The sequence below is a fragment of the Mycobacterium sp. NGS68 genome, assembly GCF_059812195.1.
Genome location: NZ_JCALCE010000004.1, coordinates 171,049 through 228,719, shown reverse-complemented (window position 1 = coordinate 228,719; position 57,671 = coordinate 171,049). Strand labels below are relative to the sequence as shown.

The 57,671-nt window shown below is 65.5% G+C and carries 48 protein-coding genes, 1 tRNA gene and 1 pseudogene (2 of these 50 only partly in view); 15 read left to right on the top strand and 35 right to left on the bottom strand.

Features of this window, described 5'->3' with window-relative positions:
• The 5 genes from AC5Y5V_RS07430 to AC5Y5V_RS07410 form a co-directional block, all read left to right on the top strand.
• Nucleotides 1–565, top strand: partial view of an Hsp70 family protein gene (locus AC5Y5V_RS07430; protein WP_499932325.1) — the end only. It extends 1,127 nt beyond the left edge of the window; only the last 565 of its 1,692 coding nucleotides appear in the window; its start codon lies off the left edge, out of view; the stop codon is at nucleotides 563–565.
• A 17-nt stretch (nucleotides 566–582) separates the two neighbouring features.
• The gene (locus AC5Y5V_RS07425) at nucleotides 583–1,236 is read left to right on the top strand and encodes an Abi-alpha family protein (RefSeq protein ID WP_499932323.1); all 654 of its coding nucleotides are present in this window, start codon (nucleotides 583–585) and stop codon (nucleotides 1,234–1,236) included.
• 2 nt (nucleotides 1,237–1,238) lie between these two features.
• Nucleotides 1,239–2,501 carry a DUF445 domain-containing protein gene (locus AC5Y5V_RS07420; RefSeq protein WP_499932321.1) on the top strand — a complete coding sequence of 421 codons (1,263 nt, stop codon included), beginning with the start codon at nucleotides 1,239–1,241 and terminating at the stop codon, nucleotides 2,499–2,501.
• A gap of 153 nt (nucleotides 2,502–2,654) precedes the next feature.
• On the top strand, nucleotides 2,655–5,690 hold the full coding sequence (locus tag AC5Y5V_RS07415) for a (Fe-S)-binding protein (protein ID WP_499932319.1): 3,036 nt from the start codon (nucleotides 2,655–2,657) through the stop codon (nucleotides 5,688–5,690).
• Nucleotides 5,691–5,720: 30 nt separating this feature from the next.
• Entirely contained in the window at nucleotides 5,721–7,010 is a 1,290-nt protein-coding gene (locus AC5Y5V_RS07410) for a pyridoxal phosphate-dependent aminotransferase (protein WP_499932317.1), read from the top strand.
• Nucleotides 7,011–7,256: 246 nt separating this feature from the next.
• Here the strand turns inward: AC5Y5V_RS07410 and rfbA are convergent, their stop codons facing one another.
• Genes rfbA through AC5Y5V_RS07395 form a run of 3 tightly spaced genes read right to left on the bottom strand, consistent with a single transcriptional unit; the run spans nucleotide 7,257 to nucleotide 9,261 of the window.
• The gene (rfbA, locus tag AC5Y5V_RS07405; RefSeq protein ID WP_499932316.1) at nucleotides 7,257–8,123 is read right to left on the bottom strand and encodes a glucose-1-phosphate thymidylyltransferase RfbA; all 867 of its coding nucleotides are present in this window, start codon (nucleotides 8,121–8,123) and stop codon (nucleotides 7,257–7,259) included.
• Between the two features lie 2 nt (nucleotides 8,124–8,125).
• Entirely contained in the window at nucleotides 8,126–8,494 is a 369-nt protein-coding gene (locus tag AC5Y5V_RS07400; protein WP_499932314.1) for a nuclear transport factor 2 family protein, read from the bottom strand.
• Between the two features lie 11 nt (nucleotides 8,495–8,505).
• Nucleotides 8,506–9,261, bottom strand: coding sequence for a maleylpyruvate isomerase family mycothiol-dependent enzyme (locus AC5Y5V_RS07395; RefSeq protein WP_499932312.1), 756 nt, complete (start codon nucleotides 9,259–9,261; stop codon nucleotides 8,506–8,508).
• Nucleotides 9,262–9,436: 175 nt separating this feature from the next.
• Here AC5Y5V_RS07395 and AC5Y5V_RS07390 point away from each other — a divergent pair, with 175 nt between their 5' ends.
• The 3 genes from AC5Y5V_RS07390 to AC5Y5V_RS07380 are packed head-to-tail and all read left to right on the top strand — an operon-like array spanning nucleotide 9,437 to nucleotide 12,794.
• Nucleotides 9,437–10,315 (top strand): hypothetical protein, encoded by an 879-nt coding sequence (locus AC5Y5V_RS07390; RefSeq protein WP_499932310.1) that lies wholly within the window; start codon nucleotides 9,437–9,439, stop codon nucleotides 10,313–10,315.
• A 37-nt stretch (nucleotides 10,316–10,352) separates the two neighbouring features.
• Nucleotides 10,353–10,964 carry a TetR/AcrR family transcriptional regulator gene (locus tag AC5Y5V_RS07385; protein WP_499932308.1) on the top strand — a complete coding sequence of 204 codons (612 nt, stop codon included), beginning with the start codon at nucleotides 10,353–10,355 and terminating at the stop codon, nucleotides 10,962–10,964.
• Between the two features lie 54 nt (nucleotides 10,965–11,018).
• Nucleotides 11,019–12,794 (top strand): N-acyl-D-amino-acid deacylase family protein, encoded by a 1,776-nt coding sequence (locus tag AC5Y5V_RS07380; protein ID WP_499932306.1) that lies wholly within the window; start codon nucleotides 11,019–11,021, stop codon nucleotides 12,792–12,794.
• Nucleotides 12,795–12,797: 3 nt separating this feature from the next.
• Here the strand turns inward: AC5Y5V_RS07380 and AC5Y5V_RS07375 are convergent, their stop codons facing one another.
• The 12 genes and pseudogenes from AC5Y5V_RS07375 to AC5Y5V_RS07320 form a co-directional block, all read right to left on the bottom strand.
• A complete protein-coding gene (locus AC5Y5V_RS07375; RefSeq protein WP_499932305.1) occupies nucleotides 12,798–13,292 on the bottom strand; it encodes an Rv1363c family protein in 495 nt (164 codons plus the stop codon).
• The gene (locus AC5Y5V_RS07370; protein ID WP_499932303.1) at nucleotides 13,292–14,605 is read right to left on the bottom strand and encodes a serine/threonine-protein kinase; all 1,314 of its coding nucleotides are present in this window, start codon (nucleotides 14,603–14,605) and stop codon (nucleotides 13,292–13,294) included. The genes AC5Y5V_RS07375 and AC5Y5V_RS07370 overlap by 1 nt, the downstream gene beginning before the upstream one ends.
• Nucleotides 14,606–14,639: 34 nt before the next feature.
• Entirely contained in the window at nucleotides 14,640–15,539 is a 900-nt protein-coding gene (murQ, locus tag AC5Y5V_RS07365) for an N-acetylmuramic acid 6-phosphate etherase (RefSeq protein ID WP_499932493.1), read from the bottom strand.
• Nucleotides 15,540–15,644: 105 nt separating this feature from the next.
• Nucleotides 15,645–16,343, bottom strand: a pseudogene (locus AC5Y5V_RS07360) (BadF/BadG/BcrA/BcrD ATPase family protein); the annotation flags it as partial.
• 42 nt (nucleotides 16,344–16,385) lie between these two features.
• Nucleotides 16,386–16,718: a zinc ribbon domain-containing protein gene (locus AC5Y5V_RS07355; RefSeq protein ID WP_499932302.1), complete on the bottom strand. Its 333-nt coding sequence runs from the start codon at nucleotides 16,716–16,718 to the stop codon at nucleotides 16,386–16,388.
• Nucleotides 16,719–16,887: 169 nt separating this feature from the next.
• Nucleotides 16,888–18,213, bottom strand: a complete 1,326-nt coding sequence (locus AC5Y5V_RS07350; RefSeq protein WP_499932301.1) for a UDP-glucose dehydrogenase family protein — start codon at nucleotides 18,211–18,213, stop codon at nucleotides 16,888–16,890.
• 177 nt (nucleotides 18,214–18,390) lie between these two features.
• Nucleotides 18,391–19,884 carry a DUF7159 family protein gene (locus AC5Y5V_RS07345; RefSeq protein ID WP_499932299.1) on the bottom strand — a complete coding sequence of 498 codons (1,494 nt, stop codon included), beginning with the start codon at nucleotides 19,882–19,884 and terminating at the stop codon, nucleotides 18,391–18,393.
• Between the two features lie 93 nt (nucleotides 19,885–19,977).
• On the bottom strand, nucleotides 19,978–21,153 hold the full coding sequence (locus tag AC5Y5V_RS07340; RefSeq protein WP_499932297.1) for a DUF7159 family protein: 1,176 nt from the start codon (nucleotides 21,151–21,153) through the stop codon (nucleotides 19,978–19,980).
• Nucleotides 21,154–21,212: 59 nt separating this feature from the next.
• Nucleotides 21,213–22,625 carry a DUF7159 family protein gene (locus tag AC5Y5V_RS07335; protein WP_499932491.1) on the bottom strand — a complete coding sequence of 471 codons (1,413 nt, stop codon included), beginning with the start codon at nucleotides 22,623–22,625 and terminating at the stop codon, nucleotides 21,213–21,215.
• Between the two features lie 27 nt (nucleotides 22,626–22,652).
• Entirely contained in the window at nucleotides 22,653–24,497 is a 1,845-nt protein-coding gene (locus AC5Y5V_RS07330; protein WP_499932295.1) for a DUF7159 family protein, read from the bottom strand.
• 121 nt (nucleotides 24,498–24,618) lie between these two features.
• Entirely contained in the window at nucleotides 24,619–25,191 is a 573-nt protein-coding gene (gene dcd / locus AC5Y5V_RS07325; RefSeq protein WP_499932293.1) for a dCTP deaminase, read from the bottom strand.
• 33 nt (nucleotides 25,192–25,224) lie between these two features.
• On the bottom strand, nucleotides 25,225–25,899 hold the full coding sequence (locus AC5Y5V_RS07320; protein ID WP_499932489.1) for a VldE C-terminal domain-containing protein: 675 nt from the start codon (nucleotides 25,897–25,899) through the stop codon (nucleotides 25,225–25,227).
• 179 nt (nucleotides 25,900–26,078) lie between these two features.
• On the opposite strand from AC5Y5V_RS07320, the gene AC5Y5V_RS07315 reads away from it, so the two are divergent.
• Together AC5Y5V_RS07315 and AC5Y5V_RS07310 are read left to right on the top strand one after the other, a co-directional pair.
• Nucleotides 26,079–26,152, top strand: a tRNA-Gly gene (locus tag AC5Y5V_RS07315).
• A gap of 214 nt (nucleotides 26,153–26,366) precedes the next feature.
• Nucleotides 26,367–26,759 (top strand): hypothetical protein, encoded by a 393-nt coding sequence (locus AC5Y5V_RS07310; RefSeq protein WP_499932291.1) that lies wholly within the window; start codon nucleotides 26,367–26,369, stop codon nucleotides 26,757–26,759.
• Between the two features lie 19 nt (nucleotides 26,760–26,778).
• Here the strand turns inward: AC5Y5V_RS07310 and AC5Y5V_RS07305 are convergent, their stop codons facing one another.
• The 7 genes from AC5Y5V_RS07305 to AC5Y5V_RS07275 all read right to left on the bottom strand — a co-directional run bounded on the left by AC5Y5V_RS07305 (nucleotide 26,779) and on the right by AC5Y5V_RS07275 (nucleotide 33,813).
• Entirely contained in the window at nucleotides 26,779–28,191 is a 1,413-nt protein-coding gene (locus AC5Y5V_RS07305; RefSeq protein ID WP_499932289.1) for a tyrosine-type recombinase/integrase, read from the bottom strand.
• Nucleotides 28,191–28,658 (bottom strand): hypothetical protein, encoded by a 468-nt coding sequence (locus AC5Y5V_RS07300; protein WP_499932288.1) that lies wholly within the window; start codon nucleotides 28,656–28,658, stop codon nucleotides 28,191–28,193. Before AC5Y5V_RS07300 ends, AC5Y5V_RS07305 begins: the two co-directional genes overlap by 1 nt.
• Nucleotides 28,655–29,257, bottom strand: coding sequence for a recombinase family protein (locus AC5Y5V_RS07295; protein ID WP_499932286.1), 603 nt, complete (start codon nucleotides 29,255–29,257; stop codon nucleotides 28,655–28,657). Before AC5Y5V_RS07295 ends, AC5Y5V_RS07300 begins: the two co-directional genes overlap by 4 nt.
• A gap of 126 nt (nucleotides 29,258–29,383) precedes the next feature.
• Nucleotides 29,384–30,121, bottom strand: coding sequence for a hypothetical protein (locus tag AC5Y5V_RS07290; RefSeq protein WP_499932284.1), 738 nt, complete (start codon nucleotides 30,119–30,121; stop codon nucleotides 29,384–29,386).
• A gap of 250 nt (nucleotides 30,122–30,371) precedes the next feature.
• Nucleotides 30,372–32,582, bottom strand: coding sequence for an AAA family ATPase (locus AC5Y5V_RS07285; RefSeq protein WP_499932282.1), 2,211 nt, complete (start codon nucleotides 32,580–32,582; stop codon nucleotides 30,372–30,374).
• Nucleotides 32,583–32,648: 66 nt separating this feature from the next.
• Nucleotides 32,649–33,407 (bottom strand): hypothetical protein, encoded by a 759-nt coding sequence (locus AC5Y5V_RS07280; RefSeq protein ID WP_499932280.1) that lies wholly within the window; start codon nucleotides 33,405–33,407, stop codon nucleotides 32,649–32,651.
• Between the two features lie 31 nt (nucleotides 33,408–33,438).
• Nucleotides 33,439–33,813, bottom strand: a complete 375-nt coding sequence (locus tag AC5Y5V_RS07275) for a hypothetical protein (RefSeq protein WP_499932278.1) — start codon at nucleotides 33,811–33,813, stop codon at nucleotides 33,439–33,441.
• 318 nt (nucleotides 33,814–34,131) lie between these two features.
• Between AC5Y5V_RS07275 and AC5Y5V_RS07270 the strand changes: the two genes are divergently transcribed.
• Nucleotides 34,132–34,449, top strand: a complete 318-nt coding sequence (locus AC5Y5V_RS07270; protein ID WP_499932276.1) for a hypothetical protein — start codon at nucleotides 34,132–34,134, stop codon at nucleotides 34,447–34,449.
• On the opposite strand, the gene AC5Y5V_RS07265 is transcribed toward AC5Y5V_RS07270, so the two are convergent.
• The 3 genes from AC5Y5V_RS07265 to AC5Y5V_RS07255 all read right to left on the bottom strand — a co-directional run bounded on the left by AC5Y5V_RS07265 (nucleotide 34,439) and on the right by AC5Y5V_RS07255 (nucleotide 38,126).
• Nucleotides 34,439–35,476, bottom strand: a complete 1,038-nt coding sequence (locus AC5Y5V_RS07265; RefSeq protein ID WP_499932275.1) for a hypothetical protein — start codon at nucleotides 35,474–35,476, stop codon at nucleotides 34,439–34,441. The two genes, AC5Y5V_RS07270 and AC5Y5V_RS07265, sit on opposite strands and share 11 nt — an antisense overlap.
• Nucleotides 35,477–36,283: 807 nt before the next feature.
• On the bottom strand, nucleotides 36,284–37,483 hold the full coding sequence (locus AC5Y5V_RS07260; protein ID WP_499932272.1) for a hypothetical protein: 1,200 nt from the start codon (nucleotides 37,481–37,483) through the stop codon (nucleotides 36,284–36,286).
• Nucleotides 37,484–37,655: 172 nt separating this feature from the next.
• Nucleotides 37,656–38,126, bottom strand: a complete 471-nt coding sequence (locus AC5Y5V_RS07255; protein WP_499932271.1) for a hypothetical protein — start codon at nucleotides 38,124–38,126, stop codon at nucleotides 37,656–37,658.
• Nucleotides 38,127–38,607: 481 nt separating this feature from the next.
• Here AC5Y5V_RS07255 and AC5Y5V_RS07250 point away from each other — a divergent pair, with 481 nt between their 5' ends.
• A complete protein-coding gene (locus AC5Y5V_RS07250) occupies nucleotides 38,608–39,561 on the top strand; it encodes a MamI family restriction endonuclease (RefSeq protein ID WP_499932269.1) in 954 nt (317 codons plus the stop codon).
• On the opposite strand, the gene AC5Y5V_RS07245 is transcribed toward AC5Y5V_RS07250, so the two are convergent.
• The 10 genes from AC5Y5V_RS07245 to AC5Y5V_RS07200 form a co-directional block, all read right to left on the bottom strand.
• Entirely contained in the window at nucleotides 39,553–41,547 is a 1,995-nt protein-coding gene (locus AC5Y5V_RS07245) for an HsdM family class I SAM-dependent methyltransferase (RefSeq protein WP_499932267.1), read from the bottom strand. The genes AC5Y5V_RS07250 and AC5Y5V_RS07245 overlap by 9 nt on opposite strands.
• Nucleotides 41,548–41,621: 74 nt before the next feature.
• Nucleotides 41,622–43,055 (bottom strand): site-specific integrase, encoded by a 1,434-nt coding sequence (locus AC5Y5V_RS07240; RefSeq protein ID WP_499932265.1) that lies wholly within the window; start codon nucleotides 43,053–43,055, stop codon nucleotides 41,622–41,624.
• Nucleotides 43,056–43,058: 3 nt separating this feature from the next.
• On the bottom strand, nucleotides 43,059–43,277 hold the full coding sequence (locus AC5Y5V_RS07235; protein ID WP_499932263.1) for a hypothetical protein: 219 nt from the start codon (nucleotides 43,275–43,277) through the stop codon (nucleotides 43,059–43,061).
• Nucleotides 43,274–43,984 carry a recombinase family protein gene (locus AC5Y5V_RS07230; protein WP_499932262.1) on the bottom strand — a complete coding sequence of 237 codons (711 nt, stop codon included), beginning with the start codon at nucleotides 43,982–43,984 and terminating at the stop codon, nucleotides 43,274–43,276. Before AC5Y5V_RS07230 ends, AC5Y5V_RS07235 begins: the two co-directional genes overlap by 4 nt.
• Nucleotides 43,985–44,886: 902 nt before the next feature.
• A complete protein-coding gene (locus AC5Y5V_RS07225; protein WP_499932260.1) occupies nucleotides 44,887–45,777 on the bottom strand; it encodes a restriction endonuclease in 891 nt (296 codons plus the stop codon).
• A 299-nt stretch (nucleotides 45,778–46,076) separates the two neighbouring features.
• Complete coding sequence (locus AC5Y5V_RS07220) at nucleotides 46,077–46,472, bottom strand: hypothetical protein (protein ID WP_499932256.1); 396 nt, start codon at nucleotides 46,470–46,472, stop codon at nucleotides 46,077–46,079.
• Between the two features lie 470 nt (nucleotides 46,473–46,942).
• A complete protein-coding gene (locus AC5Y5V_RS07215; RefSeq protein WP_499932254.1) occupies nucleotides 46,943–47,701 on the bottom strand; it encodes an alpha/beta fold hydrolase in 759 nt (252 codons plus the stop codon).
• 235 nt (nucleotides 47,702–47,936) lie between these two features.
• Entirely contained in the window at nucleotides 47,937–48,179 is a 243-nt protein-coding gene (locus AC5Y5V_RS07210; protein ID WP_499932252.1) for an acyl carrier protein, read from the bottom strand.
• A complete protein-coding gene (locus tag AC5Y5V_RS07205) occupies nucleotides 48,176–49,825 on the bottom strand; it encodes a fatty acyl-AMP ligase (RefSeq protein WP_499932250.1) in 1,650 nt (549 codons plus the stop codon). The genes AC5Y5V_RS07210 and AC5Y5V_RS07205 overlap by 4 nt, the downstream gene beginning before the upstream one ends.
• A gap of 94 nt (nucleotides 49,826–49,919) precedes the next feature.
• Nucleotides 49,920–51,176: an aminotransferase class I/II-fold pyridoxal phosphate-dependent enzyme gene (locus tag AC5Y5V_RS07200; protein ID WP_499932487.1), complete on the bottom strand. Its 1,257-nt coding sequence runs from the start codon at nucleotides 51,174–51,176 to the stop codon at nucleotides 49,920–49,922.
• 272 nt (nucleotides 51,177–51,448) lie between these two features.
• On the opposite strand from AC5Y5V_RS07200, the gene AC5Y5V_RS07195 reads away from it, so the two are divergent.
• The 3 genes from AC5Y5V_RS07195 to AC5Y5V_RS07185 form a co-directional block, all read left to right on the top strand.
• Nucleotides 51,449–51,877 carry an MmpS family transport accessory protein gene (locus AC5Y5V_RS07195; protein WP_499932248.1) on the top strand — a complete coding sequence of 143 codons (429 nt, stop codon included), beginning with the start codon at nucleotides 51,449–51,451 and terminating at the stop codon, nucleotides 51,875–51,877.
• A gap of 29 nt (nucleotides 51,878–51,906) precedes the next feature.
• Nucleotides 51,907–54,741 (top strand): MMPL/RND family transporter, encoded by a 2,835-nt coding sequence (locus AC5Y5V_RS07190; RefSeq protein ID WP_499932485.1) that lies wholly within the window; start codon nucleotides 51,907–51,909, stop codon nucleotides 54,739–54,741.
• A 199-nt stretch (nucleotides 54,742–54,940) separates the two neighbouring features.
• On the top strand, nucleotides 54,941–57,671 hold the 5' portion of the coding sequence (locus AC5Y5V_RS07185; protein WP_499932246.1) for a PE family protein. It continues 761 nt past the right edge of the window; the window shows 2,731 of its 3,492 coding nt (coding positions 1–2,731); the start codon lies at nucleotides 54,941–54,943; its stop codon lies beyond the right edge, outside the window.

Below are 57,671 nucleotides of genomic sequence, written 5' to 3'. Positions count from 1 at the left end.
CGCCGACGCAGACGAACCGGTGCCCTATACCGGCGGCGAGCACAGCGGCGGATACGGCCTCGAAGTCCCCGAAACCCCCGAAACCTCCGCGAGTCCGCAACCGGCGCGGTACGAGCGCCCCGCCGAGCCCGGACCGCTGCCGTGGTACAAGCGCACGGCCCTGGTCGTGAGCGTGGCGGCCGCCCTTGCCGCCGTAGCGCTGACGGCGGTGCTGGCCCTCACCGTGGGCAGCGGCAAATCCGGCAACACGTCCAACACCCCGACGCCTTCGCCGGTGCCGCAAACCGTCAGTTCAACAGACTCGAACGGCAACACGGTGACATCGGTGATCCCGGTGGTTCCGCCGAATTCGTCGTCGGAGCCGCCCGCGTCGTCGAGCCAGGCGCCGCCGAGCACGACCACGACCTCCCCGCCGGCGACGACGACCACGTCGGCCAGCCCGTCGACGACCGCGACGACGACCAGCCAGACGACGCGACCCACCCGACCGTCCAGCAGCACGCCACCGTCGACGACGGCATCGCCCACGCGGCCCACCCGTCCCACCCTGTTTCCGCGGCCGTAGCGACGGGCCGTTGCAGCGTGGGCATCTCCTTCGATCCGCGAGGACTGGTCGGCTACGCGTCGGGCCTGGCGCAGTTCTGGCTGCGCACCACGATCCACACCCAGCAACAGCTGCTGGACCTGCTGCAGAATCAGCCCGACGAGGCGCCGCCCGCGCTGCCGGCCCCGCCGGAACCCCCGAAGCCGGACTCACTGGGCACCAAGATGCGCTCACTGCTCGATCGTGCGCTGGACCAGAGCACCCGGGGCAGCCAGGTTGAGCTCTTCCACCACATCCTCGATCAACTGGTCGCCGACGAGGCGCGGATCATCGGCGCCTTGTCCGACGGCTCGGCGTCGCCGGCGCTGAATGTCTACGACTGGACGCGCCGGCGCACCCCGGGCCGCGCGGTGCTGGAGAACGCGGCGCTGGTGGGCCGCACCGCCAACGTGGCGCTGCCGGAGATGGTCCCGACGTACGTCAGCCACCTGTTGTCGCTCGGTCTGGTGGAGGTCGGCCCGGAGGACCCCGACCTCAAGGACGACTACGAGATCCTGATGGCGGAGCCGTCGATCCTGCGGTGCATCGAAAGCGCCTCCCGCGGACCGCTACCTGCCAAGATCGACAAGCTGACGCTGACGCTTTCTCCGCTCGGCCAGGCGCTGTGGGCCGCCACGATGCAAGGGGATTGACCGTGACCAGTGCTGTGATCGCGTTGCAGACCTTCGACGAGATCAAGCACGACGTCAGCCTCAACTGGTACATCTACCTGTCAATGCCCCTGGTGGCCGCGTTCGTCGGCTGGAGCACCAAGATCGTGGCATTGGAAATGGTCTACCGGCCACTGGAATTCAAGGGCATCGGACCGATCGGCTGGCAGGGCATCGTGCCCAGGCGCGCCGGCAAGGTCGGCTCCAAGACCATCGACCTGCTGACGTCGAACCTGCTCAAACCCGAGGAGTTGCTGGACCGCATCGACGCCGACGAGGCCGTCGAGGCCCTGCGGGCGCCGCTCGTCGAGTCCGTCGAGGAGATCTCCCGCGATCTCGCCGAGCAGATCCGGCCCGGGCTGTGGGACTCGCTGCCCGAGGCGGGCCGCAAGGCCATCCAGGCCCGCATCCAGGCCCAGGCGCCCACGCTGATCGAGAACCTGCTCGAAGAGATGAAGTCGGACCTGGGCCGCTACGTCGACCTGCAGTTCCTCGCGGTGACGACGCTGGTCCGCAACAAAGAGAAGCTTGTCAAGCTGATGCGCGGTGTGACCAACGACGCAATGGCGTTCGTCCGGCGCAGCGGAATCTATTTCGGCCTGGGCATCGGGCTGGTGCAGATGGTCGCGTGGGCGCTGTTCAAGAACCCGTGGATCATGCCGGCGTTCGGCTTCACGGTCGGCTTCATCAGCGACTACATCGCCCTGAACATGCTGTTCCGCCCGACGCACCAGAAGAAGATCCTGGGCCTGTTCCCGTTCCAGGGGCTGCTGCACGCGCAGCGCGACAAGATCACCCGCGACTACGCCAAGATCCTGGCCGACGACCTGTTCGCCCCCGAGATCCTGTTCGACGGCGTCATCAAGGGTCCCGGCGCGGACAAGCTGTTCGCGCTCGTCGCTAAGGAGGTCGACGAGGCGATCGACGCGCAGACCGGCCTCGCGCGTCCGCTGATCGCGCTCACCGTCGGCACCCAGCGTTACCGCGCGCTCAAGGACCGGGTGGTGGACCTGGTGCTCGAGCGGCTGCCGTCGACCCTGCTGGAGGCCCAGCAGTACGCCACCACCGTGATCGATCTCGAGGAGACGATCGTGGAGAAGATGAGCCAGCTCTCCAACGAAGAGTACGAGTCGATCCTGCGACCGGTGTTCAAGGACGACGAGCCGTTGATGATCGCGGTCGGGGCCGTCCTGGGCGGTGTCGTCGGCGAGATTCAGGTCCAGATGGTCGAGCTGTTGGGGCGCTGAGTCGCCGCAAGATCGGCTGTGAACTGCGACAACTTAGGGCAGCCTTTCTCGCGGTGAAAAGCCCACAGATGTCACTATGGGCAGGTTAAGCAGCCAGCAAAGGCGCGTCGGGCGCCCACCAATCTGATCGACGACGAATTGAGGTGACCTTCGGTGGCCACGCAGACCCTCATCCGGCTGATCGTCGGGCTCGGCATGACCGCGGTGGTAGGCGTGCTGGCGCTCAAGCGCGTCTGGTGGTTGTACAGGCTGGTCATGTCCGGCCAACCTGTATCGGGACGCACCAACGACGTAGGCACCCGAATCTGGACGCAGATCGCCGAGGTGTTCGGGCAGCGCAAGCTGCTGAAGTGGTCGATCCCCGGTCTGGCGCACTTCTTCACCATGTGGGGCTTTTTCATCCTGCTCACGGTCTACATCGAGGCCTTCGGCGTGCTGTTCCAGCCCAATTTCCACATCCCGCTGATCGGCCGCTGGGACGCGCTGGGCTTCCTGCAGGACTTCATCGCGCTCGCCGTGCTCGCCGGCATCATCACCTTTGCGATCATTCGGCTGCGTTCCGAGCCAAAGGAATACGGACGTCAGTCCCGTTTCTACGGATCGCACACCGGCGGCGCCTGGCTGATCCTGTTCATGATCTCCCTGGTCATCGTCAGCTACGCGATCTTCCGCGGGGCGGCGGTCAACACCGGTAACTTCCCCTACGGCTGGGGCGCGTTCTTCTCGCACGGCATGGGCGAGCTGATGGCGCCTCTGGGCCCGACCGTCAACGAATGGATCGAGACGATCGCGCTGCTGGCTCACATCGGCGTCGCGCTGGCCTTCCTGGTGATCGTGCTGCACTCCAAGCACCTGCACATCTTCCTGGCGCCCATCAACGTCACCTTCAAACGGCTGCCCGACGGCCTGGGCCCACTGCTGCCGGTCGAGGCCGTGGTCGACGGCGAGGTCAAGCCCATCGACTTCGAAAACCCGCCCGACGACGCCGAATTCGGCCGCGGCAAGATCGAGGATTTCACCTGGAAGGGCATGCTTGACTTCGCCACCTGTACCGAGTGCGGGCGCTGCCAGTCGCAATGCCCGGCCTGGAACACCGGCAAGCCGCTGTCGCCCAAGCTCGTGATCATGGACCTGCGCGACCACTGGATGGCCAAGGCGCCCTACATCCTCGGCGACAAGAAGGCCGAGCCGCTGGAGGGTCTGGACCTCGAGACCGTCAAGGAAGAGGGCCATCACGTGCCGGAATCGGGCTTCGGCCGGGTGCCGGGACACGGACCGGAGCAGGTGGCCCGCCCGCTGGTCGGCACCGCCGAGCAGGGCGGCGTCATCGATCCCGACGTGCTGTGGTCCTGCGTCACCTGTGGCGCGTGCGTCGAACAGTGCCCGGTGGACATCGAGCACATCGACCACATCGTGGACATGCGCCGCTACCAGGTGATGATGGAATCCGAGTTCCCGTCGGAGCTGGGCGTGCTGTTCAAGAACCTGGAGAACAAGGGCAACCCGTGGGGGCAGAACGCCTCCGACCGCACCAACTGGATCGACGAGGTCGACTTCGACGTCCCGGTGTACGGCCAGGACGTCGAGAGCTTCGACGGCTACGAGTACCTGTTCTGGGTGGGTTGCGCCGGCGCCTACGACGACAAGGCGAAGAAGACCACCAAGGCCGTCGCCGAGCTGCTCTCCATCGCCGGGGTGAAGTACCTGGTGCTGGGCGCCGGGGAGACCTGCAACGGCGACTCGGCCCGCCGGTCCGGCAACGAGTTCCTGTTCCAGCAGCTCGCCCAGCAGGCCATCGAGACCGTGGACGAGCTGTTCGAGGGCGTGGAGACCGTCGACCGCAAGGTCGTCGTGACCTGCCCGCACTGCTTCAACACCCTCGGTAAGGAATACCGGCAGCTTGGTGCCAACTACACCGTGCTGCACCACACCCAGCTGCTCAACCGGCTGATCCGCGACAACAAGTTGGTCCCGGTGACGCCCGTGTCCCAAGACATCACCTATCACGACCCGTGCTACCTGGGCCGGCACAACAAGGTCTACGAGGCGCCGCGCGAGCTCATCGGCGCCGCCGGGGCGAAACTCACCGAAATGCCGCGCCACGCCGAGCGCAGCTTCTGCTGCGGCGCCGGCGGTGCCCGCATGTGGATGGAAGAGCACATCGGCAAGCGGATCAACCACGAACGCGTCGACGAGGCGCTGGCCACCGGCGCCGCCACGATCGCCACCGGCTGCCCGTTCTGCCGCGTGATGGTCACCGACGGCGTGAACGACCGCGCCGAGGAGGCCGGCCGCACCGGGGTCGAGGTGCTCGACGTGGCCCAGGTGCTGCTCGGGTCGTTGGACCGCGAGAAGGTGAAGCTGCCGGAGAAGGGCACCGCCGCCAAGGAGGCCGAACAGCGGGCCGCCGAGGCGGAGAAGGCCAAGCCCAAGGCCGCCGCGCCGGCCGCGCCCGCCGAGGCGGAAGCCGAGGAGGCCGCCGAAACGGTCGAGGCGCCGACCGAGGCGGCGGGCAAAGCCGCCGAGAAGCCCGCCGCCCCCGTCAAGGGGCTCGGCATGGCAGGCGGGGCAAAGAAGCCCGGCGCCAAGAAGGCCGCGGCTCCTGCGAGCGACGAGAAGCCCGCCGCCGCGCAGCCGGTCAAGGGCCTGGGCATGGCCGGCGGCGCCAAGAAGCCCGGCGCCAAGAAGGCCGCACCCGCCAAGGCCGAGCCCGCCAAGGCCGAGCCCGCCGCCAAGGCCGAGCCGGCCGAGACCAAGCCCGAGGCGCCGGTCAAGGGCCTGGGCATGGCCGCCGGCGCCAAGCGACCCGGCGCCAAGAAAGCCGCGGCGCCGGCCGCCAAAGCGCAGCCCGCCGCAGCGGAGACCGTCGAGGCCGAGCCCGCCGCGCCCGCTACCGAAGCACCGGCAGAGGAGGCCAAGCCGGAGGTGCCGGTGAAGGGCCTGGGCATCGCCGCGGGCGCGCGGCGTCCGGGGGCCAAGAAGGCGGCGCCGGCCAAGCCTGCCGAAGCCAAGCCCGAAGCCAAGCCTGAAGCCAAGCCGGAGCCGGAACCCGAGCCCGCTGAGGCCGTCGAGCCCGAGGCCGCCGAAGCAAAGCCGGAGCCGGAGGCCAATGGCGAATCGGCGCCCCCGTCGCCGCCGGTGAAGGGACTGGGGATCGCCCGTGGCGCCCGTCCGCCGGGCAAGCGCTGATCACGAGTTAGTACCGACCAGCAAATATCGGTGGACAGCGGTGGCACCATGGGTGACGTGACTACTCACCAGCTGCCCGTGCATGCGTCGGGACATCATCGGCAGCGGGCGTTCGCGCAGTCGTCGAAGCTGCAGGATGTCCTCTACGAGATCCGTGGGCCGGTACACGCCCAAGCCGCCCGGCTGGAGGCCGAGGGGCACCGCATCCTCAAGCTCAACATCGGCAACCCGGCGCCGTTCGGCTTCGAGGCGCCCGACGTGATCATGCGCGACATGATCCAGGCGCTGCCGTATGCGCAGGGGTACTCCGACTCCCGGGGCATCCTGTCGGCGCGGCGCGCGGTGGTCACCCGTTACGAACTCGTCGAGGGCTTCCCGCGGTTCGACGTCGACGACGTCTACCTCGGCAACGGCGTTTCCGAGCTGATCACGATGACGCTGCAGGCGCTGCTGGACAACGGCGACCAGGTGTTGATTCCGTCGCCGGACTACCCGCTGTGGACGGCGTCGACGTCGCTGGCGGGCGGCACGCCGGTGCACTACCTGTGCGACGAGACGCAGGACTGGCAGCCCGACATCGCCGACCTGGAATCGAAGATCACCGAGCGCACCAAGGCGCTGGTCGTGATCAACCCCAACAACCCGACCGGTGCGGTTTACAGCCGCGAGATCCTCTCCCAGATGGTCGCTTTGGCGCGCAAGCATCAGCTGTTGCTGCTCGCTGACGAGATCTACGACCGGATCCTCTACGACGACGCCAAGCACATCAGCCTGGCCACGCTGGCGCCCGACATGCTGTGCCTGACCTTCAACGGCCTGTCCAAGGCCTACCGGGTCGCCGGGTACCGCGCCGGCTGGCTGGCGATCACCGGCCCGCAGGACCATGCCAGCAGCTTCATCGAGGGCATCAACCTGCTGGCGAACATGCGGCTGTGCCCGAATGTCCCCGCGCAGCACGCGATTCAGGTGGCCCTCGGCGGCTACCAGAGCATCGAGGACCTGGTGCTGCCCGGCGGCCGGCTGCTGGAACAGCGCGACGTGGCGTGGACCAAGCTCAACGAGATCCCTGGGGTGTCGTGCACCAAGCCGGCGGGCGCCTTGTATGCGTTCCCGCGGCTGGACCCCGAGGTCTACGACATCGCCGACGACGAGCAGCTCGTCCTCGACCTACTGCTGCAGGAGAAGATCCTGGTCACTCAGGGCACCGGGTTCAACTGGCCCGAGCCCGATCACCTGCGCATCGTGACGCTGCCGTGGGCCCGCGATCTTGCGTCCGCCATCGACCGGCTGGGAAACTTCCTGACCAGTTACCGGCAGTAGGCGATCTCCCCCGCCGAGCGCACCGGACTACGTAGTCAGCCGCGAGAATTACGTAGCGGCCTACTGTATTAACCGCCGCATCCCGGGGCACCGGGGCCGCGGGCAAGCCCGGCGGAATCCTGATCGGCAACGGCGGTGACGGCGGCAACGCCGGGGTCGGCCAGTACAAAGGCGCGGCGGGGGCAGGCGGGCTCGCCGGGCTGCTCGGCCTACCCGGAGCCACCGGGTTGCGTTAGCAGGCCGAGATCAGTTCCGCTCCAACAGCTCCAGCAGATAGCGGCCGTAGCCGGACTTGACCAGGCTGTGGGCGCGCCGGGACAGTTGCTCGTCGTCGATCCAGCCCATCCGCCACGCCACCTCCTCGGGGATGCTGACCTTCAGGCCCTGCCGTCGCTCCAGCGTGCGCACGTAGTCGCTGGCGTCCAGCAGCGAATCGAAGGTGCCGGTGTCCAGCCACGCCGTCCCGCGCGCGAGCACTTCGACGTTCAGCCGGCCCCGGTTGAGGTAGATCTGGTTGACCTCGGTGATCTCGTATTCGCCGCGCGCGGATTTGCTTAAGCCGCGGGCGATCTCGATCACGTCGTTGTCGTAGAAGTACAGGCCCGGCACCGCGTACTGGGACTTCGGGGTGGCCGGCTTCTCCTCCAGTGAGAGCGCGGTGCCGTCGGCGCTGAATTCGACGACGCCGTAGGCGGACGGGTTGGCCACCCAGTACGCGAAAATCGCTCCGCCGCGCACGGAGTGGAAACGGACCAGGCTGGTCCCCAGGCCCGGGCCGTAGAAAATGTTGTCCCCCAACACCAATGCCACCGAATCGGTGCCGATGTGGTTCGCGCCGATGACGAATGCCTGTGCCAGGCCTTCGGGTTCGTCCTGGCTGGCGTAGCTGATGTTGACGCCGAACTGCGTGCCGTCGCCCAGCAGCCGCTGAAACCCAGGCGCGTCGTGGACGGTGGTGATCACCAGGATGTCGCGGATGCCGGCCATCATCAGCGTGGACAGCGGGTAGTAGATCATCGGCTTGTCGTAGACCGGCAGCAGTTGCTTGCTGATCCCCATCGTGATCGGGTACAGCCGGGTTCCCGAGCCGCCGGCCAAGATGATTCCGCGCATGCTCAGTCGACCCGGTCGGCCTCGGTGAGTTCGGTGGCCGCCAGCGCCGCCGCCAGGTCCGCATGGCGGAACACCGCGGTGACGTGGTCGTGCACCACCCGAAACGCCGACGCCGCCGTCGTCTCGGCACCGGAAGCGTCGCTGATTTTCTGTTCGACGACCACCACGCCGTCATGCACGAACATCCGGCCCAGCTCCGCCGTGGTGTTCAGCGACGCGGCCCAGTCGCGCAGCGCCTGGTGGCCCTGCGCGGCCCCGTGCGCGTCGCCGATGTCGATGTCGTCGCTGGACAGGGCCACCAATGTGTCGAGGTCGGCGGCGTTTAGCGCGTCGTGCCAGGCCAGCACGGTGGCGATCTCCGATGTGGTCATGGTCGGTAAGTCTATAAAGGCGTGCGGTCCAGCCAGAGCTGCCAGACGGCGTCGTCGCCGAACAGCCCGATGCCCGTGTCTGCAACGAGAACGCGGCGCAGCAGCGCCAGCAGCAACTCTGTGGCGCCGCCGCGCAGGGCCACGGTGCCCTTGCCGTGCTCGTGCGCAAAGGTGATCGCGCCGTCGGCGACGCCGATGGTCCACTCGCCCGGCTCGGACAGCCCCGGATCGGTGGCGTGCAGGTGGATGGTGTCGCCGTCCTGCAGCGGCAGCTGCGCCCCGTCCCGCCCGCCCTGGATCGCCACGCGCTCAAGCCATTCGGTGATCCCGTCGGCGGCGATGTCGGCGTCGAGTGTGAAATCGCTGTCGACCGCGATGGCAGCGTCGGCGCGGTGCACGGCCACCTCGTGCAGCCGGCGCCGGATCCACCAGTTCGCCGGCCGGGGGCCGAGGAACGTCCACACCGGCGTTTGTGCGCCCGATAGTTCGACGGCCTCCACCAGGCGCTGCGCGCCGCCGTTCAACCAGGAGATCGCGTCGTCACGGTCCGGCGGCGGCTTGCCGCCCTCGACGCTGCGGAAATCGAGGAAGTCGTCGCGCTTTTCGGCGACGATCTGCGCCGCCCAGCGGTCCCCGCGCCCGACGTGCCGGAACAGTTGCTCCAGGCTCCAGCCCGGGCACGTCGGCACTGGCGTCGCCGGATCGGCGCCGCGAATCAGCTCACCGAATTCGCGGGTCTGCTCGATGTACGCCGACGCGAAGTCCACGCGGTCAGGCTACTCGCGACACGGTCGTGGCAGTCCACCTTCGCCGGGCCTGATGCCGACTTTTTTGTGACGCCTGGGACTCGCGGGCTAACACGGCGGCGCAGCAACGGTCTTCTCTGCGGCCGTCTGGGCCTGTCGACTTTCCACTTCGCTAGATCCAGCGAATGATGGGCTGATGGCGTCTGCTGCACAGTTCATCGTGACGTTCCGTGGCACGGAGGTGGGTCGTTACGAGACGGCCGACCGCGCAATGGCCGCGGCAAGGTCGGTAATCGACACCGAGTTGGCTTCCCGGTCCGGCTCGGGCGACCGCGAGCCCGGCGACCTGCCGCAAATCGAGTGGCAGCCGCCGCGGGTGGCGTTCCCATTCGACGCGCAGGGCTATTGGCGGCACCGCGCTCAGCCGCAACGGCAGGAACCGCAGCAGCCGCCCAAGCCGCCGGCACCGAAACCGACACCGATTGCCGCGCCGACCACCCAGATTTCGCTGCAGAATCTCGGCCTGTCCGGCGACGAGCCCGCGCCGACGCGACGCCAGGAAAGTTTCCAGCAGGCCGACCGGCCCGCGGCGCCCCCCAAACCTCCCGCTCCCCCGCAGCAGCCGACACCCCAAGCCCCAGCGCCCCAGGCACCGCAGGCACCGCAATATTCCGCGCCCCCACCCCCGCCCTCTCCCCCTCCGCAGGCGCCGAAATCCGCGCCGCCCCCGACTCTCATCGAGAGCTTGCCCAGGCCACAAGAGGGGTTCCAGGGCGGCTACCGGCCCCCGGCGGCTCAGTCATACGGCGGCCCGCCGCAGTGGCAACCCGCCCAACCGGCCCAGCCACCGGACGCGGCACTCCGGTACGACGCTTCCCCCGGGTACGACGCCCAACCCGGATACGACGCTCACCCCGGATACGACGCTCACCCCGGGTACGACGCTCACCCCGGATATGAAGCTCACCCCGGGTACGAGGCTGCCGCGTGGGACGCCGCATCCGCCGAACAGGCACCCGAGCCGAAACCCAAGAAGCGGCGATTGTTCGGCAAGAAGCGTGACGATGCCGAGTGAACCCGTGCGTCGACGCTGACGCGTAACGTCTTCACCCATGCGCACCCATGGGTGGGGCGGCGCCACGCCCGCGACCGACGAAGAGGCGGTCGACCGCATCCTCAACGCGGCAAGTGAGGCGATCGAGGAACGCGGCGCCGACATCCGCATCGCCGACGTGGCGCGCACCCTTGGCGTATCGCGACAGACCGTCTACAACTACTTCCCCGGAACCAGCGCGCTGCTCGAAGCCGCCGCCACCCGGTCCGGGGTGCGGTTCCTGCAGCGGCTCGCCGACCATCTGTCCAACCTGACCGACCCGGTCGAGGCCCTGGTGGAGAGCTTGGCGTTCACCCTCGAGTGGCTGCCCGACGACAGGCATGTCCAGCTGATGCTGATCCACGACTTCACCAAGGCGTCGACGGGGGTGACGTCGGAGATGGGTGTCAAGTTCGGGCACGGCCTGCTGGCGGGCCTGGACATCGATTGGGCGCAATACGGCCTCGACGACGCGGGCATCGACGACCTGGCCGAATACATGTTGCGGATCCTGCAATCGTTCATGATCGACCCTGGCCGGCCGCCGCGCACCGGCGACGTGCTGCGCTTTTATCTGCGCCGGTGGGTCGCGCCGGTGCTCAGTGCCGAGATCGCCAGCCCGCACCGCTGAGCGCGGTGGATCGACGTATTGGCTAGACTGTCTAGCCAAATGGAGGTGGATGCAATGCCGTTCGACACCGTGATTACCGACGGCCGTTGGTTCGACGGCACCGGAGGACCGTCGGCGGTCCGTCACATCGGCATTCGCGACGGGCGCGTCGCGGCCGTCAGCCCGTCGCCGCTGGACACCGAGGGCTGCCCCAATGTCATTGATGCCCAAGGCAAATGGGTGATCCCCGGCATCATCGACATCCACACCCACTACGACGCGGAGGTGCTGGCCGCGCCGTCGCTGTCGGAGTCGCTGCGGCACGGCGTCACCACGATCGTGATCGGTTCGTGCTCGCTGTCCACCGTGCACGTCGACGCGAACGACGCGGCCGACCTGTTCGGTCGCGTGGAGGCGATCCCGCACGAACACGTGGTCCGCATCGTCGGTGACCACAAGTCGTGGAACAACGCACGCGAGTACGCCGCAGCGCTCGAGGCCCTGCCGCTGGGCCCCAACGTCACCGCGTTCATCGGCCACTCCGACATGCGCACCGCGGTGATGGGCCTGGACCGGGCGACCCGCAAGGACGTGCGGCCGACGGCGGCCGAGCAGGCCCGCATGGAAGAAATGCTGGCCGAGGCGCTGGACGCCGGATTCCTCGGGATGTCCTCGCAGCAGCTGCTTTTCGACAAGATCGACGGCGACACCTGCCGGTCGCGCACCCTGCCGTCGACCTACGCGAAGGGCCGTGAGCTGCGTCGGCTCAAGGCGCTGCTGCGCCGGTCCGGGCGGGCTTTGCAATCCGGCCCCGACATCTCCCACCCGCAGAACATCGTGTCGCAGGCGTTCCAGTCGCTGGGGTTTCGGCGCCCGCGGCTGAAGACCAGCCTGCTGGCCGCGGCGGACATGAAGTCGTCACCCTTCGCCACGTGGTTGACGGGCACGCTGTCGACGGTGGTGAACCGCCTCGGCGGCGACTTCCGGTTCCAGCACCTGCCCGTGCCGTTCGAGGTGTACGCCGACGGCATCGACCTGGTGGTCTTCGAGGAGTTCGGCGCCGGGGCCGCCGCGCTGCACCTCAAGGACGAGCTGGAGCGCAACGAACTGCTGCGCGACGAGGAATACCGGCGGCAGTTCCGCAAGGACTACGACAGCAGGTACGCGCCGCGGGCCTGGCACCGCGACTTCTTCGACGCCGAGATCGTGTCCTGCCCCGACGAGTCGCTGGTGGGCAAGTCGTTTGGCCAGGTCGGCGTGGAGCGCGGCGGCCTGCATCCCGTCGACGCCTTCCTCGACCTGGTGCTGGAGTACGGACCTAAGATCCGCTGGCGCACAACGATTTCCAACCACCGCCCGGAGGTGCTGCGCAAGCTGGCCGTGCAGGACGGCCTGCAGATGGGCTTTTCCGACGCCGGCGCGCACCTGCGGAACATGGCGTTCTACAACTGCGGGCTGCGTCTGCTGCGGCATGTGCGCGACGCCCAGAACGCCGGCCAGCCGTTCATGTCGATCGAGCGGGCCGTGCACCGGCTGACCGGGGAGCTGGCGGACTGGTACGGCCTGGACGCCGGCCACCTGCGGGTCGGCGACTGGGCGGACCTGGTGGTGCTCGACCCGCAAAGCCTCGACGAGTCGCTGGACGCCTACCACGAGGCCGAAATCGCTGCCTACGGCGGACTTTCGCGCATGGTCAACCGCAACGACCAGACCGTCAACGCCGTGTTCGTTTCCGGCCGCGAGGTGTTCCGCGACGGCGAACCCACCGAGATCCTGGGCCGCGAGCGCACCGGGGGCTTCCTGCGCGCCGACGGCCGGCCGCGCAACGTGCCGCGGTCCGTGCCGGCCTGAGCGCTACACCGGGTTGATGTTGGAGATCAGCCACTTCTCGTCGACGCGCTGCATGTCCACCCGCAGCCGGGCGCCGTCGTAGATCCGTTGGCCACCTGCGTCGGTGACCGTTCGATTCAGGAAGACGAGCACCTTGGCGGACCCGCTGTCCAGCGCTTCCACCGCGGCTCCCACGACATTCGCCTGCACCGCCACCTGGCGCTTTCTGGCCTCCGGGATGACCTTGTCGGCGGCGTTCTTCTGGAATTCCGCGCGGTATTTGGGCGTCAGCAGCGGCTCGGCGTCGGCCATGCTTCGCTCGACGGTCTGGTAGTCGTAGCCGAAGATCTTGGGGATGTCGGCCTTCGCGACATCGAGCACGGCTGAGCGCTGCGCCGGGCCGTCCGCGACACCGACCGAGCGGCTCTTGGCGACCATCAGCCAGCCGCCGATGACCGCGCACGCGAGCGTGGCCAGGACCAGCACGACGACACACACCCACCAGAACGCACGCCGCATCAGTTGCCCCCGTCGGGGTACTTGAGGTCGGCGGCCTTGAACGCGCCGTCGGGCTGCTTTTCCACGATCACCCGCATCCGATACGGCTGCGACTCGCCGTTGACCTGCACCCGCGACGCGACCAGGACGGTGGCCTTGTCGCCGGCGAGGTCCTCGAGGCCGGCCGCATCGATCGTGCAGGCGCTGGTGGCGTGCGTGTTCCGGAAGAGGGCGACGAGATTGTCGGTGTTCTTCGTGAGCATCGCGTGCAGCGGCCCGACGGACATGTCCAACATCCGCTGCACGCTGCTGTCGACCGTATCCGGTGTGTAGGTGAACATCGCTGTCACGTACGACGTGGCCGCGTCGACGTACGGTTGCCACTGCTGCCGCGTGCTCGCCGGCCGGGGGTCCGCGCGGAGCACCTGCGTGGTGAGGAATCCCGCGGACGCGAGCAGCATGGCCACCAGCACGATCAGCACCGCCGCGCGAGCCCCGGTCCGCTTCGCCGGCGCGGCGCGCGGCGGCGTCGTCACCTCCCCGGCCAGCGCGCGGGCGAAATCCGAACAGCTGGCAAACCGGTCAGCGGGGTTCTTGGACAGCGCCTTCGACAGCGCGGGGTACAGCGCGGGCGGCGGTGTCGTCAGGTGGTTGCTGATGACGACCGCGGGATTCGAGTGCGGGAAGAGCTGAGACCCGGTCAGGAGTTGGTAGGCGGTGGCGGCCAGCGCGTATTGGTCGGCCCGTCCGTCGAGACCCTGGCCCAGCAGCTGCTCGGGTGCGGCGTAGGCGACGGTGCCGATGGTCATGTTCGTCGCGGTCAGGCTGACGTCGTCGACGTTGCGGGCAATCCCGAAGTCGGTCAACACGATTCGCTGTTCGCCCGCGCCGCCGCGGGTCACCATGATGTTGGCGGGTTTGACGTCGCGGTGCAGCAGGCCACGACTGTGGGCGTAGTCGAGGCCGCTCGCCACGGCCGTGACGATGCGGAGCGCGTCGTCGACGGGCATGCCGCCCGGATAGCTTTCGGTGAGCAGCCGCGCGGCGTCCACACCGTCGACGAAGTCCATCGAGATCCACAGCTGGCCGTCGGTCTCGCCCCGGTCATGCACGCCGACGATGTGCGGGTGCCACAGCGACGACGCCAGGTCGGCCTCGCGCCCGAACCGGGCCCGGTACTCGGCGTCGGTGGACCACTCCGCGGGCAGCACCTTGAGTGCATCCTGCCGGGGCAGCCGCGGATGCTGCGCGAGATAGACCTCGCCCATTCCCCCCGACCCCAGCGGGCGCACGATCGTGAACCCGGCGAACGTCGTGCCGTTAGACAGCGGCATGAGCTCGGATCGTACACACGGCGGGCCTGGCGGCTCACGCCCCGCCGAGGGCGTCGCGCACCCGCCCCCGAGCGCGGTCGAGCCGGGCGGCGGCCTCGGCCGCGTCGACACCGGCGAGCAGCGCGACGATCGCCGTCTTGGCGTGCCCGCCCGCGGCGGCCAGCGCCGTCGTCGCGGTTTCCTCGTCGACCCCGGCCGCATCGCGCACGATCCGCACCGCCCGCCGGCGCACCTTCGCGTTGGTGGTGCGCACGTCGACCATTCGCGGGCCGTACGCCTTGCCGAGCGCGATCATCACGCTGGTCGACAGCGCGTTGAGCACGATCTTCTGGGACGTCCCGGCGGTCAGGCGCGTCGAGCCGGCCAGTACCTCGGGCCCGGTCAGCAGCTCGATCACCACGTCGGCCGACGCCTCGCTACCGGGATTGTTGACGATCGCGACGGTCAGCGCGCCCACCGCACGCGCGTGCTCGAGCGCGCCGAGCACGTACGGCGTGCGGCCCGACGACGTGATCCCGACGAGTGCGTCGGCGGCGGTCAGGCCGGCCAGGTCGGCGGGATCGAACGCGTCCTCGGCGCCCTCGATGGCCTCGGTCAGCGCCGCCGGACCGCCGGCGATCACGCCGCGCACCAGCTCGGTGCCGAAGGTCGGCCCACATTCGGCGGCGTCCAGCACGCCGAGGCGTCCCGGCGTCCCGGCGCCGGCGTAGACCAGGCGCCCGCCGCGGTCCAACCGGTCGGCGATCGCCTCGGCCGCCGCCGTGATCCGCGGGACCGCCGCCGCCACCGCCGCGTGCGCCTCGCCCTCGGCCGCGACGAGCAGCGCGACGACCTCGCCGATGGGCCGGGTGTCGAGGTCGTCCAGGCCGGGCCGGACGGCCTCGGTGGTCAGGGCGTCGAGCCGGTGCGGTGCGCGCGTCGTGTGGGCGCGGATCACGTGCGGCTCGTGGATGGCGCCCAGGCGCAGCGCGCCGTCGAGCGCGTCGCCGGAGGCCGGGACGACGTCGAGCCGCGCGCGCAGCGCCGGCACCCCCGACAAGCCACCGACCAGCGCCACCGGGCCGTCGCCGACCGCGCGGGCGGTCGCGGCCAGGGCATCGGCGGCCGCGCGGACGATCGCGTCGGCCACCGCGTCGCCGCGCACGGCGAGGACCTCGGGCGCAAAGGTGGCTAAGGACGCCGCATCCGTGAACCGCGCCGGCCAGGTCCGCGGCGCGCCGAAGCGGACGCGCGCGGCGTCGAGCAGCGTGGTGGACGGGCCGCGTCCGTCGTGGGCGCGCAGCGCCGCCCGCAGCCCGGCCGCGCCGATCCACGCGCCGCCGCCCTCGTCGCCCAGCCACGGGCCCCAGCCGTCGGTCGTGCGCAGCGTGCCGTCCGCCCCGATCGCCAGCGCCACGACGCCGGTGCCGGCGATCAGCACCACGCCGGGCCGGCCGTCCAGCGCGCCCGCGTGCGCGATGACGGCGTCGCTGGTCACCGCGACGCGGTCAACCCGCAGCGCGGTGAGCAGCGCATCGCCCAGCGCCCGCGCCGCGTCGGGCGCCGCCAGCGCCCCGGCCGCGCCGACGACCACCTCGTCGACGGGTCCAAGCTCTCGAGCGACGGCCAGGATCGCCGCCTGCGCGGCCCGCACCCCGCCGGGAGCGGCGAGCCCCGGCGCGCCCGGTCCCTGCGCCCTGCGATCGCCGAGGGCGGCGCGGCAGGACGTCTTGCCGAGGTCGACGGCCAGGATCGCCATGAGCCGCATCCTACGAACCGCGCGGCCGGGACATTCGGCCCGCTACGAGCGGAGGTCGTGGCCGCAGTGCCTGCAAACTTTGGCTCTTTGGGTGAATTTCCCGCAGCCCGGGCATTTCTTGAATCCGCCGTCAGTCTTGTGGGTGACCCGTGGTGCTGTGGCCGCTGGAGTGGATTGGATCGGAGCAGCCTTGTCCGTCGGCTTGTCTGCTTCCTTCCTCATGGCGTACCAGACATAGAGGCCAAAAGCGATCAATACCAGGACAATCGCTGTTGCCGCGACAGAGTGTTCAGTAAAGAGCCAGTGAATAACGCCGATAGAACGCGCTAAAACCCGCACGATTTCCGCTCCAGGCGAACTTGCGTAATACGTCATAATCCCTCCGCCTTTCCGCGCTTGTCGATTGGCGCTCTGCTCCGCAAGTTAGTCCATTATTGGCCCCGGGAGCCGTCCGGCGAAGGGCCGATGATCCAGACCTCACGAGCACGCCGATCAGCAGCCAGGTCGTGAGCGCGGCCGGGAGTCCAGACGAAAGAAGCCTCGGCTACGGCCGTCGCGTGCCCAGCCGGAACACCCGCCAGCCGGCACGCTGCCAACGGTCGACGTCCAGGCAGTTGCGGCCGTCCACCACCACACGGGCCCGCACCCGCTCGGTGAGGTCGTCGGGGTCGAGGTCGACGAACTCCTGCCATTCGGTGAGCACCAGGACCGCGTCCGCGCCCTCACACGCTTCGGACACCGACACCGCGTAATTCAGCGTCGGAAACACGCGGCGGGCGTTTTCCAGAGCCTTCGGGTCGTACACGTTGACCGCGGCCCCGTTGAGCTGCAGCTGGCCCGCGACGTTGAGCGCCGGCGAGTCGCGCACGTCGTCGGATTCGGGCTTGAACGCGGCGCCCAGCACGGCGATGTTGGCGCCCAACAGCGCGCCGCCGCACGCGGTGGTGGCCAGTTCGACCATCTTGGTGCGCCGGCGCATGTTGATGCTGTCCACCTCGCGCAGGAACGTCAGGGCCTGGTTGGCGCCGAGCTCCCCGGCGCGGGCCATGAACGCGCGGATGTCCTTGGGCAGGCAGCCGCCGCCGAAACCCAAACCCGCGTTGAGGCATTGGCGTCCGATGCGCGGGTCGTAGCCGAGCGCGTCGGCCAGCGCGGTGACGTCGGCACCCGCCGCCTCGCACACCTCGGAGACGGCGTTGATGAACGAAATCTTGGTCGCCAGAAAAGCATTGGCCGAAACCTTGACCAGCTCGGCCGTCTGCAGATCGGTCACCAACAACGGCACCCCCGCCGCCAGCAGCGGCGCGTACAGCTCGCGCACCACCGCCTCGGCGCGGGCCGAATCATCCTGCACGCCAAGCACAATGCGGTCCGGCTTCAGGGTGTCGCGCACCGCGTACCCTTCCCGCAGAAACTCCGGATTCCAGGCGATTTCGACGTCCACTCCCGGCGGCGTCAGAGCCGCGGCGCGGACACCGAGTTCGGCCGCGGTGCCCACCGGGACAGTCGATTTGCCGACCAGCACCGCGGGCCGGGTCAACCGCGGCACCAGGGCGTCGATGACGGCGTGCACGTGGCGCAGGTCGGCGCCGTATTCGCCCTTCTTCTGCGGCGTGCCGACTCCGAGGAAGTGCACGTCGGCGAAGTCGGCCGCCATGTCGTAGTCGGTGGTGAAGTGCAGGCGACCGGCAGCGAGGTTGTCGGCCAACATTTTTCGCAACCCGGGCTCGTAGAACGGGATGTCACCGCCGGCGAGCTTGGCTACCTTACCCGGGTCGATATCCACTCCGACGACCTCGTGCCCCAGTTCCGCCATCCCGACGGCGTGGGTGGCACCCAGATAGCCGGTTCCAAAGACGGTGCATCGCATACCACCGTGTGTAGGTCGCCGCAATGAGCGAACTGCATCGCGCCGCTGAGCGCCAGGCAAACTGCAAGTGACAGCTGTCCGCTGACCCTACGACGATGTGCCGAGTGTGGCGCTTATGTATGCCCGCCCTTCACTTTTCGTCCATATCCGACGCGCTCGGCGGGCGAGCGGCCAGGGCTACAGGCCGGGGATGCCCGGAAATCCGAACCCGCCGCGGCCGCCACCGTGGCCGCCGTGGCCTCCTCCGCCGCCACCCGGGCCGCCGGGGAAACCGCCGCCACCGGGGAAGCCGCCGCCACCGCGGCCGGGCCCGCCGCGGGGCCCCTCGGGGAACCCGCCGCGACCAGGCCCCTGCGGGGTGATGATCGGCACGGGTATCGGCACCGGAATGGCCGCCGGCGGTGGCGGCGCGGCGGGCGCGGGTGCCTGCGGCACCGGGACGGGCACCGGCGCGGGCGCCTGCGGGACGGGGACGGGGGCCGGAGCGGGCGCCTGCGGCACCGGCACGGGGGCCTGCTGCGGCACCGGCGCGGGGGCTTGCTGCGGCCCGGGCGCCGGGGCCTGCGGCTCCGGAGCCGGCGCCTGGGGTGCCGGTGCGGGAGCCTCCGGGGCCCGCTGCGTGGGCGCCTCGACGACGTTGCGCCCGGGATCGGGCCGCGTGCCAGCGGTGGGGCGGATCGCGACCGCCAGCGAAACCACCAGCGCCGTCACCCCGATGATGAAGATCGCTGCCACCGCGCTGGCGACCATCGCGAAGGACCTGCGCTGCGGGGCATCCACGGTGTCCGAGGCGGAGCCGGCCAGGACGGTCTGCTCGCCGGTGTACGGGGCGTGCGCGCCGGTGAACGCGTCGTCGGGGACGGCGCTGTAGGCCAGCGCGAGCCCGCCCGTGCCGGGGGCGGCGGGAACGTCGAAGTACGCAGCGTCGGCGACGAACGGGTTCACGACACCGGTGCCGGGGTCCTGCGCGTATGCCTGCGCCGCGGTGGACGATGCGAACAGCGGAGCGTTCGCCGACGCCAACGCCGCCCCGCGGGCCAGCGCGGTCTCCGGCTCCTCGGGCGCCGACACCGGCAGCGTGGTCGCGGCGTCCAGCGCCGGCTTGATCAGCGGGATGTCGATGCCCGAGCCGACGACGAAGACGCCGTCGGGCCGCGCCGTCAGGTCCTCGGCCTGCGCGACCAGGGTGGCCAGCTCGGCCACCGCTGCGTCGTCGTCCATGGGCAGCTCGTGCCGGTGGATATCGGCGATGGACCCGTCAGCGGTGTCGACGACGGCCAGCGTCGCGGCTTCGGGCTCAATGAACAGCAGCGCCGTGTGCGCGTAGTTGGTTTCGTTGCCCACCGCGTGGGCGAGCGCGGCGGCGGCGAGAAACGCCGACACCAGCATCACGTTCTCGATCTTGTGGGCAGCCAGCGCGTCGCGTAGGGCGGCGGCCTCGATCGGATCGGTCCAGGTCACTCCCGTCGCCGCCAGGTGATACCCACCCTCGGCCGCGCCCTCGCGGGTGCCCAGGATCGCCGAAATCACCTGACCCGCGGCATCGACGGGCGCCTCGTCGGCGACCGCAATATTCTCTTGGTCGACGGTGACGCCATCGCCATTTTCGCCTTCGACCAGCACCATCCGGACTGCCGTCGGCGCCATCGACACACCCAATACGGTGTCCAAAGCTCCCCCAATAGTCTTCCGATAGCCGGGTGACAAGACCCTGAGCGGCTCTCTTTACGTCTATTAGTTCCCCGTATGGCCCGAGTTTACCCGTCAGGGGATGAGGATGCCGTGTCCGAAGTGATGGTGCCGTTCCCTGGGACGCTCCGGAGGCACCCGCTCGGGCGGGGTTTCGACGGGCGGCTGCGGGACCACCGACGGCGGTACCGACGCCGGGACCTGCGAAGGCTGCATGACCGGCGGCGGGGGCTGCACGATCGACGCGGGCGGCGGCGCCGCGGGCTTCGGCGGATTCACGGCCGACGCCGCGGTCGCCGGGCCGACGACGTTCTTGCTGATACTGGGCCGTTCCTCGGCGTGCGGACGGATATCGAGCGCCAGCGCGACGGCCAGGGCCACCACGCCGCCGACGAAGATCGCGACCGCGCTCACCGCCGCCAGCAGGGGCTTCCGGCTGTGCCGTGCGCGCCGGCCGACGACGGGTTCCGGCATCGGCTCGGCGTAGGCATCGGCTTCGGCGCTGTAGGCGAGTTCGGTGGCCGGGGCGTCCTCGGCGCGGGCCATCGTGACCGTGGACGGTGCACCCAGTGACGCGTTCGCTGAGGCCAGGGCTGCGCCGCGGGCCAATGCCGTCTCCGGCTCGGCGGGCGCTGTCACCGCAAGCGAGGTCGACGCGTCCAGCGCGGGCTTGACCGCCGGGATGTCCAGGGCGTCCGGGCCGGAGCCCATCAGGAACACGCTCTCCGGAGCGGCCGCCATCGCTTCGACGCCGGAGACCATCGCCGTGAGCTCTGCCAGCGCCGCGCCGGGGTCGTCGGGCAGGTGCTGCCGCCGCACGTCGGCGACCGAGCCGTCGGCGCTGTCGACCACGGCGAGAGTCGCGGTGCTCGGCTCGACGAATAGCAGCGCGGTGCGCGCGCAGCTGGTCGCGCAACCGACCGCTTGCGTCAGCGCGGCCGCGGCCGCGAAGGCCGAGACAAGCATCACGTTCTCGACCTTGCGGGCTGCCAGCGCGTCGCGCAGGGCGTCGGCCTCGACGGGATCGGTCCAGGCGACCCCGCTGGTCTGCAGCTGGTAACCGCTCTCGGCGGCGCTTTCGCGGGTGCCCAGGATCGCCGAAATCACCTGGTCCGCGGCGGTTTTGGTGGCCCGATGAGGGGCGACGTCGAAGTTGTCCTGGTCGACCGTGACCCCGCCGGCCCCTTCCCCCTCGAGGAGCACCATGCCGACGGCACGGGGTGCCATCGACACGCCGAGCACGACGTCCATCGGTCCTCCAGGTTTGCCCACGGGTTAGCGCCGCACAGCATAGCTCGCGAAAGGCCCGACTACCGGCGACCGAAGCCGCCGAATGGGCCACCAAAACCGCCGCGGCCGCCGCCGAACGGACCGAGGAAGCCCCCGCGCCCGCCGCCGAAGCCCGGTATCGGCGCACGGGCCCGAGGCGGCCCACCCAGGCCGGGCAGGGGTCCGCGTTGCAGCGGCCCCTGCCCACCCCCCAGCCTGGGCAGCAGGCCTCGCTCGCGAGGTATCTGCGGCTCCGGCACGATGTTGCGTGGCTGCGCCAGCGGGGCCCGCGGCACCAGACGAGGCGCGGGGGCGGCCGCCCGCGGCACCAGCGGAACGAACACCACCGGTGGCGGGGCCGCGGGCACTGGGACCGGCGGCGGCGCAGCGGGCGGCGGCGCCACCCGCGGCACCAGGGGTCGTGGTGCCGCGACGGGCGTGGGCAGCCTGACTTCGGGCTTCGGCACGATCACCTGCGCCGGCGCGGGCGGGGTGGGGACGATCACGTTTTCGTTTGGGCTGGGCCGCAGCGCGACCGTGGGGCGGATGTTGATGGCCAACGCGATCTCCAGCGCCACCACCGCGGCGGTGGCGACCATCGCCAGCGAACTGCCGATCAGCAACAGCGGGCTGCGGCGCGCAGCGTCGTCCTCCGAAGCCGCCGAAGCCTCGTCGTCGACGGCGCTGTAGGCGACGTAGTCGATGCCGGCGTGTTCGTCGGCGGCCAGGTACGGCGGGGATTCGGGCGCATCGGCGCCGCTATCCAGCGCGTAGGCCCGCGCCGCGGTGGACGCCGCGAACAACGGCGCGTTCGCCGAGGCCAGCGCCGCACCCTGGGCCAGCGCCAGCTCCGGCTCCTCGGCCACCGACAGGGCTAGCGATGTCGCGGCCTCGAGCGCCGGTTTGATCAGCGGGATGTCCACTCCGGAGCCGACGACGAACACGCCTTGCGGGTGCGTCGGCAGCCACTCGGTGCGAGCGACCATCTCGACGAGGTTGGCCACCGCCTCGTCGTCGCTCTCGGGCAGCAGCGTGCGGTGGACGTCGACGATCGACCCGTCGGCGGTGTTCACCACCGCCAAAGTTGCGCTGTACGGCTCGACGAACAGCAGCGCGGTGCGGGCGTAGTCGGTCGCGTTGCCCACCGCCTGCGCCAGGGCCGCCGCGGCCATGAACGCCGACACCAGCATCACGTTCTCGATCTTGCGGGCGGCCAGGGCGTCGCGCAGCGCGGCCGCGTCGACCGGATCCGTCCATGTCACGCCGCTGGCCAGCAGCTGATAGCCGCCCTCGACGGCGCTTTCCTGGGTGCCCAGAATCGCCGAGAGGACCTGAGCGGGCGCGTCGGCGGTGACGTCGAAGTCGTCCTGGTCGACGGTCAGGCCGTCGGCGTTCTCGCCTTCGACCAGCACCATGCGGACCTTCGTTGGCGCCATCGAGACGCCAAGCACCATGTCCACCGCTCGAACTCCTCCGAAGACCTACCTGTGGCCGCCACCGCCGCCGCCACCGCCACCGCCGCCGCTGTGGCCGCCACCACCGAAGCCGCCGCCGCCGAAGCCGCCACCGCCGAATCCGCCGCCACCGAAGGGCATGCGGGGCGCCGGGGCCGGAGCCGGCGCGGCGATCGGGCCGCGCGGGAAGCCGCCGCCGCCGGGGAAGCCACCTCCGCCGGGGAAGCCACCTCCGCCGAACGGGCCGCTGGGCACCGGAGCCGGGGCCGGGGCTGGGATCGGGGCCGGCATCGGCGCGCGCGGGAAACCGCCGCCACCGGGGAACCCACCGCCACCAAACGGACCGCTGGGTATCGGGGCGGGAGGCGGCGCCTGGATCGGCCCGCCGCCACCGGGACCACCGGGCCAGCCTCCCGACCTCGGTGGGCTCCCCAGCCCCGGCGGGGCCTGCCCGAAGGGCGGCTGCGGGCCCTGGCCGCCGGCCTGCGGCGGCCAGCCCGGAACCTGGCCGCGCGGCGGCGACTGCGGCGACTGCACCGGCGGACGAGCCTGCACGGGCGGTGCCACGCGCGGCGGGACGATCAGGGGCAGCAGCGGCGGAGCCGCCACGATCGGCACGGGCACCACCACCGGCGGTGCCGGTGCCGGAGCGGCCGGCGCGGGGATCGGCGCGGCCGGGACGGGCACCGGGGCGGGAGCCAACGCGGGCGCCTGGGGCGCGGGAACCGCAGGAGCCGCCGGCACGATCGCCGGACTCGCGGGCTTGGGCGTGGCCACCGGCGCCGGGGCCGGCAGCTGGATCTTCGGCTGCGCCTGCGGCACCTCGGCCGGTGGCGGCGCCTGCTGGGTCGGGACGATCAGGTTCTGGCCCGGGCTGGGCTCCACGGCAACCGAATCCCGACGGATGCTGACCGCCGCCACGATCTCCACCGCCACCACCGACGCGATGGCCACGGCCGCAATCCCGGTGCCCATCAGCACCATCGGCCTGCGGATGAACGACCTGTCGCGCCAACTTCCGACCGGCTCGAACACGTCGGTCGGGGCATCGTATTCCAGGTCCGCGTCGTCCGGCACGGCGCTGTAGGCGCGGCCGTCGTCGCCGTCGGCGACGTCGGGGAACCTGAGGTGATCCGGCAGGGCCGTCGGGTCCACGGCACCGGTGCCGGGGTCCAGCGAGTAGGCCAGCGCGGCCGTCGACGACACAAACAGCGGAGCATTCGCCGACGCGAGTGCCGCCCCGCGGGCCAGTGCCGTTTCCGGCTCCTCCGGCATGCTCACGTCCAGCGACGTGGCCGCCTCCAAATGCGGTTTGAGCGGCGCGATGTCGACGCCGGACCCCAGCACGAACACGCCGTCCACCGACGATCCGAGCTTCTCCAGGCCGACGACCATGTTGACCAGTTCGGCGGTGGCGATCCGGTCCGACGTCCAGTCCAGCCACTGCTTGCGCACGCCGGCGATGGAGCCGTCGTCCGTCGCGACCACGGCCAGCGTGGCGCTCTCGGGCTCCACGAAGAGCACCGCGGTGCTCGCGTAACCCATTGCGCCGCCGACGGATTGGGTCAGCGCGGCGGCGGACAGGAACGCCGAGACCAGCATGACGTTTTCGACCTTGCGGGCGGCCAGCGCGTCGCGCAGGGCGTGCGCCTCGAGCTGATCGGTCCAGGTCACCCCGATGGAGGACAGCCGCAGGCCGGCGTCAAGCGCACCCTCACGGGTACCGAGGATGGCGGCGATCGCCTGAGCGGAAGCGCTGGTGGTCGGGTCACCGTCGGCAGCGACCGCGATGTGGTCCTCGTCAACGGTCGCGCCGTCCGCGTTTTCGCCTTCTACCAGCACCATCTCGATCGACGCCGGTGCCATCGACATCCCGAGCACGATATCCAAGACAACCCCTCCAAAGGTTCTATCGGCCGTTGTCAGCGCGGAGGAGAAAAGCACCGACATGTCCATGATCGCGCAGAGTGACTGTGCGGGCACCCCGGCGAAGCTATGTAGATCTTATGAAGTTCTGATAAGACCGCGACGGCGTCGGCCCCCGCTGGCCCTGGTACTTCGACCCGACACTCGAACTGCCATAAGGGTGTTCGGACGGGCTGGTCAGCCGCAGAATGCAGAGCTGACCGATCTTCATGCCCGGCCACAGGGTGATCGGCAAGTTGGCGACGTTGGACAACTCCAGCGTGATGTGACCGCTGAAGCCCGGGTCGATGAAGCCCGCGGTGGAGTGGGTCAGCAGGCCCAGTCGGCCCAGCGAAGATTTGCCCTCCAGCCGTCCGGCGAGGTCGTCGGGCAGGCTGAACAGCTCCAGCGTCGATCCGAGCACGAACTCGCCGGGATGCAGCACGAACGGTTCACCGTTGAGGGGCTCGACGAGGCTGGTCAGCTCGTCCTGCTGCTTGGCGGGGTCGATGTGGGTGTAGCGGGTGTTGTTGAAAACCCGGAACATGCGGTCGAGGCGCACGTCGATGCTGGAGGGCTGCACCAGGGTGTCGTCGAACGGGTCGATGCCGACCCGCCCGGAGGAAATTTCGGCCCTGAGGTCACGATCCGAGAGCAGCACCGCACGAGCCTATCGCTCGGCGGCCGGCGGGCGTCAGCGCAAGTAGACCTCGTGGCCGGTCGGGTAGCCGCCGCCGGTCGTGGTGACGTGGACGTGGTCATAGTGGCCGAGGCGACTCGGCTGGGAGCCGCCCGGCGTGTAGTAGACGCCGCGCCAGATCGCGTCCTGCATTCCGAATCGGCTCGCGTTCGCCAGCACGTACGCGACGACCTCGTTGCCCAGTTCGATGCCGGCCTCCGAGCTGGGGTTGGGAATCATCACGTCGATCGCCAACCCGTTGGGGTGCCACGGCAAGGAGTCCGGCCGGCATCCGCCAATCTCGTGGATCTCGGGAAACTTTTCGCTGATAGCGCGCGCGGCCAAGATGGTTCTTACTTGAAGGCCGTGTTCCGATGCGACTCCCGCGGGCAGGAATCGCGATCCCACTCGCAATCGCGATGCCGCCGCCGGCTCGCCCTCGGTATCGCCCGCGCCTGGTGTGTTGGCGACCTTCGGCAAAGGCGCTGGCACGCCCACGACCTGCGCACAACAGGGTGCTTCGGTGGCGGCAGCAACGGGCTTGGCGGGGCGGTCGGCTGGGGCGAATCCGACGGCCGCGGCTGTGACAACGGATACCGCGGCGGGCGCGAGAGCCATGGCCATGACCACCCTGGGACTGCGCGGAATGCGATGATTCCGTCGCTTGCCAGGTAATACGTGCCTGCCCACGGAAAGCACGATACGAGATAACTGCCAGATCACGAAATGATAAACATGCGAATCTTATAATGAATGGCTTTTTCTTAGAGTTGGGCACGTGTCTAACCAGAGTGCTTAATCCGTGCCTCGAGCATCGCAAGGTCTGCACGCCGGCGCGAGGGTGGATGCTAGCCTTCTCTGGCAACCGCGCCGATGTAGTTCAATGGCAGAACATCAGCTTCCCAAGCTGAATACGCGGGTTCGATTCCCGTCATCGGCTCCACGATTACCGCTGTTAGGCGCCTTATCTAGCCGTACTGATTATTCACAAATGCTAACGACTTGGCCGTGGTTTGACCGTGGCCGTGCGAAACACCTGCCGCTGTAGCAACCCCTGTGCATCTCGCCTCGACGGGCGTCATCGGAACCACCGGCATGCGAGGTCGTGGCCGGTTATGCTCCCAGTGCTTTGCCACGAACCACGCGAAGGGTTCCCCGTGTTCAACGCCTCAGCCTGCGCACAGCGACTCGCAGCTCTAATTACTATCGCCGTCGCTGTCGCAACGGTCGTTGCATGTGGCGGCACCAAGAGCCGGGTCACGGCTGAGTCAGTTTTTCAGAAGTGCCGCCCACCTGCGTCGTCATACATAATTTTGAAACTGTCGTCTGACAAGAAGGCGATTGACTACGACTTCGGCTTCCGCGAGGAACAGGAAGCCGTCTACAAGTGCCTGCTGAAAGAGTCTGGCGCACCGTCCAGTGTCGATTACCGCGTCGGGCATACGAGCCAAGCTAACGGCACTCAGACCGCCAAGTGGGACGGCTGGGAGATGTATTGGACCTTCGACGGTTCCTCTGAATCGACCTCAATGCACTTGACCGAGGCGTAGGCCTTGGTGGCTCTCGCCTTTAGCCGCGACGACGTATCGGCACGACGTTCGACGCAGCCGGGCGGCTCATCGCGCCCAGAGCGGCCATCGCGTCGGCGTGGTCGTCGTCAAACAGGTGCGTATATATAGCCAGCGTTGTAGTGACCTTGGCGTGGCCCATAAACCGGGACAGCTCCAACGGCGGGATACCGGCAGCCACGCACAAGCTCGCGTAGGTGTGCCGGAGCGCATGGAATTTCAGGCCGGGCGGCAGCACCGGACCCTCACCGCCACCCGCCAGCCGGTTAGCGCGGGCCACAGCGGGCCGGAACACGGCCTTATAGAGCGTTTGGTGACGCAACATCGCCGACCAGTCCAACACCAGTCTCTCGGCTGCCTCGTCGGCTGACAGCGCCGCCAGGGCATCAGTAGCGGTCGGCGTGATCCGGTTGCCCTTTTCATCGGTAGCCCGCTTGCCGGTCGGCTTAGACGCCACGAGCGCCACCGCGCAGAACAGCGGAGCGCTCGGCTCGTCGGCGCGCGGATGAACTGCCAGGTAGTCGCGCAATAGCTCGGTCGTGGCCGTTGTCAGGGGCACCTTGCGGCGGCTGCCCTTGGTCTTGGTCGTGTCGTAGGTCAGCGCGCCGTCCACCGTGATCACCGTGCGTTCGACGTGCAGCACACCCGGCTTGGCGGGTGCGTTCGGGTTGATCGGCGCAGGCGGCAACACCACATCACCGACCTGTAGCCCGGCCAGCTCAGCAGCTCGCAGGCCCGACCACGCCGCCAGGTGCACCATCACGTTGCACGGCCACGGTGCCGCATCCACCAGCGCACCGACCTGAGCGACGGTCAAAAACATATCGGGGTCGTCAACCACGCCCGGCGTACCACCGGCTGCGCTGCGCTCACTAGGCAGCTTCACATGGTCAGCCGGGTTGACCATGATCCGGCCATCCGCGATAGCTTGTGAAAGCACTTGGCGTACAACGAAATAATGGTGTCGAATCGTTGAGGGCGATTTGCCGGCCTTATCGAGTGCGCCGACCCACCCAGCGATGTCGGCGCGCGTGATCTCATTGACCGGGCGTGCTGCGAACGTCGCGGCAACCGACAGGTCCGCAGTGGAGTTGCCTTCGGTGTCGCGGATGGTATTCGTCTTGGGCTTGAGCAGGTTCGCGTACTCGGCGCGGGTGCGCGGCTTGAGATCGTGGCGACTGGCTAGCCATTGCGCCGCCACAACGCCGAATGTTTCCCGGCCACGCTCGCGCAGGCTGGCCGGTGACTGCCCTTGCGCCAGTAGCGTTTGGACGAGGCTCAGCCTGTCTTCGGCCAGCTCGCGGGTATCGAACGTCTCGCGGTACTCGCAGCCGTTTTCATGCCACACGGCCTGATAGCGCTTCACCGGTTTGCCGTTGACGCGGCGTGCTGATTCGCGGACTCGAATATGCATTAGGAACCCCCCTCGGTTTCAGCGAGTCCCAGCAGTCGCGCGGCCACCTTGTCGAGTTCGAACGCGGTCATCTGTTCCTCGCGCAGCGCACCAGCGGGCGCATCGCCAGTGAACCAATACAACGACGGCGGGGTTTGCTTAGCGTACGAACGCGCTTGCTCAACTGTGAACAGCCACACCAAGTCTCGCGAGATATCGACGCACGCGAGCCACTCGTATTTGAGAGACACTGGTACAGGCCAAGTCAGATGCAACTTGCCCTTACCGCCCGCCGGTACGGGTTGCCGTTGCGCCTTGACTTGGACCGTCATTGCCTCACTAGAGCCGGGCACGTACATCACGAGGTCGATACCGGAATCGGTGGTCAATCGCGCACTGTCGATCCCATATTTGAGCAGTTGATACTGCACCCACAACTCACCGGCCGCGCCGATATGCTGCGTTGTTATCGCCGCCGGTTTGGTCATTTCGCCTCTCCCTCTTTGGCTTCTCGAATCGCCCGGTACACCGTGTCTCGACCCACGCCAAACGTCTTGGCTATCTCGGGTACCGACTCACCGGCAACGTGCAGCTTGAGTACCTGAGCCACCTTGGCCGCAGACAGTGCGCGGGGTCGGCCTATCGGCTGGTTGCGCGCCCGTCGTGCGTCACGTGCAGCAGCTCGGCGCTCGCGGCCAAGCTCTAGCTCAAGCTCACCTAAGCTCGCCAGGATTCCCGCGACAGCGCGGCCTATTGCTGTCGAGCTGTCGATACCTTCGCGTAGCGATTGCAGCACGATGCCGCGTTCGGCCAGCTCCCGAATTGTGGTCATGACTTCGGCGGCGTCGCGGCCAAGCCGGTCGATACCCACGACCACGATCACATCACCTGGCCGGGCGTAGTCCAGTAGTGCGCTCATTCCTGGCCGCTGAGAGCGCCGTAGCGTGCCCGATAGCTTGTCGGAATAGACTCGGGCCGGATCGACGCCAGCGCCCGTCAGAGCGTCAGTTTGGGCGTCGAGCGATTGGCTGGTGGTGCTCACCCTGGCATAGCCGATGAGCTGGCCCGTTGCGGTGGCCGTGGTCATGGCCCAACTGTAGCAGAATTGTCGCCATTTGTTCTTTTGCGAATACCTTTTTGCTTCACCTTTTGCGACTTCACGACATGGCGATTCGCCATCGTTCTACGCCAGTTGGGAACCTGTCGCAATTGTTTACTTCTGCGACCTAGCCACGCTTCGGCCTGGTGGCAAGGCGCGCTGTTCATGTCTCGCACTCGCGGCCGCACGCCGTACCTGAGCCGCAGCGGACACCGCCGTCTCCACGCTCATCAGGCCATCGGGTGCCGGTGTCTGCCCTGGCCTGAAGATGTGCCCTCCCGGCCCTGGGTCGAACTCTGGCGGGTTTTCTTCGTTGTTCGGGGTCATGGGTTGGCCGTAGCCGTAAAAAAATCCCTCACCATCCGAACAAAGCTCAGCGTCGATAGGCTCGCCGTCACTGGCAGACAACTCGCCCTGATGATCCGCTACGGGAGGTAGTTCTCCGGTAGCGCCAGTGCGGTAAGCCTCACGCGAACCACCGGATATGTTTTGAAAGATAGATACGTAAGCCGGTGTTGTTACTTCTATTTCACCTTTGACGGTGACACCGCCGCGATCTAGAGCGTCTTTGATCGCCGCGAGCTTTACCGAATCTGAAACGTCGTCGTCGGTCGCCATGTTCAAAAGCGCGCGCGCCAGGCGATCCGCCGCGTTAGCAAGACGGACGCGCGCGGCATTTCGAACGTGCTTGGCAGCGCCACCATGAAACTTGCAGACCGTCCCACCGAGGATGGCGGCATTCTTGCAGCGTTGGCCGTTCTTCTTATGTCCGGCGCACTGCCTATGCGGTACGGGCGACTTCGACCAGTCGCGGCCTTCGATAGGTTGTCGCTCCGATGGCTTAGTCATCATGATCTCTCCTATATCTGTTAATTGAAATTGAACCCACCGATGGAACTATGCTTTACCGCCCTAGGCGACAACCTAGGAGCTAAGGGTTCCTACCGCACATGTCTATATTCTCTAGTAGCTTCTAGTGATATCTAGTGTCGTCTAGGGAGTGCTAGAGACCACTAGAGGACATTAGTGAATAGCGGTAGACCCCGCTGACTTCTAGACTGGTCACTAGCTTTTCGGCGGCGCTCCAATCGGCTGCTCGTAATCATGTCCCGCTACTTGGCTTCATCTTGAATACCGTTGGCGGTAGTTCCCATGTCCAATGTTCTATCTTTCCCTTTTCATAAACAGATTTCTTAAGTATTGATAGCTGTTTCGCAGCTAGTTTGACGGTCGCCGTTGAGCATCCGACTAACTTCATCACTTCGGCAACTACTTCGTTCATCTTCATTGGCCCACCGGCCAATAACTCTTTAATCGCGTCTTCTGCGTCTTCGCGTGCGGGCGCCGATTTACGCGCATCTCCAATTTTTGCGGAATCGGCACCGACGAGCTGGTCAGCACTAATTCGTACTTGGCCGCACCATTTGATAACCGAGACCCCTAACTCATCATCTTCGGGTTTTGGCAATCCAGCGATGTTCGGCGCGTCTTCGATCCGATAACCCATTGACTCGGGCGACTTGGAAAGATTCCCGATGGCTCGCGCGAGGGCGAAGGTTGCGCCGTTGCCTTGATCTTCGGCGAGCTTTCCGGCTGATAAAACCGACCTTACTAACGCACTGTAAGCCACCGATCCACCACCGCGATTTTTGGCGCTCATTCCCTCTGCCTTGTTAAAATGACGGATCAGGACCATCGCGGAATCTGTGTCGCGCGCCAGTTCAACCAGGCACATCAATATCCGCCGAATAGATGAATCGACGCCGTGCCTTGTATCTTCTGGCAGGCATGCTGTGATCGGGTCGATTATGATTAGTTTGGCGTCTGCTTCAAGTACGGCCTTGTGCAACCAGTCAATATCATCAGGAATCGTAAATGGTTTTGCATTACCATCATCATCGACAGGGCGATTGAGCGCATGAACCCGCTTCAAGTCGGCACCGGCTGCAATAAGACGCGGCACGACCGTGTCGCTATTTGAATCTTCAATGCCGACGAGCACCACGCCCGCCGGATCATGTTGCGAGACCAGTGTTTTTCCGTCGATTACGGTGGCCGGCCAACGCGACCCTTTGGAAACGATAGAAGCCCACGCCAGCGTCACCGTTGACTTGCCGACGTCGGACTCACCTTCGAGGATCGAAACCTTGCCCAGGGGCAACCACGCTTTCCATAGCCAACTGACCGTCGCTGGTGTCACATCTGCTAGGCACACTGTCGCGCGGCGTTGCTCCGAATCAGCACAGCTGTTCGCGGCTGCTGTTTCATCGTCGGCCTTTTTGTTGATTTTTTCGGTGCGCAGGCGCGACACCAAATTTTTGATATCACCGTAATCGCGGCTGTCTTGGCCATAGTTGCGGCTAGCCTCGTTCAAAATTTCATTCGGGCTGCGGCTCAGTGCGTAACCAACGCCGTTGGCGACCATGCGCTCAAACTCGTGATCGTCCAATTTTTCAGTTTCGCCGCGCAGCTCGTAACTATTCGCCATGGCCGCACGGATTTTCTTCACAGCGTCGGCGAACGGGTAAAAGCCACTACGAGCCTCACCCGCCGCGATGCGCAGGGCGTCGCGGGTGAGGTTGCGGGTGCCGGTGCGGGCCTGGCGGATGGTGCTGAGCTGACCGATCAGGGCCTTCGGGCGACTCTTGCCGCGCCAGTCGGCCAGCGCATCGTCCACCAGGGCGGCGGGTGCCTCAAAGGTCGCTGACCACCCACCCGCCTTGGCGGTGCCCAGCGGACGCAGGTAGGCCCGTGCCGTGTCGGGCAGCTCGGGAGTCTCGCGGGTATCCACCCAGCGGTAGTGCCCGCCGTCGTCGGCTTTCGCGTGCAACGACGGTTCGGCAATGATGACGGTATTGCCAGACCGGATTTCGCCAAGTTTAGTGGTGCCGTCTGCAAGCTTGAATTCACCCGATACGAAAATGTCGCAGGTTGTAAACACATAGTGGCCGCGTGCGCCACGACCACCGCGAGAAGACTGAAAAAGGCCCGAACCCAGCCAGTCAATCTCATCAGGTATAAGGTCGACGTCAAGATCGAAAACTACGAGATCCGACTTGCCTGTATGAATTGCTATTCCGGCGTGGGGATGGCGCTCCCAATAGTCTTCAACTTCATCGCGGTCACACGTCGATAGATCGGGCCATCCTTTACCGACAATACTGCCGGGATGCTTACCGTTTTTGACCGGCAGAACGTAGAGTCCGGCAGCTGCATAAGCTAAAGCCGCGTCTAGGGGACTCAGACCGGCGATATCGGGAATGTGCGGCAGTCCGGCCTGCCGCTTGTCGGGATCATCCGCTATGGTTGTCACTAGATCGCCGTCACCTTCGATCTGCTTTAGGCCCGCCCGGTATCCAGCATGGCCGGGCGGGTTTCTTTACACTTCACCAAATCCATCAGTATATGGTTTGGCGATTTTGCAATCTTGGGAATTGATCTGATGTTGCTTTTTGAAACGTTGCCAGCAGTCGGAACAAAATCTCGCAAAGACCACCGTATTTCCATTCGCATAAGGTACCAACAGCGACAAGTTCACGTCATCACTAAAATAGTCTAGGTTTTGTAACTGGTAGCGCATCGAGTCTATGCAGTGACCGTTGCCATTCAGGTCAAGGTCGCACCAGATGTCGTTTTTCAAATTTTCGGCGACTGAATCGAAAGTTCTACTGCCTCGAATAAAGAACCGTCGACCGGGTCTGCTAGTGGCGATCACGACCGGGCATGCGTCGCGCCCACCGACGTACCAGCTTGGCAAACGTTGCGGATCGGAAAAAAAATTATGATCGGCCGTCAGCGCTTTTGCGGGAATCTGACGCAACCTTGATTCGCCTCCGAATAACAGATGAACTGCCATCAGACCCGGCGCGATTATTTCGTAATATTGTTCAACCCAACTTTCGGCGGCGTGCTGCGCGCCTTCAAACTGATCCGCCAGCGCCCTCGTACTTGTCGCGAAATCAACCATGTCCTTATCGTCAGGATCAACCGGCAAAGTATGGCCGATCAAACTTCGCGTAACGGCAGCTCGTCGCTCGGTATTCACTATAGCGTTGACTCTTCGGTTGGCGATGACCGCCCGGTGGGGATCTAGTTTCTGCTGTGACGCGAGCTGATAGATTCGAGCATCGTCGTACATTTATAGATTCCTTTCATCTTGTCAGTATGAACTACGCGGATCTGATTTGGCGGTTACGGCGCTGTGCACGCCTAGTGCTTAAAACGATGAAGTCGTAGAGATCTCTTTGAGAAAAATGAACTACATGTCCGATGACGTGGCTAGCGAGCTTTTTTGAGTTTGTTGCTCTGCGGAGATAATGTTCAGTTACATCGATGCCAAATAATTCTTTAATAGCGTCCACGGCGCCAGAGATTTTCTTGATGTTTGGAATACTTGAATACTTGTCTCTATCGGTTTTTTCTTCGTCGGCTAGTTCGATAATTTGGGCGCACTCGGGCACCCGAGGATCAGGTGACATCGGGGGTAGTCCTTTCAAGGTTACTGCTAATTGCGGCGCGTAGACCGCGAATGCCTGCTTACCCACCAATCATGCGCACAAACGACGGCGCAGGGCAACCTCATTACCAAGGGCGTCCGCCGATCGGGACAAACCCTCAGAGCCCCCTTAAGGAATTTCAGGGCCTAAGCGTACTTTTAATAGGAGCGCATTTTTGTATCCAATTGCAAGCTTGGAATTTCCGCACGAGACTCGGCCTTTTTTACAGACGCGGCCCTAGCCCATCACGCCACCGCAGTTGCGTTCGTGGCTCTGCGTCGAACTGAGAGCCGATCCGTCGGATGCGGGAGGACTGGCGCGGGTACGGTGCGCGGTTGGAGAAGCATCCCACCAAAGGAGGACCTCATGACTCAGCCCGACCACGTTGTTGTCGCACCGAACCCGGAGCGGGCCGAGTGGCTGAGGCAGTTGCAGATTCCAGAGAACTTCACGCTATGGGCGGCATTCCGCGATCACGAGCTCGACACGTCCGAGAACGGCCTCACCCAAGCTAGGGCTGCCTCCTACCTCGGTGAGACGGTCGACAAACTCGTTGGGGCGCAGTTGCAAACCATCGCGTACCTAATTGGCATACAGGAGGGCACGAAGCAGTTCGCGGAGGGTTTGCAATCGCTCGTGTACAAGAAGAAGGATCCCGCTTCGGCGGACGGCGCTACGGGTTAGGCTGACCGGGCGGTTGGGGCGCATCTTGTTGCGTTTTTGCGCTGTGTGGCGATCCTTCGTCTTGCCGTGTCGCTGAGGCGTCCTGTTGAGCAGTTGCGGCAGCTTCTTGAAAAATAGTCTTGATCGAGTCAACGAGTGTTTTTCCGACGGTGACGAGATCTTTAATAATCACCCCGGCGCCATATAGTTGAAATTTCTTGACACATTCGTCCATCAGTGGCAGCACTTTGTCCATGGGTGTCACTTTCGCGATTCCCATATTCATGGATGCCCGCTCAGTAGGACCGCCCGCTACTTGAATTTCTTCGCCAATCTCCCAATGACCGCTAATCACGCCAGTTAAGTAGGATATTCGATTAGATCCTGCACGTAGCTTTAACTGCCCTTCTTCGTCAAACCGCAAAAAGCCTGGGTTTACGAAAACCGGCGAACCGCTGAAGCCACCTATCGACCGCGTTTCAATTAAAAATGCGTGTTGGCTTCCGTATCTGGTTGTAATCGTTTCCGGCATGGCGGCGATCATGCCTGCACGAACGATAGGCTCGTTTCTTTTGGTCTCCGCGTGTCTGATAAATAAACCAGCGAAAAAGACCTCGTTGCCGATGCCGATGCCTTCCTCTAATAAGAGCTCTCGACTCGCGATCTCATCAGAAGCGGGCATGAGAAGATAGTCGTACTTGCCTGTCGTATTGTTTCCAGGAAACCAGCAGACCGCCGCGTCAACTATCCCATTTTCGATTTGGTCTTCAACAGTGGGGAGGACCCATTGCTCACGCGGTATGTGTACGTGCTCGACACCGCCGTCTTTTGTGTTGACCCGCAAAAATATGCGCGTGTCAGATCGTCCTTCTGCCTCGATCTGGTTTATCAAATGAGCCGCGGTAACGACGACGGCTAGAAAGTTTTGAGACTTTGGGTCGCCGATCGGCATGCCGACGAAAAAACCTGTTCCAAGTGCTTCGTACTCTCCGTTCCGAAATCCACACACGAAGCACACGCAATCCGTCATTTTTCTGGGGATCAGCACGCGGTGAAGCTTAGCCCGGCCGGGTCGCTGTTATCGGCCGTGGTGCGGTGTTGTTGGGGTTACGCGGCGGCCGGTTGAGCTGACGGCGCATCGGCTCAGGCTGGCAGCTATACGGGACCGTGGGTGCGTCGTGCGCACTCACCGTGACCGCCGTCGAGCTATACGCACTCGCTTCACCTTTCGGCGGTGGCCCTTGGTTAACCGGCGCGCTTCAGCGTGAGCGGCCTTGCGGGCTGCCTTGGGGAACGCAGCGCCAGTGGTTACCCGGTGAGGCAAAGCGCGGGCCCGCCGCGTGACGGTGCGCCGATGATCGGACGCGGCACGGGCCACATGCGCCTTGACAAGCTTGCGGCGGGTGATGGCCGCACGAGTATGGCTAGCCGGATTTCGGGCCTGACCGACAGCCACAACACCCACCACGGCGGCACTACCGGCGAGAGCAGCACGACGACGACGCACCCGGCGCTTGAGGTCAGCGGCTTCCGATGATAGGCCCGAAGCGCTGCTGGTGGGTGCGAACCGCCCCTTGGCGTCACGGGCATACACGCGGCCCACTGTCGAAACCGCAGTCTTGCGTTTTGGCCGGCGAACAGCCATTTAGCGCATCCGTTGGCGCGCAGTCGGTTTCGCGTCAGCTACCGGTGGGGTTTTGCCGTGGTATCTGCCGCCGTGTGATGGTGGGGCATCCTCACGGCCTGGCGGGGTCAGCCCTGGCCCGTGGCTGAATTCGCTTGCCTCATGCCGCCGGGCAAGGCGGGCAGCGTCAAAAACCTGCTCGGCGAAACTGCCGCTGTGATCGCTCATGGGCTACACCGGAATCTGATCGGTGTTCGGCGCGGTGTATTCGTCGTCAACGGTGACCTGAATGCAGGCGGCAGCGCCCCGCTGGCGCACACCGACGCCGAAGCTGCGCTGGTGGTAGCTCCCGATGATCGGGTAAGTCCCAGCGCCGGGAATGTGGCGCAAACCCTGGTAAGCCTCGTTCGGGTGCTCGCGGTAGCCCATGACGTTACGCGGGCTGCCGGGACCATAGGACGCGACAACCGCGACGTAGCCCGAGGGGATGAAATCGGACTGCACCAAAAGTGCTGGCCCATACGAGCCTTCGACCTTGATATCCCAAATCTGGCCGGGAACCTGAGCGCCGACCAGCTCACCGGCTTGCGTGATAAAAGGCGGCGCATCGTTGGCTGGGATGAAATCGTGTCTGGCTTCTGGGCCAGATGAGCGCGACGGCTCACCGGCGCGCCACGCCATGATCAGCTCGGCCTCGTCAGGGTTCGCCAGGATCAGCAGCTTTGAATTCGCCTGCGTGCCATAGCCTTTACGTTGGACAAACCGGATCGCGTCTTCAATATCGGCGCTATCGATAACAGCGGCCTGGCTGGCGATGTAGTGCGATTCGTCGCTGTCAAACGTGCGGCCCATGTAAGTCGGCGGGGTCAACCCATCGGTACCATTCCACAAACCAAAGACGCGCATCCCGTGCTCGTTACGCTTTTCGGTGGGGTCGAATAACCTGCGCAAAATCGTGCCTGAGACAAGCTTTTGGTCTGCGGCCAAAATCCCATCTAGTACGCCGTCTACCTGGCGGCGGTCAGCATCGCGCAAAAACCGCCACGAAAAACGAGAAGCTAGGTCCATGTCGCGGAAGGTGTATCCGAGAAGTAAAGCGTTCGGTACACCGGCAGCTTTCGGCACGCCCAAATCTGTCGCTTCCTCAAACGAGCCGATAGTCATATCTTGGGGTACGGCATCACCGCTGACGGTGACTTTGAACGTCAACAGATCAGTCAGTGTCTTTTGTTCGTTATTCCAGACGCTGAGCACTTGGGCAAATTCATCCCAGACCGCGTTGAGGTCGGTACCGTCTGCGAGCTGATTGACCAGTACATCGCCCTTGGTGGCGACGCCGTACTGTGGCGCTGTTCCACCGAAAATCGGGCCAACCGACACACCGTTGATTGTCATGATGCCGTCGTGGGTGAGAGTCGCGCTCGCTGCCATTTTCACTGCCTGCCTAAATAACAAGGGATCACAAAGTGTCAGATGTAGTGAAGCTTAGTCTGATCTTGCGTAAAGAACCGTGAGCCCAACTAATCCGGGCGGTTTGCGTGCGTTGAGAAGCGTTGGCGGGCGTTGGTGCGCACAAAATTCAGTATCGTATCGAATCGAGCGCTTATGCGCCAGCGTTGCGGTTCACCAGATTTACCATTGTGTCGTGACCCCAGGACATCAATAACGGCGGATTAATGCAATTGATATTTGCACTGCTGAATGCGCACATGTTTTGGTTCCACTGCTCATAGTTTTTTTTGAAGTCTTCAATTTCTTTGAGCAGATCACTACGATCTTTGCTCATCGGCAATGTTTGTGCGTCACGGTAGAACGAGTCCATATCGGCGTTTTGCAATCCGACACAAGCCGCCCATACGCCAGCCTTATCCGCTTGGGTACCGCAGTCGCGACCAAGCAGGGCGGCGTACTGCGTCTTGAGGTACTTCCAGTCCACACCGGCCTGAGCGGTAGTGGTTGGTTGTGCCGTTACCGTGACGGTGCTCGGCTTAGCGCCTTGCGAGCTACCTCCGCAGCCTGCGACAGCTACCGCTACAGCCCCGAGAATGCCCACGCCAAGCGCAGGTCGCAACATGGTGGCAAATGTTACAGCGTCGCCCCGACCACTGGGCGACTTTTGCGGTGACGCGGTCGCCTACAGCGCCGTTCCCGACAAGCTGGCCGAACGGCTACACCGCGCGCGTCACCGGCCCGTCTTAGCAAACACCGCGCGTGACCGTGGCTTGACCGTTGCCAGGGAGATTTACAGCAACGCTCATTTAGTGCTCACAAGCGCTCATAAACGCTCAAATATCTTTTTGAACAGCGATGATTGGTGCGTGTTCGCAAGCGTTGGTGAGCGCAGAAAACGTCTTAGAGTGTGCTGATTCAGCTTCCCAAGCTGAATACGCGGGTTCGATTCCCGTCATCGGCTCCACATCTACCAGGGCATACCCGCCCTGCCGCCTACGCTCGCGGCCCGATGGTCCCCTAACGGTCCCCCTTCCATACCCTCGCCATCGAAGAGTAGGTTGCCCAGGGGGTAAGAGCTGCCCATGCTCCCGAGCAGTTGTCTGATGCGCGTCGAGGGGGAACTGTTGAAGGAGTCCGTTGCGGCCGCCATCGCGCTCGGCATCCAATCCCGTCGCAAACTGCTCGGCCAGCTGACCCTGAGCCAGCGGACAGCACTTCTTGAGGCGATCTTCAAGGACTTCTTCGGTGAGCAGCACACATTGATGCAGAAGTGGGCAGCGCTTACCGGGCAGTCGGCACAGGTCGATACGGGGTACATTGCCCAGTTTGTCGCTTCCATTGCACTTCAGATTCCTGGGCAAGGGTTTAGGGGTAAAGGCGACGACCTAGCGGACGGCAGCGAAGTGAAGTCTGCGGCGAACGTCTCGGGGGTAGATCGACCACGGTGGAACCACAATCTCGGGAAACTGGAGCAAGATGCTAAACGCGTGAGTGAGGGCAAGCCCACCATCGGCGAAGAATACCTCTCCGTTCCGTATGTGTTTTATCTGCTCGCGGACCGTTCGGCCTCCGACACCAGGGTTCCCCGTCCGATAAGAATTCGCGGGTGGCTCATCGATGCTCAAGAAGATGACGCTTGGCGTTCTCTCGTAAAGACATTCCTCGACTCGCGGACCGGGGACAAATACAACCTTCAGCTCCATCCACCAGTGGGTTACGACGATGATGTCGTCGTAAATATGTTGGGCAACCTTGACTTCGCGGAAGTCCTCATCTTCGACGCACGCGTGCTGCGTGGACCCGACGGCCAGGTATCAATTGAGTGGGAAGTCGGACTACCTGAGTCGGTTTTCCCGGTCAGTGGTCGAACAAAAGCCCAACCGTGGGGTGGACGCAGAGCACGGCCGAGCCGCCTTACCGACGCTGGTGATCTCGTGGCGGATATTGAAGTGCTACCACGCCTGTTTCCGAATGTCCTAGGGGAGGACCAAGAGTCGCAACTTGAAGCCAGAACGCGCGCGGAAGCCGAGAATGTTGATGAGGGAGACTCAGTCTGAACTAAGTAGGCCGAAACTCTGGAATAGCTCGGCCCGCCCTCGCTCAACTTGTCTCACCGCGGTCTCAACACGGTGTGCGAGAACCTCAAGTTCGTCCTTGGACAATTGCGGAACAACTAGGTTCAGAACATCCTCGGGAACGATCCTTCGGCGCGAACTTGAGGTACCGCGCCCAAGCGGCCGAAGTTGTGCCTGAACTTCGGGCTGATAGAGCAAGCCAAGTATTGCGTAGGGATTGATTAGAGCCCGGAATACGCCAAACTCATTGGAGCACACCAACTCAGACCTGTCATCGGGCACAACAGTTGCCCGGAGCTTCGAGGGGTTGAGGAGTGATATCATCACCTCCCCCGCCGAAGCCAGCTGGCCGGGAGTCGTTGGTCGATAGCTCTCGGCGTCGGGCCAGCTGACCACGCCCAGCGCATCCACATGAAGCACAGATATGAAGGTCTTGCCAATATCAGACTTGCGTTGCATGCGCTTGCGGCGGCTTTCCAGGTAATTGCTAAGGGCCACACCACCATTCGTTTCGAGATGCACCCGACTCTGCATCGCAATTGGGTCGATCCTGCTCGGGTCACGGCTGATGAGCGCTGGATTAGACACCGAAGCCACCAGTGGCGCATCGCTGACCTGGATTACCGGGTCGCGTGACTGTTCATATGTCAACGCCTTGACCACACCATTAACGATGTCCGGTAGTTCCGAACCTTGCGGGTCCTCGGCTGCTTTTCCCGCTTGGCGGATGTATCCCACGTGGTCCGCTCGGGCAAGTACCGTCCTCTTCGTCTTTGCTGCTTTTCGCAGGAAGACGGCGCTGGTTTTTGCAACTGTCCCACTCAAGGCAAACGTCACTGTGGGAAGACTGACATTGACTGCAACCGAAAGCTCTTTTCGTTGATCAAGCATCTCATCAAAGTGGCGGCCGTCCACGATGCCATCTGGCAACACGATTCCAAGCACACCACCCGGGCCCAACAGCTCCAGGGCACGAACCATGCAGGCAAGAGCCGGGTCGATGCTTGCTTGCCGGGCAAGCGATGGGATGTACGTTGCCGTTCGCTTGATGCCGGAGGCGTCCGAATACTTGCCACCCCCGAAGGGAGGATTAGTCAGGATTAGGCCGAGCATTCCCTTGATGCCGTCAATCGACTCTGAGGTTACAGAATCGGTAACACTGAAAACACGAGGTGTTGACGCGCCGTACAGCATTAGGTTAATGGCAGTCTTGGCGGTGGCTGTCGGTGATTGGTCTGCTCCGACTAACCCACAATTGAGCAAGGCCTTTAAAGCGTTCTCGTCGTGCGTACATTCCGCCGCCTCGAATGCGGCGACGAGGAATCTGCCCGTACCGCAGTAAGGATCTGCTATCAGCGGCGACCGCCGATCCCAACCATTGTCAAGCGGATCCCTTAGAGCGAAGGCGATGTCGGCCATTGACCGAGCGACCGAACTCGGGGTCAGAAAGGTGCCGAGCCCACCGGAATGGTCGTATCTCCCACTTAAGAACGCATCGAAGGCCGTCCCCAACGGGTCAGCGACAGCCCGTTCCGCGTTTCCCACGGTCTGCTCCACTAAATGGACCGCCGCCTGCAGTACCTCTGCATTTACGAGCCGAAACGGCTCATCAGCTGGCCAGAGCGGGTGAGGGTTCCCTGCTAGGTCTGAAGCGGCCAGTGAGCGGCTCAGGTTCGCTTTACGAAACGCTTCTTTCGCAAACGTGACCATCGCCTCGGGTTGAAGGCGACTCTCGAATAGCGCCGATACGGGGGTGCCGTCCCACTCGGCCTCGGATCCCGCTCTTTGCGTCCAGAGCCGCAGATAGATGAGCTTGGCGACCTCTTCGATTGCCGCGTTTGTCGGCCTAACCCCACCCTTGGTGTAGAGCAGTTGATGTATCGCATCAAATTGTCGAGCCAGCGCAATTTCCGCGTCGCCGAAAGTCCCGGCCACACCGAGCATTGGCACGTTATGGCTTGCGGTCATCGTTGCTCTCCTATCGACACCATCAAGGCTTGTGCGTGAGCCTACGGCCGAGGGCCGACGACTTAGCGGACCCCTCATCGGCGAGCCTTGGCCAGCGGTATGACGTTCCTGGCGTTGACACGGTTCCCCAACGCCCCGAGCGCTGCCATGTTGCCCGTGTGGTCATCAGTGTTGATCAGATGCGCGTAGACCGTGAGCGTGGTCTTCACGTCCCGGTGCCCCATTAACTCCGCGATGTCGATGGGCCGGATGCCCGCCGCGAGGCACAGGCTTGCGTACGTGTGGCGGCAACTGTGGAATTTTAGCTCCGGCGAAATAGCCGCGGTCGGGGTAAGCCTGTTGGCGCGCAACACCGCCGGGCGATACACGGCCTTGTAGAGGGTCGCGTGGCGTAGCGGCTGGTTCCAATCGAGCACCAACCGCTTCTCCGCGTCCTCCACCGACAGTTCAGCCAGGGCGTCGGCCTGCCGTCGCGCGCGGGCCTTCGCGGTGGTGCTCGGTAGGGCATCTTCCACACCCGTAGTGGCCGCTCCTGGTTTGGCGGGTGTGACCCGCACTCCGGTAGGCCGGGGCCGGGTCAACGTCATACCGGGCCACAGCGGCGCGTCCGCCTCGTCACCGCGCGGATGCTGAGCGAGGTAGTCGCGCAGCAACGCGGTCGTCTCGGCGGTCAACGGCACGCGCCGGTAGCTCTGCTTGGTCTTGAGCGGGCCGTACTCGATCGCCGAACCCCTCGCCCGCGCGGCCTGCTGCACGCGGAGCACCCCTGGCTTCGCCGGGGCGTTCGGATTCAGCGGCGGGTCCGGCAGCTCCACGTTGGCGATGGTGAGCCCGCCCAATTCCGCTGCCCGCAAGCCTGACCACACTGCGACATGCACCAGGACGCTGTACGGCCAGGGCGTCGCGTCCACGAGCGCGGAAACCTGTGCGGGAGTGAGGAACATGGCGCGGTCTACAACTACCCCGACCTGGCCGTCGTTGGCGCCTGTCTCGGTGGGCAACTTGATGTGCTCGGCGGGGCTCTTGGCCAGCCGGCCATCCACCACGGCCTGTTCCAAGACCATGCGGACGGTCCAGAACGCGTGCCGCACGGTCGACGGCTTCTTGCCCGCCTCGGTGAGCCGGTTGACCCACGCCTGGATGTACTCGCGGGTGATCTTGTTGAGCGGGTAGCCCCCGAACACCGCGTCAATGCCGAGCGTCTTGCCGTCGCCGCGCCGGGTTGCGGCCGGGGCGAGCGCGTAGCGGTGGTTCTCGGCGTTGTTACGGGTGTCGGCCTTGCGCGATTCCAGCCAAATTGCCGCGGCGTCGCGGAACAACATCTTGCCCTTGCCGGGGTCGAAGTCCATGCCCGTCAACATCGCGGAATCGGCCTTGGCGGCGAACGCCTTGGCGTCCTTGCGGGTGCGGAACCCGCCCTTTGTGCGCTGAGCACCATCCGGTGTATACCACCGAACGACGAATGTTGTTGTCCCGCTGCTGCGAACGCGCTTTTGAATACTTGCCATCGGTCAGCCCCTGCGCTGTCGATTGTCAGTCTGCGCAGCGCACAGCTCCTCGGCGTAGTACCAACTGCTGTTGCCGTCGCCGAAACGCACGCGGTGCACCATTTCCCCGCCGTCGTTGGCCGTCCAGTCCACGATGCCTGACCAACCCTTGAATGGGTCGTACTGGTCCTCTGGGGCCACGACACGCACGCGGCTGTTGGGTGGGTAGTAGTCGGCTTTCATGCCGTCACCGCCATTTCTGTGCTGGCGCGACGCAAGATTCGGGCGACAGTGGCACCACACCACCGACCGCCGCGCTTCGTTGGGTGGCCCTCGGCAGCGAGCACTCGCGCAATCTCATTCAGCGGAACACCCTGGGCCGAAAGCGCTCTCATCTTGGCGAGGGCGTGCTGCTCGGCGCCCACAGGTACCAACTGGCCCTTGACCGACCGATACCCATAGGGCAAAGCACCGTGGGCATAGCCGCCACGAGCCGCCTTCGCTGCGCGGCCCGCTGCGAGCCGGTCCACGGTCATCTCGCGGTCATACTCGGAGATGGCGCCCATGATGACGCGAACCAGCTTGCGCGACGGGTCTTTTGACTCCCCATTGAGCATCTCATTCTCGTTCTCGCGGGTGGAGAGCACGATGCCGCCAAGGTCGGACAGCTTGCGTAGCAACAATTCCTGCACCATTACGTCCCTGGCCAGGCGGTCCAAGCGGGCGACGACGACGCCTTGCGCGTGGCCGCTCTTGATCAGCGCGGCTGCTTCGCACCATCCCGCGCGGTCGCGCAGCTCCGACGCGCCACTGATCACATCCGTCTCCCAGGCGACGACTTTGTGCCCACCGGACTTTGCCCAAGCGCGTATCGCCGCGCTCTGCACTTCCGGTCCGTAAGCCTCCTGCTGGTGCGCCGATGACACCCTCACGTACGCGGCTACTCGCATACCTACCCCTCTCATCAGGCCGCTGAACTGCGGCGTAGCTGAATACGGGGATAAAGCTACGCCAGCTGCCACAAAGCCTGGTACAAAGCGCGACTAGCGCCTGTGCCGCCGCTTCACGGCTCCTGCGCGCCGGTTAGCTGCAACGGTGTCGGCCACTGCGTCCTCAAGCGACGTCAGCACACGGCTAGGCACTTGCGGAGCCGGTTCAGCCCAGGAAGGTGCGCTAGGCACCGGCGCAGGCTTAGCGGGCTGATTAGGCTGCGCTACGACAGCCGCGGGCGCGGGCGCGGGCTCGGCGGGTTTAGGTGGGCCCGCTGGCCGGCTGGCGGCACGACGGATAGGCTTCCCCGCCCGCTTGGCCACGGCCTTGGCTAAACGCTTGTCGGCAGGAGACACACGCGGGTCAGGCCCAACACCGCGCACCGCTCGCTCCAACATGATGGCTTTCGCGAAGTCGAGGCGCTGCTTTGCTTTTCGTTGCGCTTGCGGTGATGCCCCGCCATGTATACGACACACTGTTCCGCCGCGAATCGCGAAGCGGCCGCATGGTTCACCATCGCGCTGCCGTCGCGCGGTACATCGGCGTGGATGGTTGAGGCGCTGCTCGGTCGCAGCCCGCGTGTTGACCCGCCCCGCAATCAGGAGCGCGTGGGGTGGCCACGCATACACCCCAGGCCACGTGATGAGGCGCGCGGTTACCCCGGTGAGCAGGTGGCCCCATGAGTCGTGGCCGGGGCGGGTTTTTCGTACCCGGTGCCCGCCCTGGCCACCCACCGCGCCAGTGCCGCGGAGCTGCCGGTGCCCCGCACACACGGTAGCGGCCACGTCGGGCTGGTAAACGGCACAGCGTAAACGGTCGCCGGGGCGGGTTGAGCGGTTGTCGGCCAGACTCCCCGCCCCGGTTACTTGGGCTCGAGTGATGCGAAGTAGTCACCCTCAATCTTCACGTCCTCCACCACCCGGGGTGTTGTCGTCACGCCGATTCCGTACTCCTTCAGCAAGTCACAAAGGCGGTTTCCGTCGATGAGGTCGATTGGGGGCGCGCCGTCGCGCTTGGATTCCTTTAGAGCATCGCTCGTGAAGCTGCCGGTTGTGATCAGCAGCCCTTTCTCGCCACGACCCGCCATCGCGCCACGGAAGTCCCGTACCTCCTTGGGGCCAACCGAACCTGCCCAACGCTTGCACTGAAAGAACACGGGAAAGCTCAGCAGCGAGATTTGGTAGACACCAAGGCCGTCGATTCCTTGGTCACCGGCCTTACCCGTCACCTGCACGCTGGAGAATCCCGACTCCCGCAGAAGCCGCTGCGCCAGCTTCTCGAAAGCTTTAGGAGACATGGCAAGCAGGGTGTCAAGTAACTTGTCTTTCCATCGGTTCTCAGCTTCGGCTTCGACCTGTTCGATCTCGCTTTCGACATCGCTCTTGGCGCTGCCGCTTTCCTGTTTGGCCTGCTGCTTGCTCGCCTTCTTACGAGCAGCCGCGAACTGGGCGCGTAGCGGCTCGATGATCTCCTTTGTCGCGGCCTGGCCCTCCTGTGTGACCGCCCACACGCCACGCACGCTGTTCGTCAGAAGGCCCATCCCCTTCAGATAGGTCCGCGCCCACGCCAACCTGTTCTGGACCAGGGCCTGGCGGCCGCCGCTGAGTAGGACGCTCTGCTGCTCGGGTGTCAGCTGCTCGCGTTCGATAACCGCCGCGTCCAACTCAGCGATCGAGGCGGACCCACCGAGCGCAATTGCGGCCTGAAGCGTCGGCCAAAGCAAGTCGGAATAGGCAGGAACCGTCACGGTCACGGGTAAGAGCTTCTCAAAACGTCGCGACGGGTAGGTGGTGTGGGTGAAAGTCGGACAACGGTCGTGCCGCCTGGTCCCGTAACGGTCCCTTAGACGTAGCCGAACTGTAGGCGGACGCGACTCAACCCCTAGACGTAGCCAAAACCTACTAATCAGCTGGTAAAGACAAGTTTCGGCGTTGCTAAGCGGCGCTCCTACCAGCGGCTATCGCTCACACGTTCGCACGGCGAAAATACTTCCCAAGCTGAATACGCGGGTTCGATTCCCGTCATCGGCTCCACGTCTACCAGGCAATCGGCCTACGCCAACCGTTCGGCCTGCGTTCGGCACCCCGCCCGTACCCCTGACTTCGCGCGCCTACACCCAGGCCGTGCGGCTTGCTGAACGCGGAGATGGCCGGGCTTCGCCGGGGCCTTCGGGTTCAACGGCCGTTCCGGCAATTCGACGTTGCCCACGGTCAACCCGTCCAACTCCCCCGCCCGCAAGCCCGCCAGCGCGGCGACGTGAACCAACACGTTGTACGGCCAAGGCGTCGCTGCGACGAGCGCCGAAACCTGCACCGGGGTAAGGAACTGTGCTGGGTCATCGACCACGCCGACCTTGCCGCCCTTGGAGCTGCGTTCGGTGGGCAGCTTGACGTGCTGGGCGGGGTTCTTGGCCAGTCGCCCATCGACCACCGCCTGCTCCAACACCATTCGCACCGTGAAGAAGGCGTGCCGGACGGTGCTCGGCTTCTTGCCGGCCTCGGTTAGCCGGTTGACCCACGCCTGGATGTACTCGCGGGGTGATCTTGTTCAACGGGTAGCCGCCGAACACCGCGTCAATCCCGAGGGTCTTGCCGTCGCCGCGCCGTGTTGCGGCCGGGGCGAGGGCGTAGCGGTGGTTCGCGGCGTTGTTGCGGGTGTCGGCCTTGCGCGACTCCAACCAGATCGCCGCCGCGTCGCGGAACAACATCCGCCCTTCGCGGGGTCGAACACGAGACCCCGCGCCGCTGCACTCTCGGCGTTTCTTCGCGTAATCGCTGGCGGCCTTCTTGGTCGTGCAGCCGCCCTTAGCGTGGTCGGTGCCATCCGGGTTTAGCGGGGTCGGCGCGCCCCGGCAACACCGCCGACCGCGCGGCTATCCCGGCGACAAAGTTGGCGAGTAGTAGAACCTGCGCCGGTTCTTACGCGTAAAGCCGACAGCGCTCAATGAGGATCTCGGCCAGCCGCTCCGGCTCGCTGACCATAACCATGTGACACGTGTCGACCTCGATGAGTGCCTGCACACCGCCAAGCGCGGCAATGCACTCGCGTTGAATCTTCATCGGGACGGCGCGATCACGCCGAGTGAGTATCCACGTGCGTGGCACATCGTCGGGCATACCGCTGCGGTCAACTTTTTCTATCATGATGGGCGCTGATTCCTGACAGGACCGAGCCAGCGTGAACCTGCGCAGTGCGGGAGTCATTCCGTTGCAAAATACAAACCTCGCCAATGCAGTAGGCAAACCTCCCGGACGGACCGAACGGCCTTTCTGCACCTTGCGTTTCGCAGTGCGACGTGCGAACCAACTCAGTGCCCCGGGCAACGTGTCCACCAGGGCGCCGCCATTGGCTGGTACCTGCGCGGTGGCCAAAATCATCTCCCGTACCCGCGCCGAGCCGAGCTTGGTGACGACGCCGGGGACGGTCACCCCAGCCAGCGAATGGCCGACGATCACGAGGTCGTCGAGCGCAGCATTCTCGATGTCCGACACCACCGAGTTGACCCACCCGTCGATACAAGCCGTGGTCAGGTCACCGGCCCTATTTCGCCGACCTGGCAAATCAACGGTCAGCACCTTTAGTTCCGGCTCCACGCTGCGGATCGCGTCGACGGTGGGCTCCCAACAATCAGCGGCGAACCCGCCCCCGTGCACGAGAACCAACGCGGGCAGAGCCATAAAGGGACCTCCTTGGGCGCTCGGCGCTGACCAGCATCTTAAGGCGGGCAACGCGACCGCGCGCCAAGTTCGCCCGCCAAGCCCGCGCGAAGGGTGCGACGAAGGTTGGCCGGCGTGCCAAAACCAGCGCCGCACCCCGAAAGAAGCGTGGCCGGTAGTTGTGCACGCGTGCACAAGTTGAGCACTGACTCGAACACGTGTGGGATTCCGCGTCGCGACCCGGACGGGTACTGAGCTACGCGCTCTCAGCGACGTTGGCGTTGACCCACCTGATGACGTCGTGCACTGTCTCGACCGGTATTTCGGAATCTATGAGCCGCATCTGCAGATGACTTTCGAGGGTGGCAACGAGTTCCATTTTGCGCGGTGAGTCATAGCCCAGATCGTCCACAAGGTGCGAGTCAGCAGTCACTGGCTCCATTCGATCGGGCGCCAGCCGGGCAACAATGGACAGAATCGACTGATCGAATGAATTCACCCTGCAACCACCTTTCCGAACATTTCCTTGGCCACGACATGGCGAACCTTGCCCGAGGGCGTCTTAGGGATCGACGCCCTGCCCACCAGCAGCACGTTCGGACTTAATCCCGTCGCGTTCAACACTTTTCGGGCGATCTGGCGGCGAATTCCTCGGCTTACGTCGGTGGGATAGTCTTCGGCCGTTTCGGCGACAATCCTGATCTCCTCGCGCCCGTCGGCAAGCGTGACACCAAAGGCAACCACCCCACCGCGCCGCACACCGTCGGCCGACTCAGCCAGTCGCTCGATTCCAGCGGGAAAGATATTGCGGCCGGCGACGATAATGACGTTCTTCTGGCGACCACATACGACGATTTCGCCATCTTCGGTGAGGTAGCCGAGATCGCCCGTGCAAAACCATCCGTCGCCGTCGACGGCGGCGACGTCCCCGTCGACGGTGAGGTAGCGATGGGCCACCGCGTCACCGCGAATGACGATCTCACCGACGTCACGCACCGGCAGACTAGCCCCATCCGCACCGGCGATCCGGACCTCAATGCCGGGCATCGGACGCCCCAGGACCACGAAATCCTTCCTGGGCGCCTCGTCGTCTTCTACTGGTACCGCGCGGCAACGCCTTTCAAGCTCGTCAGCGCACACCATCTCGAACGTCAGCGGTTGGTCCACGCGCGAGAACGACACCGCCACGGTCGCCTCGGCGAGGCCGTAGGCCGCCCCAACCGCCGAATCCCGCATACCGAAACGGGAAGCTTCCCGCGCAAACTCTTGCATAGTGGCCGGATCGATGGGCTCGGCGCCGGACACGACGCATCGCAGGGCACTGAGGTCGTAGGCGCCGTCATCGACAGCCTTGAGCCTGCGACTGACGATTGAGTAAGCAAAGTTGGGCGCCGCGGTCACGGTGGCCCGCTGCTCGCTAAGAATCTGGATCCAATTCAGCGGTGATTTAACGAATTCTGTTGGAGGAACATACACCGCGTCGTTGCCGGCTAACATCGGCGAGACGAGATAAGCGATAAGACCCATGTCGTGTGAAAGAGGGAGCCAGCTCATCGTGACGTCTTCGTCGGGGTCGAGCGCCACCTCCGCCAGCATCGCCACCACGTCGGCGAACAGGTTGCGGTGGGTGATCGCCACGGCCTTGGGGTCACCTGTCGAGCCGGATGTGAGTTGATTGAGGGCGACGTCGTCCTCATCCGTCGGTACCGTAACCGAGTCGAGGTCCGGCCACGCCTGGGGGATCTCGATCACCCGATAACCGGACGCCCGCAGCGCGTCGGCGACGCCGAAGAACGGCTGCCCTATCACGACGCAGCGGGCACCGAGCATCGTTAGCACTCGCAACGTGCCCGTGTGCCACTCGGCGAGATCCGTTTGCGGGGTTGGCTGTTGGAGCATCGTCATTGCCGCGCCCACCCGCCAGATGCCCTGCATGACGGGCGCGACGTCCTCGGCGTGGGAGGCCAGCACGCCTACCCTGTCGCCGCGCACAACTCCCTCAACGGCCAGTCGGCCGGCTACCCTGGCCGCCGTCGTATGAATGTCGCGCCAGCTCACGAAGCGCAACGCGCCCACAGTGCCGAAGTGCAGACCCAAAGAGGAATTCGCGGCCGTCACGGCGATGCTGTCTGTGAACCTACTCATGTCCTGGCAGTGTCCCTATCTTGCGCAGCCATCCAGAGAGCGTCGAGCGGCAATACATTCGATCAACTGATGTTCGCTTGAGTGCGCTGCACTTTCAGCGTTCCTCGCTTGTTATTCGTTCGTCTCGAGCGCGGCGCACAGCTGAGGCGATGACGTCCGCCGCGCGCGCGATTTGCGCGGGTGAGTGGGTAGCCGAGACACTGCATCGCATCATGGCCTCGTTCTCGCCGACCGCGGGGGCCAGAGCGAGCGCGCAAAAGACGCCGTCATCGAACGCGTAATTCCATGCCGCGATCGCGTGGTGATCAAGCCCGATCCATACCGAGACGTGCGGTGCCACGGCGCGTGAGCCGTCGGCCCGCACGATCTCGCCTTGCACGTCTAGTCCGTGAGCCGCCAAGCCGTCGCGCAGCGCGCGCGCATTGGCCAGGACCGCGGCGGCGCGTTGCGCTCCTTCCTCGCTTCGGATGATGCCAATCGCGGCGAGGGTCGCTGCCATCGCCGCCGGCGCCGCCGTAGCGGTGAAAATGTGCGAATGCGAGTGGCATTTGAGCAGATCAATCAGGTCTTGCGAGCCAACGACATAACCGCCGGTGGATGCGAGCGCTTTCGACATGGCGCCCATCACCACATCGACGTCCCGAGCGCACCCGAACTCCTCTGCGATGCCAGTTCGTTGCGACCCGAAGATGCCGACGCTGTGCGCCTCGTCAACCAGAATGCCGACGTTGTATTTGTTGGCCAGCTCCGTGATCCCCACCATCGGCGCTACATCGCCCTGCATCGAGTACAGACCGTCGATCGCGATCAACTTGGTGCCGCCGCGGCCGGCGGTACGAATCAGGTTGCGTTCTAGCGACTGCAAGTCGTTGTGCGTGAAGAACCGCGAACTAGCACCTGACAGTCGGATACCGGCTTCGATCGACGCGTGCACTTCGCTGTCGGGGAACGCGAGGTCGGTGGCGCCCAGGAGGGTCGTGACGATGCCGACGCTGGCCAGGAAGCCGCTGTTGTAGACCAGCGCCGCCTCGGTCCCGTACCAGTCGGCGAACGCTTCCTCCAGGTCGGTCTTCACCTTCAAGGTGCCGCAGAACGGAGGGGCGCTCCCGCACGAAGGCCCGTACAAATCGGTCGCCCGGTTGGCAGCCTCGATTATGCGGGCATCGCCGCCCAAACCCAGAGAGTTGTTCGACCCGAGCATGATCCGCGGTTGTCCGTCAATCACCGACGTCGGCCCCGGCGCCGACTCCATGCTCCTGAAGAACGGCAGCTGATTGCGATCGGCGTAGTGGCGCATGACGGCCAGTCGGCGATCCTGCTGTGCTCGCGCCTCGATGTTCAGCCTCGACATCTTCAACACCGGTCCATTAGACAACGCGCTGATCCATCATGGAGGACTTTTCGCCGCGGTCATCACACCAAGCCGGAGCCCTTGCGGTAAGGCCATCGGTACGGCACCCAATCGGCGCACGTGCCGGGATGCGCCGGGAACGCCGGCCTAGCCACAGCCACGCAGCAAAGCCAGACGAATTTTCTTAGTGGCATCAAGCGGCGGCTGAAATCGCGATAGGTTCTGCGCAACGCATCGCGTTGGCACTCGGACATCGATGATTGGGGCGTTCAATGATTAGCGTTCTCAGACGCGTCTGGATACCGATCGTCGTGGTCCTGGTTGCCGTCGTCGGGACCGTCACCGTCGTGCGGCTGCATCGGGTTTTCGGCTCACATCAACGTGTTCCAGATGCCGGCAACGCCGACGCGATCATCGAGTTCAGCTCCAAGCACGTTCTCTACGAGGTCATGGGTCCGGCGGGGATGACCGCCACCATCAACTACCTCGACGCCAGTGGGCAACCGCATGAGGTTGATGACGCGACGCTGCCTTGGTCGCTCCCGATCGTGACCACCCTGACTGCGGTAGTAGCAAACGTGGTTGCGCAGGGCGACAGTGACACCCTGGGTTGTCGCATCACTGTCAATGGCATGGTCCGCGAAGAGCGGATGACCGAAGCGCATCATGCTCAAACCAGTTGCTTGGTGAAATCCGCTTGACCACCCCACACGCAACCGATCGGTTGTATATGGTCGCCCGGAGCATCCGGTTGTTGTCATTGCCGGTGATTCTGTTCTGGGTGGCACTGACCATTGTCGGCAATATCGTGGCGCCGCAGTTGCAAGAGGTCGCCAAAGCTGAGTCGGTGTCGTTGAGCCCCAACGATGCTCCTTCGATGATCGCGATGAAACGCATCGGCAAAGACTTTCACCAGTTCAATTCCGACACCACCGCAATGATTCTGCTAGAGGGCCGGGACAAGCTTGGCGAGGATGCACACCGGTTCTACGACAAACTCATCGAAAGGCTGTCGGCCGACAGGGCGCACATCGAACATGTCGACAACTTCTGGGGGGATCGGCTGACGGCAGCAGGCTCGCAGAGCGTCGACGGCAAAGCCGCATATGTGCAGCTGAATCTCGTTGGTGATCTGGGTGGTTCGCGGGCCAGGGAGTCCATCGCCGCCGTGCGACGGATCGTGGACAGCGTGCCGCCGCCGCCGGGGATCAAGGCCTACGTGACGGGTCCGGGACCGCTCTCCGTCGATCTAGACGAATACGGCGACCGCAGCCTGCAAAAGATCACCGTCGTCACCATCGCGGTGATCGCGATCATGCTGCTGCTGGCCTACCGCTCACTTTCGACCGTCCTTTTGATACTGCTCACGGTTGGGATCGAACTGTTCGCCGTCAGCGGCGTCATCGCGATCCTTGCCATGAACAATCTCTTTGGCCTTTCCACCTTCGCCGTCAGTCTGCTGGTACCCATGACGATTGCTGCAGCGACGGACTACATCATTTTCTTTATCGGTCGTTATCAGGAGGCCCGCGCAGCGGGTCAAGACCAACAACCGGCCTACTACAGCATGTTTCACGGAACGGCGCACGTGGTCCTGGGATCGGGCCTGACCGTCGCGGGGGCGTTGTTCTGTCTGAGTTTTGCCAGGCTTCCGTATTTTCAAAGCCTGGGCTGGCCATGCTCGATCGGCTTATTGCTGGTGGTCTTGGCCTCGCTTACCCTCGCTCCCGCCGTCGTCTACCTGGCCAGCCGATTCGGGGCATTTGATCCAAAGCGAACGACGAGGACCCACTGGTGGCGCCGCGTCGGCACCGTCGTGGTCCGGTGGCCCGGGCCAGTGCTGGTCGTGACGGTGCTGATATTGACGATCGGACTGCTCGCCTTGCCGAAGTATCAGACGAACTACAACGATCGTTACTACATCCCCGACACGGCGCCGTCCAGCATTGGCTATCGCGCTTCAGACCATCACTTTCCGCAAGCCCGCATGGAACCAGAAGTGCTGATGATCGAAGCCGATCACGACCTGCGTAACCCCACCGACATGCTCATTCTGGACAAGATCGCCAGAGGCGTCTTCCACCTTCCCGGCGTCGCGCGGGTGCAAAGCATCACCAGGCCGTTGGGGGGTCCGATCGACCACGCGTCGATTCCGTTTCAGATCAGCATGCAAAGCGCCATGACGCTCGAGAACTTGCGGGATATGAAGGACCGCGTGGCCGACATGGCCAAGATGACCGATGCACTGCAACGGATGATCGAGATCACCCAGCGTACGGAAACCCTGCAGCGACAGGTCGCAGATGCCAGTCACGACATGAACGTTCGCAGCAAGCAGATGCACGCCACCGCTAACGAATTGCGAAACCAACTCGCCGATTTCGACGACTTCTGGCGACCTATGCGTAGCTACTTCTACTGGGAGCCCCACTGCCCGAATATTCCGGTCTGCTCGTCGCTGCGGTCCCTATTCGACGCGGTGGATGGCGTTGACAAGCTCACCGAGGATCTCGGGAACTTCGCCCTCAGCCTTGACCGTTTCGACACCCTCCAGCCGCAAATCCTCGCCCAGGCGCCGCCGATGATCGCGACGATGCAGATCGTTAAGGGACTTGCCCAAACGCTCACAAGCTCCTTTGCGGGGATGGTCACACAAATGGAGGACATGGCGCGCAACGGAACCGTCATGGGGCAGGCGTTCGACGGAGCCAAGAATGACGATTCGTTCTACCTTCCGCCGGAAGCCTTCGAGAATCCCGACTTCCAGCGGGGTCTGAAACTTTTCCTGTCGCCCGATGGAAGCGCAGCGCGGCTCGTCATCACCCACAAGGGCGACCCCGCGACTGCCGAAGGCATCTCCCACATCGACCCGATCCTGCAAGCCGCCACCGAGGCCGTAAAGGGAACGCCCCTGGCCGCCGCGAATTTCTATCTGGCCGGCACCGCGTCCACGTACAAAGACATTCACGACGGCGCCACTTACGACCTTCTGATTGTCGTCGTCGCGTCGCTCTGTTTGATCTTCATAATCATGCTGGCGATCACCAGAAGTGTGGTCGCCTCCGTGGTCATCGTCGGGACGGTCACCCTTTCGTTGGGCTCGTCGTGCGGGCTTTCCGTCCTGATCTGGCAGCACATCCTTCATATGCCGCTCAACTGGTTTGTGCTCGCGATGGCCATCATCGTCATGCTGGCCGTCGGATCGGATTACAACCTGCTATTGGTCGCCCGATTCCAGGAAGAAATCGGGGCGGGCGCCAAAACGGGCATCATCCGATCCATGGCCAGCACAGGCCGCGTCGTCACCACCGCCGGCCTCGTGTTTGCCATCACCATGGGCTCGATGTTGAGCAGCGATCTTCGTGTCATCGGGCAAATCGGCACCACGATCATGATCGGGCTGCTATCCGACATCCTCATCGTCCGGACCTTCATGACGCCCGCCATCGCAACGCTGCTGGGTCGCTGGTTTTGGTGGCCACGGCGGGTACCCGCCCACACCACGTGGAGGGCGGCTCGCACCGCCGCCGACGGCTCAAGGCTGCGCGAACGAAGTATCCACTGAAGTCAAGCGGTCTTTAGCGACTGGTCGCGATGTGGTTTAGCGATTCCCTCGCCGCCCCCGCGGGGCCAGGTGAGCACGTAGCGAAGCTCGATTCCCTTCGGTCGATTACTGCAATTCAACGGACAAATCCAGTCCGATTCGTGCAGGCTGGCTGCCAGTTCCTGGCTGTTCGTGTCGCTCGACAGGATTGGGGTTGGTGATGTCTTTTGTGATGGCCACGCCTGATGCATTAGCCGTAGCGTCGGCGGATTTGAGCGGCATCGGCGAGGCGATCAGACACGCCAACGCGGCGGCAGCACCTTCGACGACGAGCATTTTGGCGGCCGCCGGTGATGAGGTGTCCACGGCTCTGGCGCGGGTGTTCGGCAGCTACGGCGCGCAGTTTCAGGCGATGAGCGCGAAAACAGCGACATTTCATCACGGGTTTGTACAGGCGTTGGGCGCTGGAGCAGCTACCTACACGGCCGGCGAGGCCGCCAATACGTCGCTGCTGCAGACCCTGGAGAACAGCGCGCTGAAGCTGATCAATGCGCCCACCGAGGCGCTGTTCGACCGTCCGATGATCGGGAACGGGGCTGATGGGGCGGCGGGGACCGGCCAGGCGGGCGCGGACGGCGGGATTTTGGCCGGCAACGGCGGCAACGGTGGGTCGGGTGCCGCCGGCAAGTCCGGTGGGGCGGGTGGGGCGGCCGGAATATTCGGCTCGGGCGGTAACGGTGGCGACGGCGGGGCCGGCACTACCGCGGGTGTGGCCGGTGGTAACGGCGGGTCTGGGGGCGCCGGGGGCATCCTGGGCCACGGTGGGAACGGCGGTGGGGGCGGAGCTGGTGCGGCCGGCGCGCCCGGGCAAGCCGGTGGTCGTGGCGGCGACGGCGGGCAGGGCGGTGCCGGCAGCCGCAGCCCCGCCGGCGACGCGGGCGGGCTTTTCAGCGCCGCGGGCAACGGCGGCCACGGTGGCAGCGGCGGTGCGGGCGGGGCCGATGCCGGCAACGGCGGCGGTGCCGGTGGTGTGGGTGGCAACGGCGGCGCCGCAGGCGCTCCGGCCACGGGCGCGATCGTGGGCCCTGCCGGTCACGGCGGCGATGGGGGCACCGGCGGCAATGGGGGCACGAGCAACACGGGTACCGGCGGTGTCGGTGGGCACGGCGGCAATGGGGGCGGCGGAGGCGCCGGCAACGGTGGCGCGTCCGCTCCCGCCGGCACCGGTGGCGCCGGCGGTGTCGGCGGCGACGGTGGGAGCAGCACCAGCGGCCAGGGCGGCGGCGGTGGGGCCGGCGGCAACGGCGGTGGCGGCGGCAACGGCGGCACCGCCACCAGCGGCGGCAACGGCGGCGACGGCGGTGCCGGCGGCAACGGCGGCGGGAGCAGCATCAGCGGCAGCGGCGGTGCCAGTGGCGCCGGCGGCAACGGCGGCGCCGGCGGCAACGGCGGCGGCGCAACCTCCAACGCAGCCGGAGCCGCCACCGCAGCCGCAGCTGGCGACGGAGGTGCCGGCGGCAACGGTGGCAGTGCCGGCAAGGCCGGCACCGGTACCCATATCACGAGCAGCGGTGGTGGCGGCGGCAACGGCGGCGCCGGCGGCAACGGTGGCGGGGGCGTCGGCTCCGTCAGCGGCGGTAAAGGCGGGGCGGGCGGCAACGGCGGCGCCGCAGGCACCGGCGATTACTCCGAAACCGGCGGCAACGGCGGCGCGGGCGGCAACGGTGGCCTGACGGCGAACGGCGTCTTCGGCCCAAGCGGGGGCGCGGGGGGTGCCGGCGGCGCCGCCACCGGTGGCATCGCCGCGAACACCGGCGGCAACGGCGGCCAAGGCGGGATTGGCGGCGTGATGGCGCACGGCGTCGGCGGCGGCACCGGCGGCGCCGGCGGCGCGGGTGGTGCCGCTTCGGGCACCGTCGGCGGCGGGAATGATGGCGGAGCCGGCGGAGCCGGAGGCGCCGGAGGCGCTGCCACGAACTCCTTGTTCGGTGGCGCAGGAGGCGCCGGTGGCGCAGGTGGCGCTGCCAGCGGCGGCAACTCCGCGCACGGCGGAGCCGGCGGCACAGGTGGCGCCGGCAGCGACGGCGGCCACGCGAGTGGCAGCAGCCCCGTAGCGGGTGGAGCCGGCGGCACGGGTGGCGCCGGCGGCGCCGGCACGGGCGCCACCCACACGAACGCCGCCGGAGCCGGCGGCACGGGTGGCGCGGGCGGAGGCGGCGGTACCAGCTCGGCCGGCGGCGGGTCGGGTGGCGCCGGCGGGGATGGCGGCGCCGCGGGCGCCGGTCCCGGCGGCAAGGGCGGCAACGGCGGTGCCGGTGGCGCGGGGGCCGCGGGCGCCACGGACAGCGGCGCCAACGGCGGTGACGGCGGGCGCGGCGGCAGCGGCGGCGCCGGGAGCACGGGAACCGGCGGCAACGCCGGCAACGGCGGTGCTGGCGGTGCCGGCGCCGGAGGTAAGGGCGACACCGGCACTGGTGGTGGCAGCGGCGGCAACGGCGGCAACGGGGGCGCCGCCGGCACGGCCGGCACCGGCGCCACGGCCAGCGGCAACAGCGGGCACGGCGGCGCCGGCGGCAATGGCGGTGCCGGAGCTCCGGGCAACATGGGCAACATCGGCAAACCCGGCCACACGGGTGGCGCCGGCGGTAACGGCGGCAACGGCGGCGACGGCGGCAGTGGCATCGCTGGCAACGGCGGCACCGGCGGCGCCGGGGGCGGCGGTGGTCCTGGCGGCGAGGGCGACTTCTGGGGTGCTAACCACGGCGGCAACGGCGGGGCCGGCGGCACGGGCGGCAACGGCGGCAACGCGACCGCGGGCGGCACCGACGGCTCCAGCGGCGCTGGTGGCGCCGGTGGGAACGGCGGCAACGGCAGAGGATCTGGTGGCCTCAGTGCCGACGGCGGCAACGGCGGCAACGGTGGTGCCGCCGGCAAGGCCGGCACCGGCGGCA

What these genes read in the sequence shown, in the direction of transcription:
- rfbA (WP_499932316.1), bottom strand. Translation starts at nt 8,123, where the DNA reads ATGCGCGGAATCATCTTGGCCGGCGGCTCGGGAACCCGGCTGTACCCG.
- AC5Y5V_RS07400 (WP_499932314.1), bottom strand. Translation starts at nt 8,494, where the DNA reads ATGACCACATCGGAGATCGCCACCGTGCTGGCCTGGCACGACGCGCTA.
- AC5Y5V_RS07390 (WP_499932310.1), top strand. Translation starts at nt 9,437, where the DNA reads ATGGCGTCTGCTGCACAGTTCATCGTGACGTTCCGTGGCACGGAGGTG.
- AC5Y5V_RS07385 (WP_499932308.1), top strand. Translation starts at nt 10,353, where the DNA reads ATGCGCACCCATGGGTGGGGCGGCGCCACGCCCGCGACCGACGAAGAG.
- AC5Y5V_RS07380 (WP_499932306.1), top strand. Translation starts at nt 11,019, where the DNA reads ATGCCGTTCGACACCGTGATTACCGACGGCCGTTGGTTCGACGGCACC.
- AC5Y5V_RS07375 (WP_499932305.1), bottom strand. Translation starts at nt 13,292, where the DNA reads ATGCGGCGTGCGTTCTGGTGGGTGTGTGTCGTCGTGCTGGTCCTGGCC.
- AC5Y5V_RS07370 (WP_499932303.1), bottom strand. Translation starts at nt 14,605, where the DNA reads ATGCCGCTGTCTAACGGCACGACGTTCGCCGGGTTCACGATCGTGCGC.
- AC5Y5V_RS07355 (WP_499932302.1), bottom strand. Translation starts at nt 16,718, where the DNA reads ATGACGTATTACGCAAGTTCGCCTGGAGCGGAAATCGTGCGGGTTTTA.
- AC5Y5V_RS07350 (WP_499932301.1), bottom strand. Translation starts at nt 18,213, where the DNA reads ATGCGATGCACCGTCTTTGGAACCGGCTATCTGGGTGCCACCCACGCC.
- AC5Y5V_RS07340 (WP_499932297.1), bottom strand. Translation starts at nt 21,153, where the DNA reads ATGGACGTCGTGCTCGGCGTGTCGATGGCACCCCGTGCCGTCGGCATG.
- AC5Y5V_RS07335 (WP_499932491.1), bottom strand. Translation starts at nt 22,625, where the DNA reads ATGGTGCTTGGCGTCTCGATGGCGCCAACGAAGGTCCGCATGGTGCTG.
- AC5Y5V_RS07330 (WP_499932295.1), bottom strand. Translation starts at nt 24,497, where the DNA reads ATGTCGATGGCACCGGCGTCGATCGAGATGGTGCTGGTAGAAGGCGAA.
- AC5Y5V_RS07305 (WP_499932289.1), bottom strand. Translation starts at nt 28,191, where the DNA reads ATGCATATTCGAGTCCGCGAATCAGCACGCCGCGTCAACGGCAAACCG.
- AC5Y5V_RS07300 (WP_499932288.1), bottom strand. Translation starts at nt 28,658, where the DNA reads ATGACCAAACCGGCGGCGATAACAACGCAGCATATCGGCGCGGCCGGT.
- AC5Y5V_RS07295 (WP_499932286.1), bottom strand. Translation starts at nt 29,257, where the DNA reads ATGACCACGGCCACCGCAACGGGCCAGCTCATCGGCTATGCCAGGGTG.
- AC5Y5V_RS07290 (WP_499932284.1), bottom strand. Translation starts at nt 30,121, where the DNA reads ATGATGACTAAGCCATCGGAGCGACAACCTATCGAAGGCCGCGACTGG.
- AC5Y5V_RS07280 (WP_499932280.1), bottom strand. Translation starts at nt 33,407, where the DNA reads ATGTACGACGATGCTCGAATCTATCAGCTCGCGTCACAGCAGAAACTA.
- AC5Y5V_RS07270 (WP_499932276.1), top strand. Translation starts at nt 34,132, where the DNA reads ATGACTCAGCCCGACCACGTTGTTGTCGCACCGAACCCGGAGCGGGCC.
- AC5Y5V_RS07260 (WP_499932272.1), bottom strand. Translation starts at nt 37,483, where the DNA reads ATGGCAGCGAGCGCGACTCTCACCCACGACGGCATCATGACAATCAAC.
- AC5Y5V_RS07255 (WP_499932271.1), bottom strand. Translation starts at nt 38,126, where the DNA reads ATGTTGCGACCTGCGCTTGGCGTGGGCATTCTCGGGGCTGTAGCGGTA.
- AC5Y5V_RS07250 (WP_499932269.1), top strand. Translation starts at nt 38,608, where the DNA reads ATGCGCGTCGAGGGGGAACTGTTGAAGGAGTCCGTTGCGGCCGCCATC.
- AC5Y5V_RS07245 (WP_499932267.1), bottom strand. Translation starts at nt 41,547, where the DNA reads ATGACCGCAAGCCATAACGTGCCAATGCTCGGTGTGGCCGGGACTTTC.
- AC5Y5V_RS07240 (WP_499932265.1), bottom strand. Translation starts at nt 43,055, where the DNA reads ATGGCAAGTATTCAAAAGCGCGTTCGCAGCAGCGGGACAACAACATTC.
- AC5Y5V_RS07235 (WP_499932263.1), bottom strand. Translation starts at nt 43,277, where the DNA reads ATGAAAGCCGACTACTACCCACCCAACAGCCGCGTGCGTGTCGTGGCC.
- AC5Y5V_RS07230 (WP_499932262.1), bottom strand. Translation starts at nt 43,984, where the DNA reads ATGCGAGTAGCCGCGTACGTGAGGGTGTCATCGGCGCACCAGCAGGAG.
- AC5Y5V_RS07220 (WP_499932256.1), bottom strand. Translation starts at nt 46,472, where the DNA reads ATGGTGTTGGAGCAGGCGGTGGTCGATGGGCGACTGGCCAAGAACCCC.
- AC5Y5V_RS07215 (WP_499932254.1), bottom strand. Translation starts at nt 47,701, where the DNA reads ATGGCTCTGCCCGCGTTGGTTCTCGTGCACGGGGGCGGGTTCGCCGCT.
- AC5Y5V_RS07205 (WP_499932250.1), bottom strand. Translation starts at nt 49,825, where the DNA reads ATGAGTAGGTTCACAGACAGCATCGCCGTGACGGCCGCGAATTCCTCT.
- AC5Y5V_RS07200 (WP_499932487.1), bottom strand. Translation starts at nt 51,176, where the DNA reads ATGTCGAGGCTGAACATCGAGGCGCGAGCACAGCAGGATCGCCGACTG.
- AC5Y5V_RS07195 (WP_499932248.1), top strand. Translation starts at nt 51,449, where the DNA reads ATGATTAGCGTTCTCAGACGCGTCTGGATACCGATCGTCGTGGTCCTG.
- AC5Y5V_RS07190 (WP_499932485.1), top strand. Translation starts at nt 51,907, where the DNA reads ATGGTCGCCCGGAGCATCCGGTTGTTGTCATTGCCGGTGATTCTGTTC.